This is a genomic window from Pseudomonas sp. NBRC 111127 (genome assembly GCF_001320345.1).
GTDB classification, from domain to species: Bacteria; Pseudomonadota; Gammaproteobacteria; order Pseudomonadales; family Pseudomonadaceae; genus Aquipseudomonas; species Aquipseudomonas juntendi.
On sequence record NZ_BCBD01000027.1, the window covers coordinates 1 to 45,889 of the forward strand.

34 protein-coding genes and 3 pseudogenes are annotated in these 45,889 nt (G+C 64.3%); 21 read left to right on the plus strand and 16 right to left on the minus strand.

The features are described from left to right. Positions 1-180, minus strand: a pseudogene (locus APH30_RS07550) (YkgJ family cysteine cluster protein); the annotation flags it as partial. A 186-nt stretch (positions 181-366) separates the two neighbouring features. Between APH30_RS07550 and APH30_RS07555 the strand changes: the two are divergent. From APH30_RS07555 to APH30_RS07575, 5 genes are all read left to right on the plus strand, one after another. Next, a complete protein-coding gene (locus tag APH30_RS07555) occupies positions 367-2,817 on the plus strand; it encodes a glycogen/starch/alpha-glucan phosphorylase (protein WP_054912113.1) in 2,451 nt (816 codons plus the stop codon). A gap of 192 nt (positions 2,818-3,009) precedes the next feature. Continuing rightward, positions 3,010-4,020, plus strand: coding sequence for a class 1 fructose-bisphosphatase (locus APH30_RS07560; protein ID WP_009681216.1), 1,011 nt, complete (start codon positions 3,010-3,012; stop codon positions 4,018-4,020). 3 nt (positions 4,021-4,023) lie between these two features. Further along, entirely contained in the window at positions 4,024-4,620 is a 597-nt protein-coding gene (locus APH30_RS07565) for a DUF924 family protein (RefSeq protein ID WP_054912114.1), read from the plus strand. Between the two features lie 227 nt (positions 4,621-4,847). Further along, entirely contained in the window at positions 4,848-5,102 is a 255-nt protein-coding gene (gene bamE / locus APH30_RS07570; RefSeq protein ID WP_009681214.1) for an outer membrane protein assembly factor BamE, read from the plus strand. Further along, complete coding sequence (locus tag APH30_RS07575) at positions 5,099-5,671, plus strand: lipocalin family protein (protein ID WP_029887409.1); 573 nt, start codon at positions 5,099-5,101, stop codon at positions 5,669-5,671. The genes bamE and APH30_RS07575 overlap by 4 nt, the downstream gene beginning before the upstream one ends. 230 nt (positions 5,672-5,901) lie before the next feature. On the opposite strand, the gene APH30_RS07580 is transcribed toward APH30_RS07575, so the two are convergent. After that, positions 5,902-7,266 carry a formimidoylglutamate deiminase gene (locus APH30_RS07580; protein WP_054912115.1) on the minus strand — a complete coding sequence of 455 codons (1,365 nt, stop codon included), beginning with the start codon at positions 7,264-7,266 and terminating at the stop codon, positions 5,902-5,904. A 144-nt stretch (positions 7,267-7,410) separates the two neighbouring features. On the opposite strand from APH30_RS07580, the gene hutC reads away from it, so the two are divergent. The 7 genes from hutC to hutG all read left to right on the plus strand — a co-directional run bounded on the left by hutC (position 7,411) and on the right by hutG (position 15,803). Then, positions 7,411-8,121 carry a histidine utilization repressor gene (gene hutC / locus APH30_RS07585; RefSeq protein ID WP_177333714.1) on the plus strand — a complete coding sequence of 237 codons (711 nt, stop codon included), beginning with the start codon at positions 7,411-7,413 and terminating at the stop codon, positions 8,119-8,121. Beyond that, complete coding sequence (locus APH30_RS07590; protein WP_054912117.1) at positions 8,118-8,690, plus strand: HutD family protein; 573 nt, start codon at positions 8,118-8,120, stop codon at positions 8,688-8,690. Before hutC ends, APH30_RS07590 begins: the two co-directional genes overlap by 4 nt. A gap of 227 nt (positions 8,691-8,917) precedes the next feature. Then, complete coding sequence (hutU, locus tag APH30_RS07595) at positions 8,918-10,591, plus strand: urocanate hydratase (protein ID WP_054881715.1); 1,674 nt, start codon at positions 8,918-8,920, stop codon at positions 10,589-10,591. A gap of 105 nt (positions 10,592-10,696) precedes the next feature. After that, entirely contained in the window at positions 10,697-12,229 is a 1,533-nt protein-coding gene (hutH, locus tag APH30_RS07600) for a histidine ammonia-lyase (protein WP_029885413.1), read from the plus strand. Positions 12,230-12,364: 135 nt separating this feature from the next. After that, on the plus strand, positions 12,365-13,768 hold the full coding sequence (locus tag APH30_RS07605; protein WP_054912118.1) for an amino acid permease: 1,404 nt from the start codon (positions 12,365-12,367) through the stop codon (positions 13,766-13,768). Positions 13,769-13,783: 15 nt separating this feature from the next. Next, positions 13,784-14,989, plus strand: coding sequence for an imidazolonepropionase (gene hutI / locus APH30_RS07610; RefSeq protein WP_054912119.1), 1,206 nt, complete (start codon positions 13,784-13,786; stop codon positions 14,987-14,989). A gap of 10 nt (positions 14,990-14,999) precedes the next feature. Beyond that, entirely contained in the window at positions 15,000-15,803 is an 804-nt protein-coding gene (gene hutG / locus APH30_RS07615) for an N-formylglutamate deformylase (protein WP_054912120.1), read from the plus strand. 28 nt (positions 15,804-15,831) lie between these two features. Here the strand turns inward: hutG and APH30_RS07620 are convergent, their stop codons facing one another. Beyond that, positions 15,832-21,285 (minus strand): dermonecrotic toxin domain-containing protein, encoded by a 5,454-nt coding sequence (locus APH30_RS07620; protein ID WP_082416120.1) that lies wholly within the window; start codon positions 21,283-21,285, stop codon positions 15,832-15,834. Between the two features lie 148 nt (positions 21,286-21,433). Between APH30_RS07620 and pip the strand changes: the two genes are divergently transcribed. From pip to APH30_RS07655, 7 genes are all read left to right on the plus strand, one after another. Then, positions 21,434-22,405 carry a prolyl aminopeptidase gene (pip, locus tag APH30_RS07625; protein ID WP_029885408.1) on the plus strand — a complete coding sequence of 324 codons (972 nt, stop codon included), beginning with the start codon at positions 21,434-21,436 and terminating at the stop codon, positions 22,403-22,405. After that, on the plus strand, positions 22,402-22,839 hold the full coding sequence (dtd, locus tag APH30_RS07630; RefSeq protein WP_009684267.1) for a D-aminoacyl-tRNA deacylase: 438 nt from the start codon (positions 22,402-22,404) through the stop codon (positions 22,837-22,839). Before pip ends, dtd begins: the two co-directional genes overlap by 4 nt. A 263-nt stretch (positions 22,840-23,102) precedes the next feature. Then, positions 23,103-24,833, plus strand: a complete 1,731-nt coding sequence (locus APH30_RS07635) for a glucan biosynthesis protein G (RefSeq protein ID WP_218186802.1) — start codon at positions 23,103-23,105, stop codon at positions 24,831-24,833. After that, positions 24,826-27,399: a glucans biosynthesis glucosyltransferase MdoH gene (gene mdoH, locus APH30_RS07640; protein WP_054912121.1), complete on the plus strand. Its 2,574-nt coding sequence runs from the start codon at positions 24,826-24,828 to the stop codon at positions 27,397-27,399. The genes APH30_RS07635 and mdoH overlap by 8 nt, the downstream gene beginning before the upstream one ends. A gap of 235 nt (positions 27,400-27,634) precedes the next feature. Next, positions 27,635-28,432, plus strand: a complete 798-nt coding sequence (locus APH30_RS07645) for a transporter substrate-binding domain-containing protein (RefSeq protein ID WP_033690660.1) — start codon at positions 27,635-27,637, stop codon at positions 28,430-28,432. 111 nt (positions 28,433-28,543) lie between these two features. Beyond that, entirely contained in the window at positions 28,544-29,506 is a 963-nt protein-coding gene (locus tag APH30_RS07650) for an amino acid ABC transporter permease (protein ID WP_054905298.1), read from the plus strand. Next, complete coding sequence (locus tag APH30_RS07655) at positions 29,499-30,233, plus strand: amino acid ABC transporter ATP-binding protein (protein ID WP_029886375.1); 735 nt, start codon at positions 29,499-29,501, stop codon at positions 30,231-30,233. Before APH30_RS07650 ends, APH30_RS07655 begins: the two co-directional genes overlap by 8 nt. Positions 30,234-30,356: 123 nt before the next feature. On the opposite strand, the gene APH30_RS29875 is transcribed toward APH30_RS07655, so the two are convergent. The 12 genes and pseudogenes from APH30_RS29875 to ubiE all read right to left on the minus strand — a co-directional run bounded on the left by APH30_RS29875 (position 30,357) and on the right by ubiE (position 40,525). Then, positions 30,357-31,250 (minus strand): methyl-accepting chemotaxis protein, encoded by an 894-nt coding sequence (locus APH30_RS29875; RefSeq protein WP_370593834.1) that lies wholly within the window; start codon positions 31,248-31,250, stop codon positions 30,357-30,359. Positions 31,251-31,259: 9 nt separating this feature from the next. Further along, positions 31,260-32,300 (minus strand): annotated as a pseudogene (locus tag APH30_RS29880) (methyl-accepting chemotaxis protein); the annotation flags it as partial. A gap of 192 nt (positions 32,301-32,492) precedes the next feature. Next, on the minus strand, positions 32,493-34,409 hold the full coding sequence (locus APH30_RS07665) for a methyl-accepting chemotaxis protein (RefSeq protein WP_054912123.1): 1,917 nt from the start codon (positions 34,407-34,409) through the stop codon (positions 32,493-32,495). A gap of 100 nt (positions 34,410-34,509) precedes the next feature. Beyond that, the gene (locus tag APH30_RS07670; RefSeq protein WP_054912124.1) at positions 34,510-35,217 is read right to left on the minus strand and encodes a 16S rRNA (uracil(1498)-N(3))-methyltransferase; all 708 of its coding nucleotides are present in this window, start codon (positions 35,215-35,217) and stop codon (positions 34,510-34,512) included. Next, positions 35,214-36,002 carry a twin-arginine translocase subunit TatC gene (tatC, locus tag APH30_RS07675; RefSeq protein ID WP_009684304.1) on the minus strand — a complete coding sequence of 263 codons (789 nt, stop codon included), beginning with the start codon at positions 36,000-36,002 and terminating at the stop codon, positions 35,214-35,216. Before tatC ends, APH30_RS07670 begins: the two co-directional genes overlap by 4 nt. Further along, entirely contained in the window at positions 35,999-36,376 is a 378-nt protein-coding gene (gene tatB / locus APH30_RS07680; protein WP_009684305.1) for a Sec-independent protein translocase protein TatB, read from the minus strand. The genes tatC and tatB overlap by 4 nt, the downstream gene beginning before the upstream one ends. A 3-nt stretch (positions 36,377-36,379) precedes the next feature. Further along, positions 36,380-36,652, minus strand: a complete 273-nt coding sequence (locus tag APH30_RS07685; RefSeq protein WP_029886370.1) for a twin-arginine translocase TatA/TatE family subunit — start codon at positions 36,650-36,652, stop codon at positions 36,380-36,382. 61 nt (positions 36,653-36,713) lie between these two features. After that, positions 36,714-37,049, minus strand: a complete 336-nt coding sequence (locus APH30_RS07690; protein WP_009684306.1) for a phosphoribosyl-ATP diphosphatase — start codon at positions 37,047-37,049, stop codon at positions 36,714-36,716. A 1-nt stretch (position 37,050) separates the two neighbouring features. Further along, entirely contained in the window at positions 37,051-37,443 is a 393-nt protein-coding gene (gene hisI / locus APH30_RS07695; RefSeq protein WP_003249284.1) for a phosphoribosyl-AMP cyclohydrolase, read from the minus strand. 72 nt (positions 37,444-37,515) lie between these two features. Next, the gene (gene ubiB, locus APH30_RS07700; protein WP_029886369.1) at positions 37,516-39,135 is read right to left on the minus strand and encodes a ubiquinone biosynthesis regulatory protein kinase UbiB; all 1,620 of its coding nucleotides are present in this window, start codon (positions 39,133-39,135) and stop codon (positions 37,516-37,518) included. Further along, on the minus strand, positions 39,132-39,755 hold the full coding sequence (locus APH30_RS07705; RefSeq protein WP_054912125.1) for an SCP2 domain-containing protein: 624 nt from the start codon (positions 39,753-39,755) through the stop codon (positions 39,132-39,134). Before APH30_RS07705 ends, ubiB begins: the two co-directional genes overlap by 4 nt. Then, on the minus strand, positions 39,755-40,525 hold the full coding sequence (gene ubiE / locus APH30_RS07710) for a bifunctional demethylmenaquinone methyltransferase/2-methoxy-6-polyprenyl-1,4-benzoquinol methylase UbiE (RefSeq protein ID WP_009682367.1): 771 nt from the start codon (positions 40,523-40,525) through the stop codon (positions 39,755-39,757). The genes APH30_RS07705 and ubiE overlap by 1 nt, the downstream gene beginning before the upstream one ends. Positions 40,526-40,649: 124 nt before the next feature. Between ubiE and APH30_RS07715 the strand changes: the two genes are divergently transcribed. Next, positions 40,650-40,925 carry a polyhydroxyalkanoic acid system family protein gene (locus APH30_RS07715; protein WP_009682366.1) on the plus strand — a complete coding sequence of 92 codons (276 nt, stop codon included), beginning with the start codon at positions 40,650-40,652 and terminating at the stop codon, positions 40,923-40,925. A gap of 12 nt (positions 40,926-40,937) precedes the next feature. Here the strand turns inward: APH30_RS07715 and APH30_RS07720 are convergent, their stop codons facing one another. Next, entirely contained in the window at positions 40,938-45,626 is a 4,689-nt protein-coding gene (locus APH30_RS07720; protein WP_054912126.1) for a DUF6543 domain-containing protein, read from the minus strand. A 177-nt stretch (positions 45,627-45,803) separates the two neighbouring features. Here APH30_RS07720 and APH30_RS07725 point away from each other — a divergent pair. Next, a pseudogene (locus APH30_RS07725) lies at positions 45,804-45,889 on the plus strand (poly(3-hydroxyalkanoate) granule-associated protein PhaI); the annotation flags it as partial.

Here is a 45,889-nt window from a genome sequence, read left to right on the forward strand (position 1 = left end):
CTTCGGCGGTTCGTCTTTCTCGAATTCGTCGACTACGCCGATGCGGATCAGATCCTTGATCTTCACCTCCACCGGCAGGGTGCAGCAGGTCGAATGGCAGCCATGGCACATGTTGCTGGTGTAGCGCTGCCAGGTCTCCAGGCGGTCGACTTCGGCTGCGGCGATCAGGGTCGTTTTCATCTTTATAAGGGGCGGATCACGGTCTTGGGGCGCGCGATGATACCGGAATTGTTCAATTTATGAACAACCTTTTGCCGGAATCACCAAGTCGGCATGAAAACTGCGAACCGTAACTGTCTCTCCCTGTCGAAGGGTCTAGTCTGAACACTCTCCCTCCGCTTTCGTCAACTTGCCCGAGGATGCCCCATGTCCCAGGAACCTGAAGCTCGTGACGCCGAAGTCGCGGATTTTCGCGCTGCCGTACTGAACAAGCTGACCTATGCGGTTGGCAAGGACCCGGAGCACGCCTTCGACCATGACTGGTTCGAAGCCATCGCCCTGGCCGCGCGCGATCACATGGTCGACCACTGGATGGACCACACCCGCCAGGCCTACCGGCGTAGCCAGAAACGGGTCTACTACCTTTCCCTGGAGTTTCTGATTGGCCGCCTGCTCTACGACAGCCTGAGCAATCTGGGCTTGCTGGACATCGCCCGAGAGGCCCTGCAAGACCTGGACGTGGACCTGGAGCGCATCCGCCTGCTGGAGCCCGATGCCGCACTGGGCAACGGTGGCCTGGGGCGTCTGGCCGCCTGCTTCATGGAAAGCATGTCGACCCTGGGCATTGCCGCCCATGGCTACGGTATCCGCTACGAGCATGGCTTGTTCCGCCAGGCACTGGTCGATGGTTGGCAGCAGGAGCAGACCGAGAACTGGCTGGACTTCGGCAACCCGTGGGAGTTCGAGCGTGCCGAAGTGATCTACCCGATCAGCTTTGGCGGTAGCGTCGAAACGGTGCACGACAACCATGGCAGCCAACGCCAGGTGTGGTCACCTGGCGAGACCGTGCGTGCGGTAGCGTACGACACGCCGGTGGTCGGCTGGCGGGGTTCGAGCGTCAACACCCTGCGCCTGTGGCGGGCACGGGCGCTGGAAGAGCTGCACCTGGAGCGTTTCAACGCCGGTGACCACCTGGGCGCAGTGGCCGAGGTGGCACGTGCCGAGAGCATTTCGCGGGTGCTGTACCCGGCGGACAGTACCGAGGCCGGGCAGGAACTGCGTCTGCGCCAGGAGTATTTCTTCGTATCGGCGTCACTGCAGGACTTGCTGCGCCGCCACCTGAACCAGCATGCCTCGCTGCTCAACCTGCCCGATGCGGCCGCCATCCAGCTCAACGACACGCACCCGTCCATTGCCGTGGCGGAGCTGATGCGCTTGCTGGTGGACCAGCACGAAATCCCATGGGACAAGGCCTGGGAGCTGACCGTCGGCACCTTGGCCTACACCAACCACACCCTGTTGCCCGAAGCGCTGGAAACCTGGCCGGTGGCGTTGATGGAGCGCATGCTGCCGCGGCACATGCAGATCATCTACCTGATCAACGCGTACCATATCGACAGCCTGCGTGCCAAAGGCCTGCACGACTTCGACGTGCTGCGGGCGGTGTCGCTGATCGAGGAAGACAACGGCCGCCGAGTTCGCATGGGCAACCTGGCATTCCTCGGCTCGCACAGCGTCAACGGCGTTTCGGCGTTGCACAGCCAGCTGATGAAGAGCACGGTGTTCGCCGAACTGCACAAGTTGTATCCGCAGCGTATCAACAACAAGACCAACGGCATTACCTTCCGCCGCTGGTTGTACCAGTCCAACCCGCAACTCACCGACATGCTGGTGGAGGCGCTGGGGCCGGAGCTCAAGGACGACCCGGAGGGGCGCCTGGCCGGTTTGGTGCCGTTCGCCGACAAGGCGGGTTTCCGCAGGCAGTTCGCGGCTCAGCGCCTGCACAGCAAGCGTGCCCTGGCCAGCATCATCCAGGATCGCGTTGGCGTGACGGTCAACCCCGAAGCGCTGTTCGACGTGCAGGTCAAGCGTATTCACGAGTACAAGCGCCAGTTGCTCAACCTGCTGCATACCGTGGCCCTGTACCAGGCCATGCGCAACGACCCTGGCACCAATTGGGTGCCGCGGGTGAAGATTTTCGCCGGCAAGGCGGCGGCCAGCTACCACCAGGCCAAGCTGATCATCAAGCTGACCAACGACATCGCCCGGGTGGTGAACAACGACCCGACCGTGCGTGGCCAGTTGAAGGTGGTGTTCCTGCCCAACTACAACGTCAGCCTGGCCGAGAGCATCATTCCGGCTGCGGACCTCTCCGAGCAGATTTCCACGGCCGGTTACGAAGCCTCGGGTACCAGCAACATGAAGTTCGGCCTGAACGGCGCACTGACCATCGGTACCCTGGATGGGGCCAACGTGGAAATGTGCGAGCAGGTCGGTGCCGACAACATGTTCATATTCGGCCTGACCGCCCAGCAGGTCGAGGCGCGCAAGCGGGCGGGTGATTTTGGCGCCACGGCGGCAATCGCTGCGTCCAACCGCCTCAACGACGTACTGCAGGCGATTCGCAGCGGTGTGTTCTCGCCGGACGACCCTTCGCGCTACACCGGCTTGATCGATGGGCTGGTGGCCTATGACCGCTTCCTGGTATGTGCCGATTTCGATGCCTACTGGGATGCCCAGCAGCGCGTCGAGGACTTGTGGCACACGCCGGAGCAATGGTGGCGCATGGCGGTGCTGAACACGGCGCGGATGGGCTGGTTCTCGTCGGACCGGACCATTCGCGAATATGCTACGCAGATCTGGAAGGCGCTGGATTGAAGGTGCCTGCACCGCCTTCTTCACGGGCTCGCTCGTGAAGAAGGCGGGCGCCGACCACCGGCCTGGCACACGCTGAACTACCGACCTATTGTGCCGTCAGAGTGCCGTGGCGAGTCTCATCACTCGCTAGCCTGCAACTCTCCCTGTAAACTGCGGGGGTTTTTCATCTCCCCCATCCTTTCGGAGCCATACATGTCCCGCGTTACCCTGAGTCGCTATCTGATTGAGCAGACCCGCAGCAACAATACCCCTGCCGATCTGCGCTTCCTGATCGAAGTGGTGGCGCGTGCGTGCAAGGAAATCAGCCATCACGTGTCCAAGGGCGCCCTCGGCGGTGTGCTGGGCAGCATGGGCACGGAAAACGTGCAGGGCGAAGTCCAGAAGAAACTGGACGTGATTTCCAACGATATCCTGCTGGAGGCCAACGAGTGGGGCGGCCACCTGGCCGGCATGGCCTCGGAAGAAATGGACAACGCCTACCAGATTCCGGGCAAGTACCCCAAAGGCGCCTACCTGCTGGTCTTCGACCCGCTGGACGGTTCGTCGAACATCGACGTCAACGTGTCGGTCGGCACCATCTTCTCGGTACTGCGTTGCCCTAACGAGTACCTGAGCCAGAACGAAACCCTGAACGAAAACGCCTTCCTGCAGCCAGGCACCCAGCAGGTGGCTGCCGGTTACGCCATCTACGGCCCGCAGACCATGCTCATCCTCACCCTGGGCAACGGCGTGAAGGGCTTCACCCTGGACCGTGAACTGGGCAGCTTCGTGCTTACCCACGAGAACATCCGCGTGCCGGAAACCACCGCCGAGTTCGCCATCAACATGTCCAACCAGCGCCACTGGGAAGCCCCGGTCCAGCGCTACGTCGGCGAGTTGCTGGCAGGCGAGACCGGCCCGCTGAAAAAGAACTACAACATGCGCTGGATCGCCTCGATGGTGGCCGACGTGCACCGCATCCTGACCCGTGGCGGCCTGTTCATGTACCCACGTGACGCCCGCGAGCCAAGCAAGCCGGGCAAGCTGCGCCTGATGTACGAAGCCAACCCGATGTCGTTCATCATCGAACAGGCCGGTGGCGCCTCTACCAATGGTTACGATCGCATCCTCGACATCAAGCCAGAAAGCCTGCACCAGCGTGTGTCGGTCATTCTTGGCTCGAAAGAAGAGGTCGAGCGCGTTACCGCCTACCACAAGGAGTAAGTCATGCTCGCACCTTGGCAGCCGTTGCTGGAATGGTGGTTCGGTTGGGGCACCAGTGCCCAGGCCGTGGCTGACGAGAAGAGCACGCTGTGGTTCGGCAAGCACCACGATGCCGAGGCCCATGCGCAGTTCGGTGAACTGGTGGAGCAGGCCCTGGCCGGCGGGCTCGACGAGTGGCAGCAAAGCCCGCAGGGCTGGTTGGGCCTGCTGCTGTTGCTCGACCAGCTGCCACGCATGATCTACCGCGACACGCCGCGCGCCTTCGAGGGCGACCGGCGTGCCCAGGTGGTGGCCATGCAGGGCCTGCAGAGGTACTGGGACTACCAGCTGCTGCCGATCCAGCGGGTATTCGTGCTGGTGGTGCTGGAGCACGCCGAGGTGCTGGATTGGCAAAACCTGTGCGTCGAGCGGTTTCAGGTGCTGCTGGCTGAGCAGCCCGAGGCCAGCCGCCGGTTGTTCGAAGGCTTCCTCGACTACGCCGAGCAGCACCAGCGGGTGATCGCCCGGTTCGGTCGCTTCCCGCACCGCAACCTGGTGCTGGATCGCCCGAGCACCAGCGAAGAGATGGACTTCCTGCTGGAGCCCGGGTCCAGGTTCTGAGATGGCACGGCCCTGCTGCGCAGGCCATCGCCACACAAGGCCGCCCCTACAAGGGGCGGCTTTTTTATTGGCCGTTAACTAATGCTTTGTGATTAATCGCACAGTAGTGGCCATCCGACCAATGGTGTAGGGGTACAGGGGGCAGGGCAGGGAACAAAGGAGGGATTTTCACGTCGAAGGTCACTGCAGGCCACTCGCCTGTCTCATCTTCCCAGGAGTGTCCTTCAATGTCGTTGCGTTCCCTCGCCCTGTTGTCGCTGTGCGTCGTGCTGACTGCCTGCAGCAAGATCAACCAGGAAAACTATTCCAAGATCAAGGCCGGTATGAGCAAGGCCGAGGTCGAGCAGCTGCTCGGCACGCCGACCGAATGTTCCGGCGCGTTGGGCATGAGCAGCTGCACCTGGGGGGACGAGAAGAGCTTCATCAGCGTGCAGTATGCGGCTGACAAAGTGTTGATGTACTCAGGGCAGGGCCTCAAATGAGGCGTGTGTACCTGCTGATGGCGGTATGCCTGGCGGTGCTGCTGGGCGGTTGCGCAGGCTCTGTGCATGACCCGCTGGCGCCGAAAACCGCCGGCAACGTAGACCTCAAGCGTTACCAGGGCAAATGGTACGAGCTGGCACGCTTGCCCATGCGCTTCCAGGAGGGCTGCGAACAGTCCGAGGCCCATTACAACCTCAAGTCCGATGGCAGCTACGGGGTACTCAACCGTTGCCGCACCATGGGTGACGAATGGTTGCGCGCCGAGGGGCATGCCAATATCCAGGAGCCGGGCCATACCGATAAATTGTGGGTCGAGTTCGATAACTGGTTCACCAAGCTGGTGCCGGGCGTGGCGCGGGGTGAATACTGGATTCTGTACGTTGACGAACACTATCGCACTGCTATCGTCGGCAGCCCGGACCGCAAGTACCTGTGGATCCTGTCACGCACGCCGACCCTGCCGGCCTGGCAGCGCGAGAACCTGCTGGCCAAGGCCCGTCAGCAGGGCTATGACACCAGCCGCTTGATCTGGCGCGCTTCCGACCAGCAGATCGTCAAGATGCATTGATGGCAGCATTGCCGGCCTTATCGCCGGCAGCCATCTCTCATAGAACACTACATAACTTATTGATTTAGCAGGGGCCTTGTGGGAGCGGGCGTGTCGAGGCGTCGAACCGCCGCGAACACCGGCGTAGCCGGTGCCAGCCACCGCGGTGTATTGTTCGCGGCGGTTCGACGCCTCGACACGCCCGCTCCCACAGGTACTCCACAGTTCTCAAGCTTGGTGATGGCCCTGCATTACCCCAGCAACTGCCGCAGCACCTCGGCAAAGGCCACCCGGCTTTGTTCCTCCTGTGCATGCCGCCCCTGGCGCACTACCCACTGCCCATTCACCATCACATCGCGCACCTGGCGATCGCCGCCGGCAAACAGCCAGCGGTTGAGGATGGCATCACCCTGGGCCATCGCCAGGTAAGGGTCCTGCCCGTCGAGCACCAGCCAGTCGGCACGGTTGCCCACGGCCAGCGCGCCGATTGGCTGCCCCAGCGCTTGGGCGCCGCCCGCCAGCGCGGCGTCATACAGGGTGCGCCCGACCATTGGCTGATCACCCCGATACAGGCGGTTGCGGCGCTGGTCACGCAGCCGCTGGCCATATTCCAGCCAGCGTAATTCCTCGACCACGCTCAGCGATACATGGCTGTCTGAACCAATGCCCATGCGCCCGCCCTGGGCCAGGAACTCCACGGCCGGGAAAATCCCGTCGCCCAGGTTGGCTTCAGTGGTCAGGCACAGGCCTGCCACCGCGCCGCTGCGGGCCATGGCTGAGACTTCGTCGGGTGCTGCGTGGGTGGCGTGTACCAGGCACCAGCGCCGGTCGACGTCGACATGCTCATACAGCCACCGCAGGGGCCTCAGGCCGCTCCAGGCCAGGCAGTCGTCGACTTCCTTCTGCTGCTCGGCGATATGGATATGCACCGGTGCTTGCGTGTCACTGGCCGCCAGCACTTCGGCGAGCTGCGCCGGCGCCACCGCCCGTAGCGAGTGGAAGCACAGGCCCAGGCGCTGCGCGGGCTGTGTGGCCAGCGCGGGGGCCAGCTGCGCCTGCAGTTGCAGGTATTGGTCGGTGGTATTGATGAAGCGCCGCTGGCCGTGGTTCGGCGCCAGGCCGCCGAACCCGGCATGGCTGTACAGCACCGGCAACAAGGTCAGGCCGATACCACTTTCAGCGGCGGCCGCACTGATGCGGCGGGATAACTCGGCGGGGTCGGCGTAGGGCTTACCGGCCTGGTCATGGTGCACATAGTGAAACTCGGCTACCGCGGTGTAGCCGGCCTTGAGCATCTCGATGTACAGCTGCCGGGCAATGACCTGCAGTTGTTCTGGGCTGATCTGGCCGACCAGCCGGTACATCAGGTCGCGCCAGGTCCAGAAGCTGTCGTTGGGGTTGCCAGCAACCTCGGCCAGCCCTGCCATGGCGCGCTGAAAGGCATGCGAGTGCAGGTTGGGCATGCCGGGCAGCAAGGGCCCGGCGAGCCGTTCGGCCCCCTCGGGCGCAGCCCCAGGCTCGATACTGGCCACGTAGCCATCGCCGGCGACCTCGATGCGGACATGGCGGGCCCAGCCGCTGGGCAGCAGGGCACGTTCGGCGAAGTAGGCGGGCATGGTGCGAATCCTGTTATTGTTAGCTTGTATATACATATACAGGCGTTTGCCTGCCGGGTAAACTGCGGCAAGCTACCGCCCATTACATTCGCACAAGGATCCAACGCCGTGCCGACACCTCCTGTCTCCGCGCTGGTTGCCCAGATGGGCGAGGGCCCGGCGCCGCTGTATGCGCGGGTCAAACAGATGATCGTCCAGCAGATCGACAACGGCAGTTGGCCGCCGCATCACCGGGTCCCCTCGGAGAGCGAGCTGGTCAACGAGCTCGGCTTCAGTCGCATGACCATCAACCGCGCCCTGCGTGAACTCACGGCCGAAGGCCTGCTGGTGCGCATGCAAGGGGTGGGCACTTTCGTGGCTGAGCCCAAAGGTCGGTCGGCGCTGTTCGAGGTGAACAACATCGCCGACGAAATCGCCGCCCGTGGCCACAAGCATACGTGTCAGGTCATCACCCTCACCGAGGAAGCGGCCGGCTCCGAGCGCGCCCTGGCCCTGGACATGCGCGAGGGCCAGCGGGTGTTTCATTCGCTGATCGTGCATTTCGAGAACGGCGTGCCGGTGCAGATCGAGGACCGTTACGTCAATGCGGCGATCGCCCCCGACTACCTCAAGCAGGATTTTACCCGGAAGACGCCCTACGCCTACCTGTCCCAGGTGGCGCCGTTGACCGAAGGCGAGCACGTGGTCGAGGCGATCCTCGCCGAGCCGGAGGAATGCCGGCTGTTGCAGATCGAGCGGGGCGAGCCTTGCCTGCTGATTCGGCGCCGCACCTGGTCGGGCCGCCAGCCGGTGACTGCCGCGCGGCTGATCCACCCCGGATCCCGTCATCGCCTGGAGGGGCGTTTCAGCAAATGAGCCAGTTGCAGGTGTTGCGCGCGCAGGATTACCCGCGCATGCCATGGAAGAACGGTGGCGGTTTCACTGAAGAAATCACCCGCGACAGCGGCGAAGGCCTGGACGGCTTCGGCTGGCGCCTGTCGATCGCCGATATCGAGGACTCGGGCGGCTTTTCCACGTTTGCCGGTTACCAGCGGATCATCACTGTGCTGCAGGGCGACGGCATGCGCCTGGTGGTGGACGGCCAGGCCAGCCGGCCATTGCTGGCCTGCGATGCATTTGCCTTCAGTGGCGAGAGCCAGGTCAGTTGCAGGTTGCTGGGCGGGGCGATTCGCGATTTCAACCTGATCTATGCGCCGCAGCGTTACCAGGCGCGGTTGCAGTGGCTGGACGGTACCCAGCGAATGTACACCTCGGCGTCGACGGTGTTGCTGTTTGCGGCCTGTAATCAGGTCGAGGTGGCCTTGGCTGGGCGTGAGGCGCAACGGCTGGGGTTGTATGACTGCCTGCGGCTGGAGGGCAACGAAGCGTTGCTGGAGCTGGATGTGCAGGGGCGGTGCTGCCTGATCGAACTCATTCCAACTTGAGATAGCCGGGGCTGCTTTGCAGCCCATCGCGACACAAGGCCGCTCCTACAGCGACCGCGCATGCACTGACTACCGCGGCCCCCTGTAGGAGCGGCCTTGTGTCGCGATGGGCCGCAAAAGGGAGCAACGATTATTTTGGTTGTCCGTGCTTGTACATACAAGTAAAGGTGTGTTTGTATATCGACCACGACATACCCGCCCGCGCTCGACCGCAGAGGACCCTTCCCGTGACCGACAACAATAAATACCGTGACGTTGAAATCCGTGCCCCACGTGGCAACAAGCTCACCGCCAAAAGCTGGCTGACCGAAGCGCCACTGCGCATGCTGATGAACAACCTCGACCCGCAGGTCGCGGAGAACCCGAAGGAGCTGGTGGTTTATGGGGGCATCGGCCGCGCCGCGCGCAACTGGGCATGCTACGACAAGATCGTCGAAACCCTGACCCGCCTGGAAGACGACGAAACCCTGCTGGTGCAATCGGGCAAGCCGGTCGGGGTGTTCAAGACCCACAGCAACGCCCCGCGTGTATTGATCGCCAACTCCAACCTGGTGCCGCACTGGGCCAGCTGGGAGCACTTCAACGAGCTGGACGCCAAAGGCCTGGCCATGTATGGCCAGATGACCGCCGGCAGCTGGATCTACATCGGTAGCCAGGGCATCGTCCAGGGCACCTATGAAACCTTCGTCGAAGCCGGTCGCCAGCACTATGGCGGCAACCTGAAAGGCAAGTGGGTACTCACCGCCGGCCTGGGCGGCATGGGCGGTGCCCAGCCACTGGCGGCGACCCTGGCCGGGGCTTGCTCGCTGAACATCGAATGCCAGCAGAGCCGCATCGACTTCCGCCTGCAAACCCGCTACGTCGACGAGCAGGCCACCGACCTCGACGACGCCCTGGCACGCATCGCCAGGTACACCGCCGAAGGCCAGGCAATCTCCATCGCCCTGCACGGCAACGCCGCCGAAATCCTGCCCGAACTGGTCAAGCGCGGCGTGCGCCCGGACATGGTCACCGACCAGACCAGCGCCCACGACCCACTCAACGGTTACCTGCCCGCCGGCTGGACCTGGGAACAGTACCGCGACCGCGCGCAGACCGAACCTGCGGCAGTGGTCAAGGCCGCCAAGCAGTCGATGGCCGTGCACGTGCAGGCCATGCTCGACTTCCAGAAGCAGGGTGTCCCGACGTTCGACTACGGCAACAACATCCGCCAGATGGCCAAGGAAGAAGGCGTAGCGAACGCCTTCGACTTCCCAGGTTTCGTACCCGCTTACATCCGCCCGTTGTTCTGCCGCGGCGTTGGCCCGTTCCGCTGGGCGGCGCTGTCCGGTGAGGCCGACGACATCTACAAGACCGACGCCAAGGTCAAGGAACTGATCCCCGACGACGCCCACCTGCACCGCTGGCTGGACATGGCCCGCGAGCGCATCAGCTTCCAGGGCTTGCCGGCGCGTATCTGCTGGGTTGGCCTGGGCCTGCGTGCCAAGCTGGGCCTGGCGTTCAACGAAATGGTCCGCAGCGGCGAGCTGTCGGCGCCGGTAGTGATTGGCCGCGACCACCTGGACTCCGGGTCGGTGGCCAGCCCCAACCGCGAAACCGAAGCCATGCGCGACGGCTCGGACGCTGTCTCCGACTGGCCGCTGCTCAACGCCTTGCTCAATACCGCAGGCGGCGCCACCTGGGTCTCGCTGCACCACGGTGGCGGCGTGGGCATGGGCTTCTCGCAGCACTCGGGCATGGTCATCGTTTGCGACGGTACCGATGAAGCCGCCGAGCGTATCGCCCGCGTGCTGACCAACGACCCGGGGACCGGTGTCATGCGCCACGCCGATGCCGGTTACGACATCGCCATCGACTGCGCCAGGGAGCAGGGCCTGGATCTGCCGATGATTACGGGCTGACCCCCGGCTTTGGCTCGCACCCCGCCAGGGGTGATACTGAACAACAAGAAGGAGCGCACAGGCACCACAGACGGGCCTGTGGCTCCAAGCGACTGGAGTAGCAACGTGACCGAATTCACTCTCAAGCCAGGCACCCTGACCCTGGCCCAGCTGCGCGCCATTCACGCCGCGCCCGTGCGCTTGCAGCTGGATGCCAGCGCCGCGCCAGCCATTGACGCCAGTGTGGCCTGCGTTGAGCAGATCATTGCCGAAGACCGCACCGCCTACGGTATCAATACCGGCTTTGGCCTGCTGGCGTCGACCCGTATCGCCAGCCACGACCTGGAAAACCTGCAACGCTCGCTGGTGCTGTCCCACGCTGCCGGTGTCGGTGCGCCGCTGGATGACGACCTGGTGCGGCTGATCATGGTGTTGAAGATCAACAGCCTCAGCCGCGGGTTCTCCGGCATTCGCCGCAAGGTCATCGACGCGCTGATCGCCCTGGTCAATGCCGAAGTCTACCCGCACATCCCGCTGAAAGGGTCGGTCGGGGCTTCCGGTGACCTCGCCCCCTTGGCGCACATGTCGCTGGTGCTGCTGGGCGAAGGCAAGGCACGCTACAAGGGCCAGTGGCTGTCAGCGACCGAAGCCCTGGCTGTGGCCGGCCTCGAGCCATTGACCCTGGCCGCCAAGGAGGGCCTGGCCCTGCTCAACGGCACGCAGGCTTCCACCGCCTATGCCCTGCGCGGCCTGTTCCAGGGTGAAGACCTGTACGCCGCCGCCATTGCCTGCGGTGGCCTGAGCGTCGAAGCCGCGCTCGGTTCGCGTTCGCCATTCGATGCGCGTATCCACGAAGTGCGGGGCCAGCGCGGCCAGATCGACACCGCGGCGTGCTTCCGCGACCTGCTGGGCGACGCCAGCGAAGTGTCGCTGTCGCACAAGAACTGCGACAAGGTGCAGGACCCGTATTCGTTGCGCTGCCAGCCGCAGGTCATGGGTGCGTGCCTGACCCAGTTGCGCCAGGCCGCCGAAGTGCTGGCGGTCGAAGCCAACGCCGTATCCGACAACCCGCTGGTGTTCGCTGCCGAAGGGGACGTGATTTCCGGCGGCAACTTCCACGCCGAGCCGGTGGCCATGGCCGCCGACAACATTGCCCTGGCCATCGCCGAAATCGGCTCGCTCAGTGAGCGCCGCATTTCGCTGATGATGGACAAGCACATGTCCCAGCTGCCGCCGTTCCTGGTGGAAAACGGCGGGGTCAACTCCGGCTTCATGATTGCCCAGGTGACCGCTGCTGCGCTGGCCAGCGAGAACAAGGCCCTGTCCCACCCGCACAGCGTCGACAGCCTGCCCACCTCGGCGAACCAGGAAGACCACGTTTCGATGGCCCCGGCTGCCGGCAAGCGCCTGTGGGAAATGGCCGAGAATACCCGAGGCGTCCTGGCCATCGAATGGCTGGGTGCCTGCCAGGGCCTCGACCTGCGCAAAGGCCTGAAGACGTCCACCAAGCTGGAGCAGGCGCGCCAGGCACTGCGCAGCGAAGTGCCGCACTACGACCGTGACCGTTTCTTTGCGCCAGACATCGAGAAGGCCGTGGAACTGCTGGCCAAGGGGAGCCTGACCGGTTTGCTGCCGGCCGGTGTGCTGCCAAGTCTGTAATGCCCCTGGGGCCGCCATGCGGCCCACTCGCCGGCAAGCCGGCTCCCACAGTGAGGGGGCTGGCTTTCCGGCGATCTGGCTGCAAGGCCGCCCCCTCTCGACCTCACGACCACAAAAACAATTCAAGGACGTGACATGCAACAAGCTCAAGGTCTCAAGCGTGGGCTAAGCGCCCGCCACATCCGTTTCATGGCCCTCGGTTCGGCCATCGGCACCGGGCTGTTCTACGGCTCTGCCTCGGCCATCCAGATGGCCGGCCCGGCCGTGTTGCTGGCCTACCTGATCGGCGGCGCCGCCGTGTTCATGGTCATGCGCGCCCTCGGCGAAATGGCCGTGCACAACCCGGTGGCCGGCTCGTTCGGCCACTACGCCACCACCTACCTCGGCCCCATGGCCGGCTTCATCCTCGGCTGGACCTACGCCTTCGAGATGGTCATCGTCGCCATCGCCGACGTGACCGCCTTCGGGATCTACATGGGGTTCTGGTTCCCCGAGGTCGCCCGCTGGATCTGGGTGCTGGGCATCGTGTTCCTGATTGGCGGCCTGAACCTGTGCAACGTCAAGGTCTTTGGCGAAATGGAGTTCTGGCTGTCGTTGCTCAAGGTCGGCGCCATCGTGGCGATGATCCTGGCCGGCCTGGGCATCATGGCCTTCGGCTTCAGCCAGGTGGGCAGCGGGCATGCCGTTGGCGTGAGCAACCTGTTCGACCATGGCGGCTTCATGCCCAATGGCGTCGGTGGCCTGATCGCCTCGTTCGCCGTGGTGATGTTCGCCTTTGGCGGCATCGAGATCATCGGTGTCACGGCCGGTGAGGCCAAAGACCCACAGCGCGTGATCCCCAAGGCGATCAACGCGGTGCCGCTGCGCATCCTGCTGTTCTATGTGCTCACCTTGTTCGTGCTGATGTGCCTGTACCCATGGCCGCAGATCGGTAGCCAGGGCAGCCCGTTCGTGCAGATATTCAGCAACCTGGGTATCGGTTCGGCGGCCGCGGTGCTGAACGTGGTGGTGATCTCGGCGGCGATCTCGGCCATCAACAGCGACATCTTCGGTGCCGGCCGCATGATGTATGGCCTGGCCCAGCAAGGCCATGCGCCGCGCGGCTTCAGCAAGTTGTCCAGGCACGGCGTGCCGTGGATGACTGTGGTCGTGATGGGGGCGGCACTGCTGGTCGGCGTGCTGCTCAACTACCTTATCCCCGAGAACGTGTTCCTGCTGATCGCCTCGATCGCCACCTTCGCCACCGTCTGGGTTTGGCTGATGATCCTGGTTACCCAGGTGGCCATGCGCCGCAGCCTGCGCCGTGAAGAGGTCGCCCAGCTGAAGTTCCCGGTACCGTTCTGGCCCTATGGCCCGGCCATGGCCATTGCCTTCATGGTGTTCATCTTTGGCGTGCTCGGTTACTTCCCGGACACCCAGGCGGCGTTGATCGTCGGGGTGGTCTGGGTAGTGTTCCTGGTGGCGTCCTACCTGCTGTGGTGCAAGCCGCGGGCAGGGCAGGGCCAGCCAGTTGCAGAGCCGGCCGAGCTACACCGCTAGTACAGGAGATTGTGCATGAGAACCCTCTGGCAGCACTGCCATGCGGCAACCATGGCCGAAGGCCGTTATTCGCTTATCGAAGATGCGGCCATCGTCACCCACGCCGGGCTGATCGAATGGATCGGCCCGCGGGCCGGGCTGGGCCCGGTCGAGGCCGGGCGCACGGTGGACCTGGGCGGCGCCTGGGTCACCCCCGGGCTGATCGACTGCCATACCCACGCGGTATTCGGTGGCAACCGCAGTGGCGAGTTCGAACAGCGCCTGCAAGGCGTCAGCTATGCCGAAATCGCCGCCCAGGGCGGGGGCATTGCCAGCACCGTGCGGGCCACCCGTGCGGCCAGCGAGGATGAACTGTTCGCCAGTGCGCTCCAGCGGGTTCAAGCCTTGATGCGCGACGGCGTGACAACCCTCGAGGTCAAGTCCGGCTACGGCCTGGACCTGGCCAACGAACGCAAGATGCTGCGCGTGGCCAGGCGGCTGGCGGATGCCCTGCCACTGACGGTGCGGGCCACCTGCCTGGCTGCCCACGCCTTGCCACCGGAATACGCCGGCCGGGCGGACGACTACATCACGCACATCTGCGACGAACTGCTGCCAAGCCTGGTCGGCGAAGGCCTGGTGGACGCAGTGGACGCCTTCTGCGAGCACCTGGCGTTCACCCCGGCCCAGGTCGAGCGCGTGTTCATCGAGGCGCGGGCGTTGGGGGTGCCGGTCAAGCTGCACGCCGAACAGTTGTCTTCGCTACACGGCTCCAGCCTGGCTGCGCGTTACCAGGCGCTGTCGGCCGACCACCTGGAATTCATGACTGAAGAAGACGCCATCGCCATGGCCAAGGCGGGCACGGTCGCGGTGCTGCTGCCGGGCGCTTTTTATTTTTTGCGCGAAACCCAACTGCCGCCGATGGACGCCTTGCGCCGCCATGGCGTGAAGATCGCCCTTGCCAGCGACCTCAACCCGGGTACCTCGCCCGGGTTGTCGCTGCGGTTGATGCTGAACATGGGCTGCACGTGCTTCCGTATGACGCCGGAAGAAGCCCTGGCCGGCGTCACGGTGCATGCCGCCACCGCGCTGGGCCTGGGTGACAGCCACGGCTCGCTGGAAGTTGGCAAGGTGGCCGACTTCGTCGCCTGGCAGGTCGAGCGCCCCGCCGACCTGGCGTACTGGCTCGGCGGCGACCTGCCCAAGCGCGTGGTGCGCAGTGGCCATGAAATTACCAATTGAGGGAGGCTAGATGGACAAGGTATTGAGTTTCCACCAAGGGCATTTGCCGTTGCTGATCAGCATGCCCCACGCCGGCCTCAAGCTCACGCCGGCCGTGGACCAGGGCCTGGTCGACCAAGCGCGCAGCCTGCCCGACACGGATTGGCACATACCACGTCTCTACGACTTTGCCCGGGAACTGGGGGCCAGCGTGGTCGCCGCGCAGTATTCGCGGTTCGTCATCGACTTGAACCGCCCGGCTGACGACAAACCGTTGTATGCCGGTGCTACAACTGGCTTGTATCCGGCCACGCTGTTCGATGGCGAGCCTTTGTTCAAGCAGGGGCTGGAGCCCACTGCCGAAGCGCGCAAGGCCTGCCTGGCGACGATCTGGCAGCCTTATCACCAAACGATCCGCAATGAGCTGGCGCGCCTGCGGGAAACCCACGGCTACGCGCTGCTGTGGGATGCCCACTCGATTCGTTCGCTGATCCCGCACCTGTTCGATGGCAGGCTGCCGGACTTCAACCTGGGCACGTTCAATGGCGCCAGTTGCGACCCGGGCCTGGCTGAGCGGCTGGTGCAGGTGTGCAGCCAAGCCGAGGGTTACAGCCATGTGCTTAACGGGCGCTTCAAAGGCGGCCACATCACCCGGCATTACGGCGACCCGGCGCATGACATCCATGCCGTACAGCTGGAGCTGGCGCAAAGCACCTACATGGAAGAGCAGGAGCCGTTTACCTACCGCGAAGACCGCGCCCAGCCGACGCGCGAGGTGTTGAAGGCGTTGCTCCAGGCCGCATTGGCGTGGGGCCGGGAGCATTACGGCAAGTAATGAGCGGCGCGCCGTCGCGTGGGTTTGCTCAGCTGTTACCCACGAAGGTGAGGGTGAGTTCGCGCAGAAGCGCCAGTTCTTCCTGGTGCTTGTCCTCCCAAAGGCCCTGCTGCAGAGCCACTTCCTCGTGCAGCGGGTGCCCGCTGCTGGACAGCTCCAGTACCCGCTGGCGGTAACGGGCCTCTATCTGCGCGAAGCGAGGCGCATGTTCGCCGCGCAGGCGCTGGGTCCAGCCGGTATTGGCCAGCAGGTAATCGATGAACACTTCACTGTGTTCGCTCTGGCGCACGCTCTCCAGTACCCGCGACAGCTCGCCTCGGGCCAGGTTTGCGGCCCCGCGAAAACGCATGCTGTCGGCGATCGGCAGGTCCAGCTCCCTGGCCAGCTCGCGACGGTAAGCCAGGCGCACCGAGACCAGGTCGCCCGAACCGGTGCGCGTGGCGGCAAGCTTTTCCAGCTGGTCCACGCGGAACAGCCGTAACAGGCGCTGGTGAAGGCTGTGCAGGGTATCGCCAGCGTCGATCAGCAGGCGGTTGGCCATGAGGTACAGTTCGATGTTGTTGAACTCCTGAAGTGCGCCGTCGTGGCACGTCTGCGACCCCGTTTCAGGGTCGGGCAGCGCCGCTGCGGCAATGCTTTCCATGATCGGCCGTTCATCCTGGTTGGCTGCGGCAGCCACCAGCATCAGGCGCACCCGCGCACAGAAGTCGCCCCGGGTGGTGGGGTCGACGAACGGCGCGGCGTTGTGCAAACGGCCTGCTAGCCGCAACAGGTCGCTGCCCTCCAGCTGTTGCCAGCAGCTGCGCAAGGCTTCGTTCTGAGCCTCGTCACCCAGCAGCCAGTCTTCGAGCCTGGGGGTGTCGTCGCCCTGCAACGGGAAGTGCGGATGGTCGAGCGAGCCTTCACTGGACGAGTTGACCAGCATCAGGTTGTCTGGAATGTCCAGGGCGAACGAGTAACTGCGCTGGCTATCCGAGTAGGCCCGCACGCGCAGGATGGTGGCGTCGGGCAAGGGGTTGTCGAACAACGAAATCGACGAAATCGGCATGGCGTTGTTCAGGTTGGAGAGGATGTGCTCGGGCAGTTGGGTGATGTTGTTCGAGCTGAGGTCCAGCAACTCCAGGGGTAGCAGCGCGTCGCACCAGTCTGGCCACGCGTGCAGGTTCATGTTGGTCAGTTCGAGGGACGTCAGGTTGGCGGACAACCGTGCGGGCACCTGGGTGATGCTGCCGACCCGGTTGCCAGACAGGTCGAGCGAGGTCAGGTGCTCAAGCTCGGCAAAGGTTTCCAGCATGGCCTGGTCGACCTCCAGGCCCATGTTGCGAAACTCCAGGTAGGTCAGGCGCGGCAGGCGTGGCAAGGCCGATGCCAGTGCAGGCGTAGCACTTTGGTGAGCATCGATGGTCAGGCGGGTGATATTCGGAAAGCGGGCAAGCAGTTCGCTGAGTTGTGCTGAGGTGCCACTGAGGCGGGTCAGGGTCATTGCATGCACACGCTCGCCGAAGAACGCCGGGAGGCGGCGCGGGAAGTGTTCGATGGCAACGTCCTCCAGTTGCAGGCGAAGGTATTGCTGGCCCTGCTCCTGGCGCTCCCAGAATGCGTTTATCGCTGCTGCCATACGCTGCCGGTCGGTCAGGGCCGCCTGGGTCAACGGGTTGCTCGAACTCGAGGCATGGACCCAGCCATCGATCGCATCGCGCATGAGTTGCCGCTCGCTGCGGAGGCGTTCCAGCCGTTGGTTCAGCGCCGGGGGCTGATCCACGGTGACCTGGGCGGTTTCCGGGCGTCCGTTCAGCAGCAGGCGTTGCAGGTGCGTTTCATTGATGGGGTTGCCTTGCAGCGAAATCACCGGCGCGCGTTGCAGCGGCGTTTCCCCCAGCAGGAACGCGGGCAGTGACGTCAGGTTGTTGTCCTGTAACGACAGGTGCCCGATACGGCTCAGGGTTTCGCTGTCGATACCGGTGGGCCATTGGCTCAGTTGCATCCGGTTCAAGCCCAGGTAATCCAGGGTAAACCAGTGGAAGCTGGCCCTGTCGATGCCTTGCTGCAGCCGGTTGCCACTGAGGTCCAGATGGGCAAGCCGTGCATGGCCTGCCAGCTCGCCAAGGTGGCTGTTGCTGAACGCCAGGTTCTGGTTGGTCATGGCCAGCCTGCGCAGGTTCGGCAGGGTCGAGGCAATGGTCGGCACGCTGGGCAGCAGTAGCGAGGGGGTTGCCCTGGGGTTGTACGGCCTGCTGATTTCCAGTGCTTCCAGCCCGGGCATCAGCCGCAGCAAGCGTTGCATCAGCCGCTCGCTCTGGCCCCAACCTGCCAGGGTGCCGCTTGGCAGGTCGAGCAGGTGCAGGCTGCGCACGCGGCGGTAGAAGAAATCGGGCAGGGTCAGCGGGATGTCGGTCAGCGGTACGCCTTGCACGCGCAGCTCGGCACCGAGCGCGGCATCATCCTCCAGGGCGGTGTCGTACCAGTGCTGCATGATCGCTTCACGCAGGGTGTCATAGGTGCGGGCCGCCTGGTCGGAGGCCGGTGAAATGGCTTCGCTCCAGTCGTCCAGGCTGCGTTGCAAGGCGTTGCGTTGCTCCATCAGCGTGGTCAGGTATTCGAGGATCTGCAGCCGGCTGCGGCCGTTGGCGGCAAGCGACATCAGCACCTGTTCGGCCGGCCTGCCGGTGCGTTCCGGAATGCCGGTGGCCCTCAGCGTGCTCAGCAGGTGCTGGCGCATGCTGCCCTGGCTTTGGTCATCACCGCTGCTCAAACGGTAGCCAACGCGGCCATCGGCAAGGCGCATCGGCGAGCGATAGTCGGGCCGGGGCGGTTGCATGCCCAACGCATCGCGCAAGGCCGGGCGGGGTAACAGCGGGCTCTGTTGCAGCAGGTGCTGAAGGGCCTCGCCGCTGGTGACGCCCAGGCCTTGCATGGCGTCGGGCAAGGCTGCATGCAGCGCGCTGAAGAGGTGCGGGTAGCGACGCACCACCGCCCCGGGCTCGCCCTGCGCGTGAACGATGTAGCCGGCTGGCGAGTGGGTGATGGTCGCCCAGGGGCTGCTGCCCTGCGCGCCGATGGCATGGTCCTGGTCGGGCCAGTGACTGCGCTGCAACAGGCGCAGCCGCGTGTCTGCGGGCCAGCCCGGCAGGCGGGGCAGGGTTTGCATGATCAGCCGGTCGCTGTCCCAGCTTTGCGCGCCGGCCAGGTACAGGCCCTCATAAGCCCGGGCAAGGCGCACGTGTTGTTGGTAGGCGCGAATTTCCTCGGCCAGGTGCAGGGGCACCTTGCCGGCACCAAGGGCTTGCAGGTCAATGGCACTAGCGTTGCGCACCAGCTCATCGATGATCGGCGCTGGCAGGCTGGGGTAGACCCGGCGGATCACCTCGCCGTTGGCCGGCAGGGGGCTAGCGATGCGCGCGTACGCCGTGGTGAACGCTGCAGGCCAGGCGCTTTGGTCTGGCAACTGGCGGATGTGGGCATCCAGCTTGAACCGCTGCAGGGTGTCTTCCAGCAGTGCGGGCAGCCGCCGGTTGTGGGCCAGGCAGTGGCGCAGCGTGTCTTCGTGGATATCGCAGACGTGCAGGATCCGCTGCAAGGTCGCTTCATCGAAAGACCCGCTCAGGTGCCCCAGGCGGCGCAGCAGGCGTGCGCCGTCCCAGCTTTGTGGCTGCTCGGACTCCAGCAACCATGCCCCTGCACCATTGTGCAGCGCTTTGGCCTGGTAACCTGCCGGGCGGGTCGGGTGTTCAAGGCGGTAACCCGTCGCAGCGCGGGTCACCGAGTAAACCCGGTTTTCCACGGGCAGCCAGGTTTTGCCGCCATAGTGCAGCAGGCCGGATTCGTCTGCCTCCAGCCCTCCCGGCAATACCCTGTCGTGGGCGAAGGGGGCAAGGTCCGCGTGCCACAGGCGTTGCCCGCCGTCGGCCAGGTCGATCGGCTGCAGTTCTTCGATGAATGAGGGCGTCTCCACGGGGATCCGCTCGACCACCGGCGTAGCCTGCCCCCCGCCGGCTGCCGCGAGCGCGGCCATGATGGCGACGTTGTCGATCACGTCCATCAAGTAGTCGAATGCCTGCTGACGATCACCGTCAAGCCAGCTGTCGATGCCCTCGAACGTTTCATTGGCCAGCTGCAGGGCCGTTACCCCAAGCATCGCGGCGCCGAGCGGGGGGATGAACAGGGCGGCAACGTTCAGGCTGACGAAGGCCAGGGCCTTGAAGTAGTCAAGGTGGCGTTGCGCAGTCTTGCCGTTTTGCATGGCTGTCGGCACCGCATGGAACAGCCCGTCATCCCTCAGCCGCTTCTGCCGCTGGCAGGCCAGCTCGTCCAGGCACGGGCGGGTGAAGGGCTGCACGTGCAGACGCACCTGCGCGTTGGCGATGCGCTCCAGAAAGTGGCGCTTGTGCCGATCGGGTAGCAGGCGCTGGCATTCCGGGCGGCGGAAGGCAGGCAGCTGTTCACGCAGGAACGCTTCGGCATCGGCCCTGCTGGCGTGCTGGGTCAACGGCTCGGGCATGCCGGGCAGGTAAAGCACCACCCAGCCCGCATACGGGTACACCGGCCCTGGTGGGAATCGGCCGGCGCCCACCGGCCGGCGTGCGTCGAGGCCAATCGCCATGGCCCCGGTCAGCGGAACATGCAGCAACTCGATGCCCGCACACAGGACCGGGCGGCCATCGTGTTCAACCTTTGGCTCAGTGGCGAGCTTGAGCAAGGTTGCATGGAGGGCCGTGTCGATCCGGCCCAGCAGGCAGGCGTGGTGAACCTGCAACTCGAATGTGGAGCGCTCGGCAGCCTTGAACACGCTGGCAATGGCCGGCGCGTTGGGCTGCTCGCCCGGTGGGTCGAGCGCGTCGAGCAACCGTTGATACTTGCCGCCGATATCCAGCTCGCGTGCCAGGGCCGCGAACGCTTCCGCGACGATGGGCAGTGGCACCGCCTGGGAGGCCAGGCCAACGTCGTTGCTGTCGAGAATGGCCGAGGCGTGGCCGCCGGCGCGCAAGCCGTCGGGCTGGGCCTCGAAGGCCTCGAAGTTCTGCAAGGCACAGTGCAGCAGGGGTTGGGTTGCCAGCTTCAGCGCGCGGGACGAAGTGACGAAAGGATCGCCGCCAGGGCTGGAGAGCGCCTCGGTAAGGGCGGCCGCCCTGTTCAGGTTCATCAGGTAGGTACGCTCGACATCGAGTGTGGTGCCCAAGCGCTGGCTGAGCGCGGTGGACAGCAGCTCGGTGGCATAGCGCTGCAGGTCCGGCAGGGTTGCCAGGAGGGCACTCAGGTTGGCCTCGGCTTGCACATGTTGGCCATAGGTTTGCACCAAGGCCTTGGCCACCGTTGGGTGTGCCAGGCATGCGCGTTCCAGCCTGGGGTCGCGCTGGCTGGCCGCCTGGCGCAGCTGGCGGCGCTGCTCTGGCCGGGCGTCGACCACCCAGGCGGGTAGCTTGCTGCTGACCAACTGGTGGTAGAAGTCGGGCTCGCAGGCTGCAGGTTTGGTGGAGTCGATCATGGGGAGTCTCACTTCGAGGGTGTTCCCCGATGCTAGGGAGGCTCGCCTGCGCCCTGCACATAAGATGATCTCGCTTAGGTACATGCTCTAAGCGCAATTCAGGTTTATGATGGCCAACGGCCGAATATATCCTCACACGGAGTGCGCGATGCAGACCCTCTACCCGCAGATCAAACCCTACGCCCGGCACGATCTGGCCGTGGAAGCGCCGCATGTGTTGTATGTCGACGAAAGCGGCTCGCCGGAAGGTTTGCCCGTGGTGTTCATCCACGGTGGCCCTGGCGCTGGTTGCGACGCCCAGAGCCGCTGCTATTTTGACCCCAACCTGTATCGCATCATCACCTTCGACCAGCGCGGCTGTGGCCGCTCCACGCCCCATGCCAGCCTGGAGAACAACACCACCTGGCACCTGGTCGAGGACATGGAGCGTATCCGCGAGCACCTGGGTATCGATAAATGGGTGCTGTTCGGTGGCTCGTGGGGCTCCACCCTGGCCCTGGCGTACGCCCAGACCCACCCCGAGCGGGTGCATGGCCTGATCCTGCGCGGCATATTCCTGTGCCGGCCCCAGGAAATCCAGTGGTTCTACCAGGAGGGCGCCAGTCGCCTGTTCCCCGACTACTGGCAGGACTACATTGCGCCGATCCCCGCGCAGGAGCGTGGAGACCTGGTGGCGGCCTTCCACAAGCGCCTTACCGGCAATGACCAGATCGCCCAGATGCACGCCGCCAAGGCCTGGTCCACCTGGGAAGGTCGCACCGCCACCCTGCGCCCCAATCCGCTGGTGGTCGACCGCTTCTCCGAGCCGCAGCGGGCCCTGTCGATTGCCCGTATCGAATGTCACTTCTTCATGAATAACGCGTTCCTCGAGCCGGACCAGCTGATCCGCGACCTGCCGAAAATCGCCCATTTGCCGGCAGTGATCGTGCACGGCCGCTACGATGTGATCTGCCCGCTGGACAACGCCTGGGCCCTGCACCAGGCCTGGCCGAACAGCGAGCTGAAGGTGATCCGTGACGCTGGCCATGCGGCCTCCGAGCCTGGCATTACCGATGCACTGGTCCGTGCCGCCGACCAAATGGCACGCCGCTTGCTCGACCTGCCGCTGGAAGAAGCATGAGGGGCCTGCTGCAACGGGTGCGTGGGGCGCGGGTAGAAGTTGCGGGCGAGGTGGTGGGTGCCATCGACCAGGGGTTGCTGGTGCTGGTTGCCGTAGAGCCTGAAGATTCCCGCGAGCACGCCGATAAGCTTTTGCACAAGCTGTTGAACTACCGGGTATTCAGCGACGAGCAGGGCAAGATGAACAAGTCGCTCAAGGATGTTGGCGGCGGCTTGCTGCTGGTGTCGCAGTTCACCTTGGCGGCAGACACCCGCAACGGCCTGCGCCCGAGCTTCTCGACGGCTGCGCCGCCGGCGCTCGGGGCCGAATTGTTCGACTATCTTTTGCAGCAGGCCAACAGCCAATACGCCCCTGTGGCCAGCGGCCGATTTGGCGCAGACATGCAGGTGCACTTGGTAAATGATGGCCCCGTGACATTTATGTTACAAATTTGAGGTCAATAAACCCCTTGTTCACAGGAAAACAAGGGGTTTTGTACGATAAATAGTTGTTCCAGCCTGATGCGTTGTCACGCGACCTGCTGGATAATCGCGCGCTGCATGGACCTGCGTTCGCAGGTTCGTTTCACTCTGACTCGAGCATTGTCTGGAACCGTTTGGGGAATCATTACGCCCTCTCGGGGTCCGAACAGTGCTCGCCAACCCGGCATTTGTCGCTGGCCGTTGGTTTCATGATCTGTTTTCGGCGAGGGTTGCTCGTGATTGTTAGTCCCCAAAAAGCATCAAGAATCCCCGGCATCCGGTTGCGCAAGGCCCTGATGGCCAGCATGGCCCTGGTTGGCCTGATGAGCGCGGGCCAGCTGTGGGCATTCAATCTTGACGATGTTGCAGCCAAGGCAAAGGATCTGGCCGGCCAGAAGTACGAGGCACCGAAAAGCAACCTGCCGGCAGTGTTCCGCGACATGAAGTTCGCGGACTACCAGAAGATCCACTTCCTGCAGGAAAAGGCCGAGTGGGCCAAGGACAAGACTCCGTTCAAGCTGTCCTTCTACCACCAGGGCATGCACTTTGACACACCGGTGAAAATCAACGAAGTCACCGCGACCAAGGTCGAGGAAATCAAGTACGACCCGAGCCGTTTCGAGTTCGGTGACGTGCCACACGACCCGGATACCACCAAGAACCTGGGGTACGCCGGTTTCCGTGTGCTGTACCCGATCAACAAGGCAGACAAGCAGGACGAAATCATGACCCTGCTGGGTGCCAGCTACTTCCGCGTAGTCGGCAAGGGCCATGTATACGGCCTGTCGGCCCGTGGCCTGGCCATCGACACCGCGCTGCCGTCGGGCGAGGAGTTCCCGCGCTTTACCGAATTCTGGGTCGAGAAGCCCAAGCCGGCTGACAAGCATTTGGTGATCTACGCCCTGCTGGACTCGCCGCGTTCCACCGGCGCCTACAAACTGATCCTGCGCCCAGGCACCGACACCGTGGTCGACGTGCAGTCCCGCGTGTTCCTGCGTGATCAGGTCAGCCGCCTGGGCATTGCCCCGCTGACCAGCATGTACCTGTTCGGCCCTAACCAGCCGTCCAAAGTGCTCAACTACCGGCCGGCCCTGCATGACTCCGAAGGCCTGTCCATCCACGCTGGCAACGGCGAGTGGATCTGGCGCCCGCTGAACAACCCGAAACACCTGTCGGTAAGCAACTTCAGCGTGGAAAACCCACGCGGTTTCGGCCTGATGCAGCGTCAGCGTGCCTTCAGCGACTACGAAGACCTCGACGACAACTACCAGAAGCGCCCAAGCGCCTGGATCGAGCCGAAGGGTGACTGGGGCAAGGGCACCGTCGACCTGGTCGAAATCCCGACTGCCGACGAGACCAACGACAATATCGTGGCGTTCTGGAGCCCGGAAAAGCTGCCTGAACCCGGCAAGCCGTTCGAGTACGACTACCGTCTGCACTTCACCATCGACGAACCCAAGTTCCAGGCCCCTGACCTGGGCTGGGTCAAGCAGACCCTGCGCTCCACGGGTGACGTCAAGCAGTCCAACCTGATCCGCCAGCCAGACGGCAGCGTGGCCTTCGTGGTCGACTTCGCCGGCCCGGCGCTGGCTGCCCTGCCTGAGGACACTCCGCTGCGCAGCCAGGTCAGCGTGGGCGACAACGCCGATGTGGTCGAGAACAACCTGCGCTATAACCCAGAGACCAAGGGCTGGCGCCTGACCCTGCGGCTGAAGGTCAAAGAGGCCAACAAGTCGACCGAAATGCGTGCCGCGCTGGTGCGTGATGTGCCAGCCGAACCGGCCAAGCCTGCCCAGGACGCCAAGCAGGACAAGGCCGCCGCCAAGCCTGCCAAGGCCGACAAAGCGGACAAGGCCGCCAAGGCCGAACAACCTGCCGCCGACGCGGCGCCCACCAACGGGGCCCCGGCCACCACCGAGAAGGTGCTGACCGAGACCTGGAGCTATCAGTTGCCTGCCGATGAGTAACTCAAGCGCAAGGCCGGAATCGCTTGGCGAGTACCTGGCCCACCTACCACTTGGCGACGAGCAGCGGGCAGAACTGGCCAGCTGCACCTCGTTCAGTGAGCTGCACCAACGCCTGGCGGCCAACCCGGCCGCCAGCCCTGCCGAGGCCGTGCAGGCCTCGGTGGGCCCGCGCCTTACTGTAGGCAGCGCCGCGGAGCTGGAAGAGGCCGAAATGCTCGGCGTCGACGGCAGTGGCCGCCTGTGCCTGAAGATTGCCCCGCCTATCAAGCGTACCAAGGTCGTGCCGGAGCCGTGGCGCACCAACCTGTTGGTCCGCATGTGGCGCCGCATGACCGGCCGCCCCAATGCGCCGCAGCCGCCCAAGCGCGAGCTGCCGGCAGCGCGCTGGCGCACGGTCGGGTCGATCCGCCGTTATATCCTGCTTGCCCTGATGATCGGTCAGACCATCGTTGCCGGCTGGTACATGAAGAGCATCCTGCCGTACCAGGGCTGGTCGTTCGTCGACCTCGACGAAGTGCTCAACCAGCCGTTGTGGGATACGGTGGTGCAGGTATGGCCCTATGCCTTGCAGACTTCCATCCTGATCCTCTTCGGCATCCTGTTCTGCTGGGTGTCGGCGGGCTTCTGGACCGCGCTGATGGGCTTCCTGGAGCTGCTCACCGGGCGCGACAAGTACAAGATCTCCGGCAGCAGCGCCGGCAACGAGCCGATTGCGCCCGAGGCGCGTACCGCGCTGGTGATGCCGATCTGCAACGAGGACGTGCCGCGGGTATTCGCCGGCCTGCGGGCGACGTTCGAATCGGTGGCCGCCAGTGGCAACCTCGACCGTTTCGACTTCTTCGTGCTCAGCGACACCAACGACACCGACATCGCCGTGGCCGAACAGCAGGCCTGGCTGGACGTGTGCCGTGAAACCAAAGGCTTTGGCCGGATCTTCTACCGCCGCCGCCGGCGGCGCGTTAAGCGCAAGAGCGGCAACCTCGACGACTTCTGCCGTCGCTGGGGTGGCGAGTACAAGTACATGGTCGTGCTCGACGCCGACAGCGTCATGAGTGGCGAATGCCTGAGCAGCCTGGTGCGCTTGATGGAGGCCAACCCGGACGCCGGTATCATCCAGACCGGGCCGAAAGCCTCGGGCATGGACACCCTGTATGCACGCATGCAGCAGTTCGCCACCCGCGTGTACGGCCCGCTGTTCACTGCCGGGCTGCATTTCTGGCAACTGGGCGAGTCGCACTACTGGGGCCACAACGCGATCATCCGCATGAAGCCGTTCATCGAGCACTGCGCCTTGGCGCCGTTGCCGGGCAAGGGCGCCTTCGCCGGCGCCATCCTGTCCCACGACTTCGTCGAAGCGGCGTTGATGCGCCGTGCCGGCTGGGGCGTGTGGATCGCCTACGACTTGCCGGGCAGCTATGAAGAGCTACCGCCGAACCTGCTTGACGAGCTCAAGCGTGACCGTCGCTGGTGCCACGGCAACCTGATGAACTTCCGCCTGTTCCTGGTCAAGGGCATGCACCCGGTGCACCGTGCGGTGTTCCTCACAGGGGTCATGTCGTACCTGTCGGCACCGTTGTGGTTCCTGTTCCTGGTGCTGTCGACCGCGCTGCTGGCGACCAACACGCTGATGGAGCCGCAGTACTTCATCGAGCCGTACCAGCTGTACCCGCTGTGGCCACAGTGGCACCCGGAAAAGGCCGTGGCGCTGTTCTCCACCACCATCGTGCTGCTGTTCCTGCCCAAGCTGCTCAGCGTCATCCTGATCTGGGCCAAGGGCGCCGTCGAGTTCGGCGGGCGAATCAAGGTCACCTTGTCGATGCTGATGGAGATGCTGTTCTCCATGCTGCTGGCGCCTGTGCGCATGATCTTCCATACCCGCTTCGTCCTCGCGGCGTTCCTCGGTTGGGCGGCGACCTGGAACTCGCCGCAGCGCGACGACGACTCCACACCGTGGAGCGAAGCGCTACGCCGGCATGGCCCGCAGACGCTGCTGGGCATTGCCTGGGCCGGGCTGGTGGCATGGCTGAACCCAAGCTTCCTGTGGTGGCTGGCGCCGATCGTCGGTTCGCTGATGCTGTCGATTCCGGTATCGGTCATTTCCAGCCGCACCCGCCTGGGGCTGGCGGCCAAGGACGAGAAGCTGTTCCTGATCCCCGAGGAGTACGCGACGCCGCAGGAGCTGCTGGCAACCGACCAGTACACCCACGAAAACCGCTGGCATGCCCTGCATGACGGTTTTGTGCGTGCCGTGGTCGACCCGCGGCAGAACGCCCTGGCCTGCGCCATGGCCACGGCCCGCCACGGGCAGGCGGCGCCGATCGAGGCGCTGCGTGCCGAGCGCGTGGCCAAGGCCATCGAGGTCGGGCCGAAAGGGCTGGACCTCAATACCCGCCTGGCGTTGCTCAGCGACCCGGTCGCCTTGAGCCGCCTGCACGAGCAGGTATGGGCCGAGCACAATGCGGCGTGGATCGATGTGTGGCGTGCCTCGATCAAGAACGACCCGCATTCGCCGCTGCTGCCGTTGCATCCGGAGAATGAAGGCCAGCCGGCACTCGCCGGCGCCTGACCGGCCTTTTCGCGGGCACGCCCGCTCCCACAGGGATCCGCATTTCCCTGAGGGAGCGGGCGTGCCCGCGAAGCTTTAAGGGCCCAACCCTGATTTTGGCCAACAAAGTCCCCCCCAGTGCTAGGTCCCCAGGCCGGCATGCGTTAGCATCCCTCTCCGATACGAAGCATCGGCCGGTACGGCCGTGCCAACACAATAAGATTCGCTACTTTTCTTGCTAGGGGACTTGGTGATGATCAAGAAATACCTTTCGCGACTGCTGGTCGGTGTCACCGCCCTGGTCGCCGTGACAGCGGCGCAGGCCGGCGCCATCGATGATGCGGTCAAGCGCGGCACCTTGCGGGTGGGCATGGACCCGACCTACATGCCGTTCCAGATGACCAACAAGCGTGGCGAGATCATCGGCTTCGAGGTCGATATCCTCAAAGCCATGGCCAAGTCGATGGGCGTCAAGTTCGAGGCGGTGTCCACCGCTTACGACGGCATCATCCCGGCGCTGTTGACCGGCAAGTTCGACATGATCGGCAGCGGCATGACCCTTACCCAGGAACGCAACCTGCGCCTGAACTTCAGCGAACCCTTCATCGTGGTTGGCCAGACCCTGCTGATCCGCAAGGAGCTGGCAGGCGAGATCAAGTCGTACAAGGACCTGAACAACGAGAAGTACCGCCTCACCTCCAAGCTTGGCACCACCGGCGAAATGGTTTCCAAGAAGCTGATCGGCAAAGCCAAGTACCATGGCTACGACAACGAGCAGGAAGCCGTGATGGATGTGGTCAACGGCAAGGCTGACGCCTTTGTCTACGACGCGCCCTATAACGTGGTGGCGGTGGACAAGGCCGGTGCCGGCAAGCTGCTGTTCCTCGAAGAGCCCTTCACCTACGAGCCGCTGGCCTTCGGCTTGAAGAAAGGCGACTACGACAGCATCAACTTCATCAACAATTTCCTGCACCAGATCAAGCACGACGGGACCTACGATCGTATTCACGACAAGTGGTTCAAGAACAAAGACTGGCTGAAGGAAATGGAATAAAAGCTGGCTTCAAGCCGCAAGCTTCAAGCTGCAAGAACAAGCGGGTCGGTGTACGGTCCGCTTGTGCTTGCAGCTTGGAGCTTGCGGCTTGACGCTTTCTGGAGTACCCACGTGATCAAACACAAGAAAGCCCAGTGGCCCTGGCACGGGCTGACCGCGCTGGTCCTGGTGGGCCTGGCGTTCAGCCTGTACATGGCCACCTCGATGATTTCCTACGAGTGGCGCTGGAACCGCGTCCCGCAGTACTTCGCCTACAAGGCCGAGGAAACCCAGCGGGCAGCCGATTACGGCACCGTGCAGGAAATCGTCATTTCCGGCGATAACGCCCGCGTGACGCTGAAGGACGAAAGCGGCGCCGAGCAGGTGCTGGATGTGGACGCGGACAGCCTGCAACTGAGCCGCGGCGATGATGTTGCCGAGGGCGACCAGATCGGTGTGACCCGCCACTGGGCCGCCGGGCCGCTGGCCTGGGGCCTGTGGACCACGCTATGGATCTCGGTCGTGTCCGGCGCCTTGGGCCTGGTGATCGGCCTGTTCGCCGGCCTGTGCCGGTTGTCGACCAACCCGACCCTGCGCGACCTGTCGACGGTGTACGTCGAACTGGTGCGTGGCACCCCGTTGCTGGTGCAGATCTTCATCTTCTACTTCTTCATCGGTACCGTGCTCAACCTCTCCCGCGAATTTGCCGGGGTGGCTGCACTGGCGTTGTTCACGGGCGCCTACGTGGCAGAAATCGTGCGGGCCGGGGTGCAGTCGATTGCCAAAGGCCAGAACGAAGCTGCGCGTTCGCTGGGCCTGAACGCCGGCCAGTCGATGCGCCACGTGATCCTGCCGCAGGCTTTCAAACGCGTACTGCCGCCCTTGGCCGGCCAGTTCATCAGCCTGGTCAAGGACACCTCGCTGGTGTCGGTGATCGCCATTACCGAACTGACCAAGAGCGGTCGCGAGGCCATTACCACCTCGTTCTCCACCTTCGAGATCTGGTTCTGCGTGGCAGGCCTGTACCTGCTGATCAACCTGCCGCTGTCGCACATTGCCAGCCGGCTCGAGCGGAGGCTTGCGCAAAGTGATTGAAGTCCGTGACCTGCTGAAAATTTTCGACACCCGCGGCCAGGTGGTCCGGGCTGTGGATAACGTCACCACCCAGGTGGCCAAGGGCGAAGTGGTGGTGGTGCTGGGCCCGTCGGGCTCGGGCAAGTCCACCTTCCTGCGTTGCCTTAACGGGCTGGAGCACTTCGACCAGGGCCATGTCGCCATCGACGGCCTGCAACTGGCTGACCCGAAGACCGACATCAACGCCTACCGCCGTGAAGTCGGCATGGTGTTCCAGCATTTCAACCTGTTCCCGCACATGACCGTGCTGGAAAACCTGTGCCTGGCGCAGAAGGTGGTGCGCAAGCGCAACAAGGCGGACCGTGAGGCCAAGGCGCGGGCGTTGCTGGAGAAGGTGGGCATTGCACAGAAGGCCAACGAATACCCGTCACGGCTTTCCGGCGGTCAGCAGCAGCGTGTAGCGATTGCCCGCGCCTTGTGCATGGAGCCCAAGGTCATGCTGTTCGATGAACCGACTTCTGCGTTGGACCCTGAAATGGTCGGCGAGGTGCTGGACGTGATGAAGACCCTGGCCCAGGAAGGCATGACCATGGTCTGCGTCACCCACGAAATGGGCTTTGCCCGCGAAGTGGCCGACCGGGTGCTGTTCTTCGATCACGGCAAATTGCTGGAAGACTCGGCCCCGGCCGCGTTCTTTGCCGCGCCGAAAGACCCCCGCGCGCAGGCCTTCCTGCGCCAGGTGCTTTAACCTGCACCGGCCTCTTCGCCGCTAAAGCCGCTCCTACACGCAACGTGGTCGGTGTAGGAGCGGCTTTAGCCGCGAACACCGGCAATGCCGGTGCCATCCAGTGCGATGTCTGCGTCGCGGCCCTCAGATATTGAACCGCCCGACCATCCCCCGCAGCTGCTGCCCCAGCTGTTCCAGCTCGCCGCTCGACATCGCTGTCTGCTCACTGGCCGCACTGGTCTGGTCCGACACATCCCGCACATTCAGCACGCTCCGGTTGATCTGCTCGGCCACCACGCTCTGTTCTTCGCTGGCCGTGGCGATCTGCTGGTTCATGCCCTGGATGTTCGACACCGTGTTGGTGATCTGGCCCAGGGCATCGCCGGCCCTGCGGCTCAGCTCCACACTTTGTTCGGTCAGCTGCTTGCTGTTGTCCAGCAAGCGGGTGACCTCGTCGGTGCCGCTGTGCAGGCTGTCGATCAACTGGCCGATCTCTTCGGTTGCCGTGGAGGTGCGCTGGGCCAGGCCGCGTACCTCGTCGGCCACCACGGCGAAACCGCGCCCGGCTTCACCGGCCCGTGCCGCTTCGATGGCGGCGTTCAGGGCCAGCAGGTTGGTCTGCTCGGAGACCGACTTGATGACATCGAGAATGCTGCCAATCCGCTGGCTTTCGCCCGCCAGGTGATGCATGGCCGCCAGGCAATGGTCCATCTGCCCGGCCAGTTGCTCGATGCGGCCGATGGCTTCGGCCACCACCTGGTCGCCCACCTGAGCCTGCTGGTCGGCGCTGGTGGCGGCCTGCGAGGCCTGCTCGGCGTTTTGCGCCACTTCCTGAACTGTGGCGCTCATCTGGTTCATGGCGGTGGCAACCTGGTCGGTTTCCTCGCGCTGCTGGTTGATGCGCAGCTTGGTGTCTTCGCTGCTGGTCGCCAGCTGCGAGGCCGCCTGCGACAGCTGGCCGACGCCCTGGTCGATGCCCCCGATCAGTTCGCGCAGGCTCAAGGTCATCTCCCGCATGCTGGTCTGCAACTGGCCCATTTCGTCACGGCGCTGCACGGTGTCGACCTGGCTCAGGTCGCCCTTGGCGATGCGCGCCGCCACCGCCAGGGTCTGGCGCAAGGGTTGGGTGATCTGCAGGGTGATCAGCCAGGCAGCCAGGGCCCCCGCTACCAGTGCCAGCAACGCAACGCTGGTCAGCAGCGAGCGGGCGGCCAAGGCTTCGCGGTCACGTTGCTCGACCTTGCGTTTACCCAGTTCCAAGCTGAGCGCGCGCAACTCGTTGCCCATTCGCTCCATGTTGTTCTGCAATTGCTCGACCCGCACGGCGGCGCGCCGGTATTGGTCCAGGCTGGCGCGGTATTTGGCCAGCTCGACACCGGGCTGCTCGCTGACAGCGTGTGGCAGGCCAAGCGGCGCCAGGCCTTTGAGCAGTTGCTCGAGGCTGGCCTGGGCTGCGTCCAAGGCGCTGTCGCCGACTTTGGCAAAGTCCTCGACCGGGGCGAACGTGTAGGCGGGTACCAAGCTTTGCTGGTTGGCACCGTCCACTTGCCGGCTGAGGGTGTCCATTTGCGCCAGGGTACCATTTTGCTGGCTGTGGGCCGGCATGTTCAGCAACGCCTGGGTCTGCAGCTCGTCGATGGCATCGTTGAGCTTCTGCTCCTGCTCCTGCATTGCCTGGCGCAAGGCCACCCGGTTGGCGACGGTGCGCTGCAACTCGGTGAAGTCATCGCGCAGGCGCTGCAGCAGGGTCAGCTTTTCGGTCAGCATCTGGCGCGACTCATCGACGTTGCTGCGCTGCTGCAGGGTGCTGAGCATGCTGTTGAGCTGGTCGAGGATGCTGCCGATAGTGGCCTTGCTGGCGTCGTCGTTGAGCACGCGGAAGGTGATGCGCTCTGCGCGCAGGTCTTTGGTCAGGTCGTTGATCCGGCCGATTTCGCTGAGCTGTTGCGAGCGGACGATGGCGTCGTCCAACGCACGCCAGCCGCTGATGGTGGTGGCCAGGGTAAGCAGCAGGACCACAGCGAAGCCGAGGGCCAGCTTGGCAGCCACGCTGATGTTGCCGAGCTTGCGGTTGAGGTAGCCGAGCATGGTGAGTCTCCGTGCGAAAGGGGGAGGGCATGCAGGCGTATTGCCGGCATGACACCTTTGCCCATCGGCAGCGGAGCTGTAGGACTTGACCTGATAATCAGGTAGGAAATTTCGCTGCGGCTAGTAGGAAATGTGTCGCCTGTGCCTGGCCGCTCCGCGCCGAACTGACGCGAAGAGGCCAGGCACACCCGATCAGAGCCTGAAGCGCCCCACCAACCCTTGCAAATGGGTGCCCAGCCGCGCCAGCTCCACGCTGGAGCTGGCCGTCTCCTCACTGGCCGCCGAGGTCTGGTCGGAAATGTCCCGCACATTCATCACGCTGCGGTTGATCTCTTCGGCCACGGCCGTTTGCTCTTCTGCCGCGGTGGCGATCTGCTGGTTCATCGCCTGGATCGACGACACGGTACGGGTGATGGTTTCCAGCGAGTTGCCGGCGCGGCGGGTCAGCTCGACGCTGCTGTCAGTCAGTTGGCGGCTGCTGTCCATCACGCTGGCCACCCGCTGGGTTCCGCTTTGCAAGCCGGCAATCAGTTCTTCGATTTCTTCGGTCGACTGCTGGGTGCGCTGGGCCAGGCTGCGCACCTCGTCGGCCACCACGGCAAAGCCGCGCCCGGCTTCGCCTGCACGGGCAGCCTCGATCGCTGCGTTGAGCGCCAGCAAGTTGGTCTGTTGAGCCACCGACTTGATCACGTCGAGCACGCTGCCGATCTTGTCGCTCTCGGCCTTGAGCTGGTTCATCGCTTCGCTGGAGTTGATCACTTCGCCGGCCAGGCGCTCGATCTGCGCCACCGCTTCGCCCACCACCCGGTCACCTTCACGGGCCTGCTGGTCGGCCATCAAGGCCGCTTCCGAGGCTTGCTCGGCATTGCGTGCCACGTCGTGCACGGTCGCGGTCATCTGGTTCATGGCAGTCGCCACCTGATCGGTCTCGACCTTCTGGTTGTTGACCCCGGCGCTGGTCTGCTCGGTCACCGCCGACAGTTGCTCGGCCGCACTGGCGATCTGCGTTACCCCATCGCCGATGCCACCGATCAGCTCGCGCAAGCCTTGGGTCATGCGCTGCATGCTGGCTTGCAACTGGCCCAGCTCGTCACGGCGGTCTACCGGCAGGTTGTGGCTGAGGTCGCCGCTGGCTACCCGCTCGGCGGCGCTCAGGGTCTGGCGCAGGGGCACGACGATCTGCCGGGTAATCGCCCAGGCTGCCAGCAGGCCAAGGGCCAGCGCCAGCACGGTGGCGATTAGCAGCAGGGTCTTGGCCTGGGCGGCAGCGCTATCCCGTACGGCGGTCTGGGAAGTGGTCATCGCCTCGCTGGTCTGCAGCAGCGCGGCGCCGAGCTCGACCATGCGTTGCAAGGCTTGATCGCTGGCCGTCTGGGCTGCGCCGAACTGGTTGACCGCATCCCGGTAGCCGCCCATGGCAGTGGTAGCGTCGTCCAGGCTGGCGGCATAGTCGGCCGGTACCTTGGCCGGCAGCGCGCGCAGTTCCAGCAAGGCCTGGTCGATGGCTTTGAAGGCGGTTTGCTGGTACTCGGCATTGCCGCTGTAGGTATAACCGCGTACCTGGAAGCGGGCTTGCTGCAGCAGGGCGTTGACCTCCACGGCGGACTGGTATTGGCTTATGTCGCCGCCCTGGCGCAGGCGCTGTTGCACCCGGTTCAGCAGTTCCACGGCCTTGTCGGCGCTATCGCCGAGCACTGCGCGGCTTGCCTCGCGGCGTTGGCCGGCCTGTTTCAGCTCGCCCAAGGCCTGCTGGTAGCCGCGCACGGCCTCGCGCTGCTGTTCCAGGCGCTGGTGGTCGGCGGGCTGCTCGATCTGGCCGAGCATCACTTGCACCTGGCGGTCCAGCGTAGCCAGGGCTTTTTCCACGTCTGCGATCGAGGCATCGTCACGCTCGCGTTGATAACGCTGGCGGGCGATACGCAGTTCCTGAGTGTGCTGCTGAATGACCGAGATATTCCCCAGCTTGTCGCCACGGCCGATGATGCTGTCCATGCCGTGCCAGCCGGTCAGGGTGATGGCCACAGTCAATAGCAGGACCAGGCCGAAACCCATTCCCAGTTTGCGGTTCACGCTCATATTGCCCAGCGATTGGGCTAACCATTGATACATGTAGACTCCCGGTCGGCTTGGCAGCACGAAACTTTGTTGTGTTGCCAAGGCCATCGGCCCGGGAAGGGGAAACTTGATGGGCGATTAGGTGGCGTTTGCGTCAGAAAATGCGCGAAAGCAGCGCAGTGACGGCCGTTTCCACGCGCAGAATGCGCTCACCCAGCTGCACGGGCGCCAGGCCTGCCTTGCCCAGCAGGTCGATTTCGTAAGGAATCCAGCCACCTTCGGGGCCGATGGCCAGGGTCACGGGCTGGTCCACGGCGCGCGGGCAGGCAGGGTACGGGCCGGGGTGACCGACCAGGCCCAGGGTACCAGCAGCGATCGCGGGCAGGCGGTCTTCGACGAACGGCTTGAAGCGCTTCTCGATGATCACCTCGGGCAGTACCGTGTCGCGGGCCTGTTCCAGGCCGAGGATCAGGTTGTCCCGAATGTTTTCCGGCTGCAGGAACGGCGTTTGCCAGAAGCTTTTCTCGACCTTGTAGCTGTTCAGCAGGATCAACCGCGGTACACCCAGGGTAGCCACGGTCTGGAACAGCCGGCGCAGCATCTTCGGGCGGGGTACAGCCAGTACCAGGGTCAGCGGCAGTTTGGCCGGCGGTTGCTGGTCGAAGGCCACCTCCAGCTCGGCCTGGTGCGGTGCCAGGCGCAGCACCGTGGCCTTGCCCATCAAGCCGTTGACGCGGCCCACGCGCAGCTGGTCGCCGACCGCCACGCGGTGGATTTCCTGCATGTGGGTGAAGCGCCGGTCAGCCAGCACCACGCGGTCGGCCGAAACGAAGTCGGCCTGTTCAAGCAGCAGCAGGTTCACGGTTGAGTCGCTGGCGGCTGGTCGTTGGAATCGTCGGCAGTTTCGTCGTGGGCACTGCGCTTGCGCACCAGGCTGCCGCACAGCACGCCGACTTCGAACAACAACCACATGGGCACGGCCAGCAGGGTCTGCGAGAAGATGTCCGGTGGCGTGAGGATCATGCCGACCACGAAGCAGCCGATGATCACGTAAGGGCGGATCTTCTTCAGGTACTTCACGTCGACCACGCCGATCCACACCAGCAGCACCACCGCCACCGGGATCTCGAAGGCCACGCCAAAGGCGAAGAACAACGTCATCACGAAATCGAGGTAGTTGGCGATGTCGGTCATCATGGCCACGCCTGCCGGGGTGGCTGCCGCGAAGAACTTGAACATCAGCGGGAACACCAGGAAATAGGCGAACGCCATACCGGCATAGAACAGCAGGATGCTCGACACCAGCAGCGGGATCGCGATGCGCTTTTCGTGGCGGTACAGCCCCGGCGCGATGAAGCCCCAGATCTGCTGGAGGATGAAGGGGATGGCCAGGAACAGCGACACGATCATGGTCAGCTTGAACGGCGTGAGGAACGGCGAGGCCACGTCGGTGGCGATCATCGTTGCATTGGCCGGCAAGTGATCACGCAGGGGGGCGGAGACCAGGGTGTAGATCTGCTGGGCGAAGGAGAACAGCCCGGCAAAGATGAGGAAAATGACCGCAACGCAGCGCAGCAGGCGGGTGCGCAGTTCGGTCAGGTGCGAAACCAGCGGCATTGGCTGGTCGTGTTCCGGATTCTCGCTCATGGGGCTCGCGGCGGTTGAGGCGGTTCAGTGGTTGTGCCCGGGGTGGCCGGTGTTTCCACTGGCCTGGCTGCGACCCCGGCGGGTGGCTGCACGGTGGCGGTGGTCACGGGCGGCTGTGCCGGTGGCGTCAGCGGGTTGAGGATGCGCTTGGCTTCCTCTTCCATCTGCAGGATGTGCTCGTTGTGCAGCTGGCGGCGGATGTCGTCGGCGCCGATTTCACGCTCCACTTCCATCTTGATGCTGTTGAAGCTGCGCTTGAGCCGCCCGATCCACAAACCTGCGGTGCGGGCGGCGCCTGGCAGGCGCTCGGGGCCGAGCACCAGCAGGGCGACCAGGCCGACGAGCAGCAGCTCGCTGAAACTGATGCCGAACATGGGTCAGTCTTTCCGCTGTGGCTCTTGGACCGGCTGTGCCTGGCCCTCGATGGTGTGGCCTGGCTGTGGCTGGGCGGTGTTCTGCACTGGCGGCACAGGCTGGGCAGGCGGCGGGGTTTGCTCGGCCGGCTTGTGCTCTTCATCGTTCATGGCCTTGCGGAAGCCCTTGATCGACTCGCCCAGGTCACTGCCGAAGTTCTTCAGCTTCTTGGTGCCGAATACCAGCACCACGACCACCAGCAGGACGATCCAGTGTTTCCAGTCAAAGATACCCATTTCGTACTCCTGAAAAATGTCAGTGAAGCTTCAGGGGCGCCCGGCGCCCCCCGCAAATGCATCAGGCAGAAGGCGTTCGCGCAGCCTTCTCATCATGCCCGGACAGCCCGAAGCGGCGCTCCAGCTCGTCCAGCACCGCTTGCGGATGCTGGCCCAGCGCGCTGAGCATCACCAGGCTATGAAACCACAGGTCGGCGGTTTCGTAGATGACATCGCTGTAATCCTTGCTGTGCGCGGCGTCCTTGGCGGCGATGATGGTTTCGACCGACTCTTCGCCGAGCTTTTCAAGGATCTTGTTCAGGCCCTTGTGGTACAGGCTGGCCACATAGGAGCTGTCGGGCGCCGCTTGCTTGCGTTCTTCAAGCACGGCGGCCAGGCGGTTGAGGGTGTCGCTCATGTCAGTGTCCTGCGCTGTAGATGGCATCCGGGTCCTTGAGGACCGGGTCGACGATTTTCCACTGGCCGTCTTCGTAGACGCGATAGAAGCAGCTTTCCCGGCCGGTATGGCAGGCGATATGGCCCAGTTGCTCGACCATCAGGATGATGACGTCGGCGTCGCAGTCCAGGCGCAGTTCATGCAGCTTCTGCACATGCCCGGACTCTTCGCCCTTGCGCCACAGCTTGCCACGCGAGCGCGACCAGTAGATGGCGCGTTGCTCGGCGGCCGTGAGCGCCAGCGATTCGCGGTTCATCCAGGCCATCATCAGCACCCGTCCGGTCTTGTGGTCCTGGGCGATTGCTGGCACCAGGCCATCGCTGTTCCACTTGATCTCGTCCAGCCAGTCTTTCATCGTCGACTCCAAAGCGAGCCCGCTCCTGTACCGGGCCATTTGCGCTAGTGTGCCAGCCACAGGCGCGGCTGGCTATTGGCGCACGATCAGGTAAAGGCCGGCGGCCAGCATCAGCCAGGCGGGCCAGGCTGCAGGCGCGGCCAGGCTGGCGGCCTCGGCAGCACCCGCGGCCAGTACCGCGCCCCCGCCCAGCAGGCCGGCACCCAGCAGGCGCAGCGCCCAGCGGTCGCCCTTGCGGCGCTCTGGCAGTTGCGGGTCATGCAAATGCGGTTGCGACAGGCGTTCGAGCAGGTCGCGGGTCATACCGGCCAGGTGCGGCAACTGCTCTACCTGGCTGTGCAGGTTGCCGAACATGGCCTTGGGGCTGTAGCGCTCGCGCATCCAGCGTTCCAGGTAGGGCTTGGCGGTGCTCCACAGGTCCAGGTCGGGGTACAGCTGGCGGCCCAGGCCTTCGATGTTGAGCAAGGTTTTTTGCAGCAGCACCAACTGCGGCTGCACTTCCATGTTGAAGCGCCGTGCGGTCTGGAACAGGCGCATCAGCACCTGGCCGAAGGAAATATCCTTTAACGGTTTTTCGAAGATCGGTTCGCACACGGTGCGGATCGCGGCTTCGAATTCGTTGACCTTGGTATGCGCCGGGACCCAGCCCGAATCGATGTGCAACTCGGCCACACGCCGGTAGTCGCGCTTGAAGAAGGCAAACAGGTTGCGCGCCAGGTAGTCCTGGTCTTCGGCGGTGAGGCTGCCGACGATCCCGCAGTCGATGGCGATGTACTGCGGGCTCCACGGTTTGACCGTGCTGACGAAGATGTTGCCCGGGTGCATGTCGGCATGGAAGAAGCTGTCGCGGAACACCTGGGTGAAGAACACCTCCACACCCCGTTCGGCCAGCAGCTTCATGTCGGTGCGCTGGTCGGCCAGGGTAGCCATGTCGGTCACGGGCACGCCATAGATGCGCTCCATGACCAGCACCTTGGGGCGGCACAGGTCCCAGTACACCTGGGGCACGTACATCAGCTCGGACCCTTCGAAGTTACGCCGCAGCTGGCTGGCATTGGCCGCTTCGCGCAACAGGTCGAGCTCGTCGTAGATGGTTTTTTCGTAGTCGCCGACGATGTCCACCGGGTGCAGGCGGCGGGCATCGGCCGAGGCGCGCTCGGCGGCCTTGGCAATCAGGAACAGCCAGGCCAGGTCCTGGGCGATGACCGGCTTGAGGCCGGGGCGTACCACCTTGACCACCACCTCTTCGCCCGTTTTCAGGCGCGCGGCATGCACTTGGGCGACCGAGGCCGAGGCCAGCGGCTCGACGTCGAAGCGGCTGAACAGCTCGCCCACCTTGGCACCCAGTTGCGCTTCGATCAACGCCACGGCGTGTTTCGGGTCGAATGGCGGCACGCGGTCCTGCAGCAGCATCAGCTCGTCGGCGATGTCGGGGGGCAGCAGGTCGCGGCGGGTGGACAGCAACTGGCCGAACTTGATGAAGATCGGCCCCAGGTCCTGCAGCGCCAGGCGCAGACGTGCGCCACGGTTGAGCTCGGACGGCTTGCGTGGCAGCCAGCGCCACGGCATCAGCAGGCGCAGGCTGGCCAGCCACCAGGGCAGCAGGGGTTGATCGAACAGCAGGTCATCCAGGCGGTAGCGGATGACCACACGCTGAATGCGGAAAAGGCGGCGGACGGCGAGCAGCTTCATGCGTTATAGCTGGAATCAAGGGATCGGGAAAGGCGCTTGAGGCGCGCCTCAAGGCGTTCGGTGTCGAGTTTCAGGGCATCGAGTTCGCTGAAGGCAGCCTCGGCTTCGCGCTTGCCGACCAGCGTGCGCGACTCTTCGGCCAGGTACTCGGACAAATTCTGGCTGAAGCGCGCCAGGCCCTGGCGGGTCCAGCGCGCGCGCAGGCGGATGTGGCCGGCCAGCATGGCCGTGGCCACCGGGCCGAGCCAGCGTTGCAACTCGTGCTCCCAGTCCAGTTCCAGGTCCTGCAGCACACCGAACAGGTCGAGCAGCACGGCGCTGTCGCCGTGCAGTTCGACCTGCGGGCTGTGCAACACGCCAGTCTTGTCCTTCGCCATGGCCAGTTGCGCCAGGCTGCCGGCCGGGGCGCGCAGGCTGCAGTCGACCTCGCCTTCCCAGTGGGCGGCGAGCATCAGGCCCTCTTCATCGGGCAGGATGAACACCTGCAAGGCCGGTTGGCGGCAGTCTATCTCGATGACCTTGCCCGCCAGCGCGCCCAGCCGCGGCAGGGCCGTGCTGTCCATGCGCAGGACGCGGTTCAGGCCCTGTTCGACACTGGCGAGCAGCCCGGCCAGCAGCATCAGGGCTTGATTCCCCGGTGCACGGCAACAATGCCGCTGGTCATGTTGTGGTAGGTGACGCGGTCGAAGCCGGCCTCGACCATCATGCTTTTCAGGGTTTCCTGGTCGGGGTGCATGCGGATCGACTCGGCGAGGTAACGGTAGCTTTCGGAGTCGTTGGTGATCAGCTTGCCGGCCAGGGGCATGAAGGCGAACGAGTAGGCATCGTAGGCCTTGGACATGAGCTTGTTGGTCGGCTTGGAGAACTCCAGGATCAGCAAGCGGCCGCCGGGCTTGAGTACACGCAGCATCGAGCGGATGGCTGCATCCTTGTGGGTGACGTTGCGCAGGCCGAAGGCGATGGTCACGCAATCGAAGTGGTTGTCCGGGAACGGCAGCTTTTCCGCGTCGGCCTGCACGAATTCGATGTTGCCGGCCACGCCGCGGTCCAGCAGGCGGTCACGGCCAACCTTGAGCATCGAGTCGTTGATGTCGGCCAGTACCACTTGCCCGGTCGGGCCGACCAGGCGCGAGAACTTGGCGGCAAGGTCGCCGGTACCACCGGCGATGTCCAGCACGCGGTTGCCGCTGCGCACACCCGAGAGCTCGATGGTGAAGCGCTTCCACAGGCGGTGCATGCCGCCGGAGAGCACGTCGTTCATCAGGTCGTACTTGGCAGCTACCGAATGGAATACCTCGGCAACTTTCTTGGCTTTCTGGCTTTCAGGTACGTCCTGGTAGCCGAAATGGGTGGTGGGTTCGGCGTGGTCGCCTTTGCGCTGGTCGTTCATATCGCTTCACCGGAAAAAATTACCGCCATTCTAGGGCGAACGGGCGGATTTGTCTTGGCAGGGTGTGCCGGTGGCCGGGGGCGGGCATAATGCCGATTATGTCTACATCTTCAGGAACACCCGCATGACCCAGATCAGCGTCGAACGCAAACACTCCCTCGGCCGTGACGCCGCCCGTGCCAAGGCCCAGGCGCTGGTCGACAAGCTCAGCCGCGAGTACGACCTCCAGGCCACCTGGAACGGTGACCGGGTCGATGTGGCGCGCAGCGGCGCCAAGGGTAGCGTGCAGATCGGCGAAGACAGCATCCGCGTGGAGCTGAAACTGGGCATGATGCTGTCGATGATGAGCGGCACCATCAAGGGCGAGATCGAGCGGGCGCTGGACAAGGCACTGGCCTGACGCCCGCTTTATTCAGCTGGCGGGGAACGGGATCAGGTCTTCGATCTGGTCCAGGCGCAGGTCACCCCGGTACACCTGGCAACGCTCCGCCGAAGCCTGTGCCCGTTGCAAGCGCTCGTCGCGGCCCATGGCCTCCGGAAACTTCAAATGGCCTTTGGCAAAGCGCCGGGCATTGGCGGTGGCGGTGGTGTAGTGGAAGTGCGCCTCCCAGAGCTTCTGCCTGGGCTGCAGGCGATAGATGTCGTACACATCCAGAAAGTCATTGGCCTTGAGCTGTTTGCGCGCCCTGTTCGGGGTGATTTCGACCTCGCGGGCCTCTACCAGAAAGCGCAGGGCCTTGCTGTCCGGGTAGCGGGTGCCAAGGTAGGCGCTGGTCAAGAGGCGCTGCTTTTCAGCGCGCACTTCGGTAATGGCCTGTTCGATCCTGCTGGCCAGTGGTTGCTCCCGTTCAGGGCCGCTGCGCAGGTTACCGGCGATTTCCGCCAGGTCCTGCAAGTAGAAATCCAGCAGGTCGGCCAGGCTGTTGGGCCCATCCAGGTGGCGCGCGGCGTGGTTGAGCCTGGCCGCCTGCTGGCTCAGCAGATCATTGCCTATGCGCCGCAGGCGCGCGTAGTCAGGCGCCGGCGTGGCGGGGGCAATGGTGTCCCAGTGATCGCCTTGCTGCTGGTAGCGTGCAACGGTTTGCTGGGTCATCGGGTCGATCTGCACGGTTTCGCCAGCCTCCTCGGTTTCCTCCACCACCAGCGACCTGCCCCGCGCCGTGCGGATCACCTTGCGTCGGACGGCCCGCACCCTGTGGGTCAGCGGTTGCTCGGGTACTGCATCCTGGCGATCGGTCGCGGCCGCCAGGTTGGCCATGTCATCCTCGCCCAGGCTTATCAGTATATTGAGCTCAACGATGTAGGCCTCGAGTTGGCTGCTGTCCACCGCAGGCATGTTGCGTGAAAGCAGGTACTGGGCATTGCTCAGGGCCAGCTTGTATTCGCGAAGGGCGCTCTCCAGGGGCGCCTTCTGCTGTTCGGGCGTCAGGCCGGCGGCAGCCAGGCTGTCGTGGCTCAGCAGCGCTTCGTGAAAATGCTTGCTGCGCAGGGTTTGCTGGGCGAGCAGGGTACTTTCGAAATCGTCTGCGCTGAGCCGGTCCCTGCGGACGACGAGTTGATGCAGGTCACTGATGATCTGGGCGCGGGTAATGAGGGTCGAGTACTGCCGGGTGCTGATGATGCCGTCGAGCTTCTTGCGTTTGCCGGGGAACTGGATCTGCCCGTCTTGCATGGCCTCGGCAAGATTATGGTCCAGGCGTTGGCTGACACTGAGGATGCGCCTGTGCACAGCCAGTGCGGCTTCGATGTGCTTGCTGAAGTCCAGGTACAGCTCTGCCTGCTCCTGGCCGAACGGCAATTGCACCAGGCGACGGGACTGGGTCTTGAGCACCTCGTAGTCATTCATGTCGAGCAGGCGGCGGAACTGCTGCAGGTCAGTTTGCAGCAACTGCTCCCACCATTGGCCACGGACAAATGAAGCGGTGGCTTGCGGGTCGAACCTGAGGTACTTCGGTTCGCCCATGCGGGTGTAGAGTTGTATCTGCTCCCTGATCAGCGTGGCCTGTTTCTCATAGGTGAGTGCCAACACATCGAGGTTGGCGCGCGTCTCCTGGCGAAGCGCCTGCAGGGCGCGCAGGCTTTCCTGCAGGTGCTCCGGCAAATTGTCGAGCGAAGCGCCGGGGTGCTCATCGAGCGACTTCAGGAATGCCTCGAGTGCCTGGTCGTAGGGTTCCACCCGCTTCAGGTAGACACCGATGAAGGTTTCCGTGTTGTTGAGCTTTTGATCATTGGCGACACGGGTCGCCAGCAGGGTGTTGAATGCCTCGGTTTTTTCGTTGATCAGTGCTCGGGCGCTTTTCGGCATGCCCCCGGCAAGGTGCAGGTCCAGCATCCATTCACCGTTCCAGCGTTTCAGCCAAGGGCCACGGCTGCGTTCGCGGCTGGGGAGGTAATAGCCGTCAGGCTCCGCCCCCCATGACTGCGACCATTCGCTCTGGCTCAGCGGCGGCCCCATGATGCGCATGCCGCTCCAGCTCTCGACCACTTCGTAAGGCACGTGCTGCAACTGCACGTAGTAGCGCCCATCCAGTGCATACAAACCGCGCATGCGCCCGCTGGCCACCGGTTGCAGCCCACTCAGGCTGACCGCGGCGCGCAGGCGTTCGAGGGCGGCGCGGGCGTCGCGCGGCAGGTTGCCGAGCCGTTGGTCATGGCCCCATTGGCTGACATTCAGCGCTGTCGGCTGGGCTGGCTCGGCGAGGGCTGTCCAGGTTTGCTGTTCCGGTAACCGATCGGCCAGCACGGCCGGCGCCCGACGCGGCGGGGCCTGGTATGCGGGTTCCGGCGGTGTGCGGGCAATGGCAGGGCCGTGGGCCAGCAGCATGGCCAGGTTCAGCAGGATATCTGCGCCAGCGAGCCATTTTTCCTGGTCGCTGCCGGCGGTCAACGCGTTGAGGTCATGCCGGATGCCGAGCAGGGCGGTCACCAGCCAGGCCAGCATGCCTGCCGCGCCACGCAGCAGCGGCGTGACCGTATTGAACGCCACCCAGGCGAACTGCTCGACCAGCGCCCAGCGCAGTTGTTGGTTGGACACGCTCTGCCGTGAGGCCAGCAACAGCAGAACCTCGGCCCGGGCCTGGTAAATCCGGTTGTCTAGGTCGTCGGCCCAGGGGCTGAAAGCCAGTGTGACCGGCACCCTCAGGCGCTCGATGGCAAGCCCCACCAAGGCAGCCCCGGGCGCCAGCAGATGGGCCACCTCGGCCAGCCCGGAATGCAAGTGGGGGTGAACAAAGCCGCCATCGGCGTAAATGGGGCGGGCGTCGTCATCCAGCCAGATGAGGATGTCCTGCTGCAGGGCGTGTTCGGTACGGATGCAGGTGATCAGTTGTTGGCGGCTATCGAACTGCCTGATGGGCTGCCGGGTGTGCATCGGCCGGTACAGTAGCCAGGCCCCGGTGGTGGGTACTTCGATGACGAACATGCCATGCACCGGGTTGCTCTTCGGGCCGCCGGGCACGCTGTTGAATGCCAGCGGCGCCAGCTTCAGCGTGCCGCTGGCATGGGGTTGCCGCCGGCAAAAATCGGCGATGACCTGCCAGGTGCGCTCGTCCAGCTGGGCCATGATCTTGGCCTGCAGCGCGCTCAGCAGCAGGCTTGTGCGCCATTCTTCGGCAAAGCGTTGGCGCCGTTGGTCGGCGTCGTTGCCACGTTGCAACTGGTCGTGAACGAATAGCGGGTACTGGCCGCCGATATCCACGCTGTCGACCAGGGCGGCGACGTAATCGAGGTTCATCCAGCTATCCAGTGGCTGCTGGTCGGCGCGTTGGATCGCCGCTGCGACCTGCTCGCCGCCTGGCGGCAGCCGGGTGATGGCCAGTTCTGTCAGGCTGATGGTTCTCAGGTACTCGAGCCGCGCCGGGCCGGTGGAGGAAACCTGCACCACCTGGGCAAGGCTGATCAGCAGCTGATCAGGGTCGTACGGGACCTGCGCAGGGTGGTCATTGCGCATGTGTTCCCGCAAGCGGCGAACCGCGTACTGCTGCAAGTCCTCGATGCCGTCCAGGGACGAACCACCCTGGGCCAGCATCTGCCTGGCCGACAGCGCCAGCAACGCCGTGTGGTACTCGAAGCGATCAGTCAGGCTGGCGTTGCTGAGCCAGTCCGGAAACCCTATGGCCGGGGTCGATGGCTGAAGCACAAAACTTGCCGGGAATACCCATGAAGGGTCGCTGAGGGTGTAGAAGCGCTCATCCAGGTCGCTAGCCTTGTCGCCTGGGCGAAGCTGCAGCCGATCGATTCTTTGCAGCAGGCCATTGAGCAGCTGCCGGGCCTGGTAGGCGAACGGGTCCTCGCCCAAGGGCGTGCAGGCCCAGGACATAGAGTCGAACGCATGCTGCTCACCGAGCGCTTCGTGCAGGGCCCGGGAAAAAGCAGCCAGATCATCGAAGCTGCGCACGGTGCCCGAAGGCTGGCACCACAGAATGAGCTCACGGGTACCTTGCCTGCCCGTGACCAGCAAGTCCGGCAGCACCCATTGCAGGGTGTCCCCGGGGCTGGCAAGGGAAACCTGCAGCGCTTGCACCTGTGCCGCGGCGTGGCTTTGGGCCAGCAGCGGGTACAGCAGGGCTTTCTGGTCATGGTCCAGGCCCTGGCGCTCAAGCGTACCGAGCAGGGCGGCCTTGAGCACTTGCTGCAGCCATTGCAGGCGGGTCACGTCCGAGTCTTTCTCGCAGCCATTCCAGAAGCTGACCTGCGCCCGCTGGAAGGTCTCGCTGAGGGTAGAAAGCATGTTGTCGAAGTCGGTGTTCAGGTCTTCCATGCGCAGGTCGATGGCCGGGGCGCTGTCTTGCGGGCGAAAGACCAGCGGTGGGTTCAGGCTCAGCTGGTCGGTCGGCTGCAGCGCCATGGGCTGGCCATTGAAAAAATGCGTCAGCAGGGTATCGACCAGCTGGCCTGACGCTGTCGGCGGCTGCCCATTCACCCCGCGCAGGATGCTGAAGCCCTGGATCGATTGCAGCTGTGGGTGCTGGCTGCGCGTCCACGGGTAGCGTGCCGCGATGACCTCGAAGCCTGCGCGGGCGATGACCTCGCGCAAGCGCGGGCGATTGGCGAACTGGGTGGCTACAAGCTGCCTGAACGAGAGGGGCGATGACGATGGCATGGCAGGAGGCTCCGATTGATGGGAGCCGAATGCTGGAGCAGCGGGCTGCTGCGTCTGTGGTAGATAAAGCAGTGCGCCGATCTTAGGGTGAAGATTCTAATTCCTGCCTCTACCTTATGCTCAAGCCCACCCTCCATGGGCGGTTCCTCCTCCACTCATGAGCATGAGGTACAGAGCATGGCCAAAGTGAATGTGAAGAAAAAGGCGGACGCGCCGGGCACGCTGGGTGAGGTGCGGGGTTACGCACGCAAGATCTGGCTGGC

Bases quoted from the DNA above. Each gene is read 5' to 3' on its own strand.
- APH30_RS07555 (WP_054912113.1), top strand. From the start codon at position 367: ATGTCCCAGGAACCTGAAGCTCGTGACGCCGAAGTCGCGGATTTTCGC.
- APH30_RS07560 (WP_009681216.1), top strand. From the start codon at position 3,010: ATGTCCCGCGTTACCCTGAGTCGCTATCTGATTGAGCAGACCCGCAGC.
- APH30_RS07565 (WP_054912114.1), top strand. From the start codon at position 4,024: ATGCTCGCACCTTGGCAGCCGTTGCTGGAATGGTGGTTCGGTTGGGGC.
- bamE (WP_009681214.1), top strand. From the start codon at position 4,848: ATGTCGTTGCGTTCCCTCGCCCTGTTGTCGCTGTGCGTCGTGCTGACT.
- APH30_RS07575 (WP_029887409.1), top strand. From the start codon at position 5,099: ATGAGGCGTGTGTACCTGCTGATGGCGGTATGCCTGGCGGTGCTGCTG.
- APH30_RS07580 (WP_054912115.1), bottom strand. From the start codon at position 7,266: ATGCCCGCCTACTTCGCCGAACGTGCCCTGCTGCCCAGCGGCTGGGCC.
- hutC (WP_177333714.1), top strand. From the start codon at position 7,411: ATGGGCGAGGGCCCGGCGCCGCTGTATGCGCGGGTCAAACAGATGATC.
- APH30_RS07590 (WP_054912117.1), top strand. From the start codon at position 8,118: ATGAGCCAGTTGCAGGTGTTGCGCGCGCAGGATTACCCGCGCATGCCA.
- APH30_RS07605 (WP_054912118.1), top strand. From the start codon at position 12,365: ATGCAACAAGCTCAAGGTCTCAAGCGTGGGCTAAGCGCCCGCCACATC.
- hutI (WP_054912119.1), top strand. From the start codon at position 13,784: ATGAGAACCCTCTGGCAGCACTGCCATGCGGCAACCATGGCCGAAGGC.
- hutG (WP_054912120.1), top strand. From the start codon at position 15,000: ATGGACAAGGTATTGAGTTTCCACCAAGGGCATTTGCCGTTGCTGATC.
- APH30_RS07620 (WP_082416120.1), bottom strand. From the start codon at position 21,285: ATGATCGACTCCACCAAACCTGCAGCCTGCGAGCCCGACTTCTACCAC.
- pip (WP_029885408.1), top strand. From the start codon at position 21,434: ATGCAGACCCTCTACCCGCAGATCAAACCCTACGCCCGGCACGATCTG.
- dtd (WP_009684267.1), top strand. From the start codon at position 22,402: ATGAGGGGCCTGCTGCAACGGGTGCGTGGGGCGCGGGTAGAAGTTGCG.
- mdoH (WP_054912121.1), top strand. From the start codon at position 24,826: ATGAGTAACTCAAGCGCAAGGCCGGAATCGCTTGGCGAGTACCTGGCC.
- APH30_RS29875 (WP_370593834.1), bottom strand. From the start codon at position 31,250: ATGGGCCAGTTGCAGACCAGCATGCGGGAGATGACCTTGAGCCTGCGC.
- APH30_RS07665 (WP_054912123.1), bottom strand. From the start codon at position 34,409: ATGTATCAATGGTTAGCCCAATCGCTGGGCAATATGAGCGTGAACCGC.
- tatC (WP_009684304.1), bottom strand. From the start codon at position 36,002: ATGAGCGAGAATCCGGAACACGACCAGCCAATGCCGCTGGTTTCGCAC.
- tatB (WP_009684305.1), bottom strand. From the start codon at position 36,376: ATGTTCGGCATCAGTTTCAGCGAGCTGCTGCTCGTCGGCCTGGTCGCC.
- APH30_RS07685 (WP_029886370.1), bottom strand. From the start codon at position 36,652: ATGGGTATCTTTGACTGGAAACACTGGATCGTCCTGCTGGTGGTCGTG.
- APH30_RS07690 (WP_009684306.1), bottom strand. From the start codon at position 37,049: ATGAGCGACACCCTCAACCGCCTGGCCGCCGTGCTTGAAGAACGCAAG.
- hisI (WP_003249284.1), bottom strand. From the start codon at position 37,443: ATGAAAGACTGGCTGGACGAGATCAAGTGGAACAGCGATGGCCTGGTG.
- ubiB (WP_029886369.1), bottom strand. From the start codon at position 39,135: ATGAAGCTGCTCGCCGTCCGCCGCCTTTTCCGCATTCAGCGTGTGGTC.
- APH30_RS07705 (WP_054912125.1), bottom strand. From the start codon at position 39,755: ATGCTGCTGGCCGGGCTGCTCGCCAGTGTCGAACAGGGCCTGAACCGC.
- ubiE (WP_009682367.1), bottom strand. From the start codon at position 40,525: ATGAACGACCAGCGCAAAGGCGACCACGCCGAACCCACCACCCATTTC.
- APH30_RS07715 (WP_009682366.1), top strand. From the start codon at position 40,650: ATGACCCAGATCAGCGTCGAACGCAAACACTCCCTCGGCCGTGACGCC.
- APH30_RS07720 (WP_054912126.1), bottom strand. From the start codon at position 45,626: ATGCCATCGTCATCGCCCCTCTCGTTCAGGCAGCTTGTAGCCACCCAG.